We start from the raw sequence: 57,671 nt of genomic DNA, 5'->3' as shown, positions 1-57,671 counted from the left end.
ATCATGCTGATTCTCCCTTTCTTGTGCGGTATTGCGCGCTTTCGTGAATCGTTAAGATTTAAGTCCCGTCATGGCGATGCCTTCCGTAAAGTAACGTTGGAAGAAAATGAAAATGAGGAACGTGGGCACGAATGAAATCGCGGAGCCGGCCATCTCAACCCCGAAATTCCCTTCCTTCGTCAAAATGGAGGCCAGCCCCACCGTAATCGGAAACATATCCTCGGACGTCATAAAGATGAGCGGAGTGAACAAATCGTTCCAGCAGCTAATGAAGGCAAACGTCCCGATCGTCGCAATGGCCGGCTTAGCAAGCGGCAGCATAATGCGGAAGAAAATCGTAAAGTCGCCCGCCCCATCCATATAGGCCGCTTCCTCCAAGTCCTTCGGGATGGTCATCATGAATTGCCGCACGAGAAACACGCCCATAATTGCCCACAGCTCTGGCACAATGATCGAAGCATACGTATTAATCCAGCCAAATTGGCTGAACATGACATATTTCGGAATGATGAGCAGTTGACCCGGCACCATGACGACAGCCATCATCGTCCAGAACACGAATTCACGACCGGGAAATTTCTTTTTCGCAAAAATATAGCCAAGCACTGCTCCGAAAAAGATTTGCGCCAGAACAGGGACGATGGTGATGACCAATGAGTTCTTAATCCACTGCACGAACGAGCTTTGGTTCATAATGTAGCTGAAGTTGTACAACGTGGGATTGGTCGGGATCCAGAACAACGGATCGGCCGTAGCCCTTTCCACCTTTTGCAGCGAACCTAAAATCATCATCGCAAATGGGAAAAAGAAGATGATTCCGAGGATCATGAGCATCAGGTATACAAATACGTTCTTCTTCATTGAGACAGTCAAAGCAAGCTCCTCCTCCTGCTGTGACGTGCAGCTTAATAGTGCACATCTTTCCCCAAATATTTGCGCTGCACGAGCGAGATGGCGAAAATAATAAAGAACAAAATATAAGCAAGGACGCTGGCGTAACCCAAGCGAAGTCCTGTAAAGCCTTCCTCGTATAAGTAATACACAAGAGTGGTCGTAGCGTAATTAGGTCCGCCGCCCGTTATCAAATACGCGGAATCAAATATTTGGAAAGAACCGATCGTCGTAATAATCGCCACATAGAAATGGATCGGCAGCAGCAGCGGGAAGGTCACTCTCCAGAACGTTCTCCACTTCGAGGCGCCGTCGATTTTGGCCGCTTCATACAGATGGCTCGGGATTGATTTCAAGCCTGCATAATAATAAACCATGGTGCTGCCGCTTACTTTGAACACGCTCAGGGCGGCCAATACGGGCAGCGCCTGCTTGGAATCGGAAAAGAACAATTGCGTATCGATGCCAATCCAGCTCAATATATAGTTGATCATCCCGTATTCCGTGCCTTTGAAGAGCCAAGCCCAAATACCGGAAATAATAACGAAGGACGTAACGACAGGGAGGAAATACAAGCTCTTAAAAAAGCCGGAAGCCTTCACGCCGGAGTTGACCAACAGCGCCAATCCAAGCCCCATGCCCATCGTCGGCAAAATATAATAAACGGAAAACAACACGGTATTCCAGATCGCTTTCCAAGCAATCTCGTCTTGAAAAAAATAACTCCAATTCGCAAGCCCTACATATTTCGGCGAACCAATAATCGGCCAGTCCATAAACGTCAGCACAAAGCTAAAGGCGAGCGGAAATATTTGAAATACGAGAAAGTGGGCCAAAATCGGAATCAAAAACACGTACACGATCGCATTTTTCTTGAATTCCAGCCGGAATCGCCTGCCTAATGGCGGTTTGTGCTGAAGGATCAGCGGCTCGGCCTGACCGTTCGCTTTTGACAAAGTAATCACCTACGATCCCATTAATTAATAATAGCGGGGGCCACCGCAACTCTGCTTGCGATGATCCCCCGCATCCTTAACGAATCAACGCTTCGGCATTCGTTACCCTTTGCTTTGTTCGTCTTGAATGGCTTTGGCCGCTGCATCCGCCGCTTGCTGAGGCGTCTTCCCGCCTTCGAGCATAGCAGCGATTTCCGCTTGAATCTTAGGCATAATCGTTCTTGCGACGGGACTCATCACGCCCGGGCGGGCATAGGCCGCCACCTCAAGAAACTTCTTCATATCTTCATCATTATCGTAGATGGAGGAAGCTGACTTGCGAGTCGGAATATAATTCGCCAGCTTGTTGAACGCCATTTGCGTTTCCGTGTTGGTCAGCACCTTCACGAATTCAGCCGCCGCTTCTTTATTTTTGCTTTTTTTTGGCACCACGAACATACCGACGGTTCCAAAGCTTGCTTCTGCCTTTCCCTTTAACGGCGGACCGGTCACATAGTCTCTATTCTCGGTCTTTAGCACGCTCAGAGTAACGCCCGCTCCCCATACCGATAACATTTTTCCAGACAAATATTCCGGGAACTGATCTTGATTGGATATGGAGTCCTTCGGAATCCACCCTTTGTCATACATATCTTTAATGAATTGGAAGGCAGCAACCCCTTCAGCATTGTTGATGACTGCGTTCTGACTGTCGTCGATTACATCTCCGCCGAACTGCCACAGAATCGGATACAACGTCGCGTTGCAGCATGCGGCACCCCCATTGAAATCCCGGGCATAATATCCTTTGGCGACGGCTTTCTCCGCCCAGACGTTATATTCATCCCACGTCTTCGGCACGTTCGCCGGGTCTTCACCGATGTCTTTAATGATGTCAGGGTTATAGAACATCATTTGTGCCTCTTGGAGAATAGGCAATCCATATAACGTCCCTTGATACGTTCCCGCTTCCAAAGAGCCGGGAGAGAAATCGTCCATATTGTTGTCTTCTAAATAAGGTGTTAACGGTTCAAGCACGTCCTTGTTGGCAAATTGGGGAATCTGGTCAGGAAGCTGATAGAACACATCTGGACCATTGCCCGCAGCAAGGGCCGTCAATATTTTCTGCTCGCGGTTCTTCCACGGAATCTCTTCCAGCTTCACTTTGACATCAGGGTGCTTCTCGTTGAACGCTCCAATCGCTCCGTCAAACACCGTCTTCAGCTCATCCTTCTTCTCCTCGGCAACATACGGATGAATCCATACCGTAATATTGCCAGACAGCTTCTTCCCTGCAGCGTCCTGCCCGGAATTCGCCTGTTCTCCCGTAGACTTCGCTTCTCCCGCGTCCGTTCCTTGACCTGAATTCGAGCCGCCTGACCCGCATGCCGCGAGCAGCATCGATAATGAGAAGATAAGCGTCAACAGCAAGATGTTCGTGCGTTTAACCATAAATAAGACCATCCCTTCTATATATAATCAACAAACTAGATAAGAACCACAGTTGTATGTATTCCCCCCCACTGTAAACATCATTATCGTAGCCACCATCCTCACAACAATCAATATTCCATATAAAAACGAAGGTATAGCAACAGTTTATAGGACAAGTTATAGTTCACTTCTGGTATATTTATAATATTACCCAGCCAAGAAAGCGCTGTCAATACTGTTGGTGTTTATGACAATTTAAAGACATCCAGTACTGTATGGGAGAATGAGCATAAGGACCATTGCACGGAAGAGTGCCGAGAAAATAGAGTATTAGACTAACCCCGAAATTGAAACAGCGGCTGCCATGGACGAGAAAATAAAGTCCTAGACTGCCGCTGTTTTATTGAACTAACGTTCTACGTTAGTTGAAGACCGCTGGTTCCACTCTTCCCGCAGTATAGCGTAGTAATATTCATCCCACCATTCATTTTGATAGGGAATACATTTCTTGAAATAACCTTCTCGTCTCATTCCGATCTTCTCCATAATTCGATAAGACGGTAAATTTTCTGGCTGACAAGTTGCAATTATTCGGTGTAGATTCATTTCCTCAAATCCATTTTTCAATATGGATAATGCCGCTTCTGAAGCGTAGCCTTGACTGTGAAAACTGGGATTGAATACCCATCCAATTTCATATGTATGCTTACCAAAATATTCATGAAATACAATGTGACCAATAAGCTTTCCATTATCCTTTAAAACAACAGGAAAATTTCGGGCTTGGTCGCCAATGTTTTTACTAATAAATTCTTTAACTGTCTCTTCGTTAAAAACCCCTTCCGGTATATATTTCATGTTACTTATATTCGAAGTGTATTCAAGTACTGCTGGCCAATCCTCGCATTCAAAACTTCGAATTATCAATCTATCCGTTGTTACATACATTGTCTTCCCTCCAACCTAAATTAGCACTATTCGTTCTCCGTTAATGATTGTCGTATGCCTGATAGTACAGGGTTATTGTTTTACTTGATAATAACCTCTCCAAAATATTGTTTTGTTAGGCTTTATTAGGATTAGAAATGAATTAACTATATCGGAAGAAGAGATTATCAGGTTTACCCAACCAATAAATAACATGAGTGATTTGATACTACCCGATGAATAGCAAGAAATAATACCAGGCAATACCGACAATACGATAATAGGTAGACTCATAAAAATCCATATTTATTTGAGGCAAATTTCGAAACCACAACATCATATTATCATCACCACATCCTTATCCATAAACATTCCAATTATATCACGTAATGGTTGTTACATGCTGTAAATACATCATGATTATTATTACGTATTACTGCCCGTTAGTTTAACACCACTGCCCTGGTCTACAACTTTATTTTTACGGTCTAATACTTTATTTTCTCAAGACAGGAAGTCCGTCAGGAAGTCCGTCAATTAAGCATTGCATAATGGTAAAAAAATAACCCCGATACGTAAAAGTACCGGAGTTATTCGTTATGGTTCATGGAACGGTTCTGGCGGCAAAAGGAGTTTACTGGGCGGTTGCCCGATCCAGCATATGCTCCAGTCGCGAACATAGCTCGTCCTCTTCTTCCATATGAGACCAATACAGCTTCATTTCATTGCGCATCCGATCAATTTCATCAGATCGCAGCCGCAGCTCGCTAAAAAAGCGGAACGACGGAATGATTTCACGGTACATCGAAAATCGGCTCGGACGGATCAATATATCTGTGCCGCTCCATTCTGCCGCCTTCTTATGGGCGGGTATGCTGAACGTATTCTTTCGAATCGTTAATTGCGCTGAATAGGAGAGCAAATAGTCGACTAACGTCTTGGCCGCTTCCTTCGCTTTCGATTTCCGGCCAACCATCAGTCCAATCGCGAGCAGCAATGTTTTTGCTTCGTTCAAATAAGGCAGCGGCGCCACATCGAACGAGAACTGGACGTCTTTCAGATGGTTCAAGCTAAAATAGGTCGACATAATCATCGAGACCTTCCCTTGCCGGAAGAGCTCCTCCGCATCCGCGTCGCTCTCTGACATATAGTTAGGAAAAATATGCTGGTGACCCAATAAGTCACGGGACAATCGTATCCCTTCCATCAGCTTCGAGTCACACAGCTGCACTCGTCCTTGCTCGTCACGCTCCACCACCGAACCGCTCTGAAGCAAAAATACAGGCCAGCGATTATTAGACAGCAAATGAAAGTAAAATCCGTATCTGTCTTGCTCGTTGCCAAGCTGCGCGGCCGCCTCCATTAGATCGGACCAGCGCCAGCTGCTGTCCGGCTCGGCAATATCTTTCTCTGCGAAATGATCCCGGTTATAGCAGAGGATGACCGGAGAGAAGATAAGAGGCAGCGCCAATATATGATTTTGATAGCTAAAAGAATCAGATATAAAAGGATACTGTCCGGAAGGACTCATGATCGGTTCGAGCAAATGATGATGCCCCTCATGAACAAACATTTGAAAATCGCTATAATTTACGGTCGCGATATCAAGCATGTCCCGTTCAATATACTCCGATACAGTATCACTATAATTTTCATAAGGAAGGGGAATCATCTGCACTCGGATATGCGGATACTGTTGTTGGAAGTCGGACAACAATTGTTCCATCGCCGCCTCTTCGACTACCGATTTATAGTATCCGAACCGAAGCTCTACGGTTCCTTCTCGCCCCGGGTTCAATACCCGGTTGCCGATACGCGGCACTTTTTCGATCAATTGCTCGGATACGAGTATATCCAAGCCTTTGCGCACGGAATTTTTACTCAATTGAAACTGTTCGCCCAATGCTAACTCGGAGGGCAAGTATTCCCCAATGATACGCTTGCCGGTCACAATCTCTTCCCTTAATACGGAGACCATTTCGTCCAGACGCTTTCTAAATGTGGTGCGGCTCGGTTTGCTTGTCATTCTATAATCCCCTTCACCCATAACTACTCCGCTCTAATCTAGTATATATCTAGTTTACATAATAATGATATCGACATATATAGGAAAAGTCAACGCTGCCTCAACGAACGAGACGGCTCAGAAATGACATCCGGTAAATTTGCCGCGGGCGGCCTTTATACCTGCCTTTCGTGTCACCGACGACGTCCACCAGCCCTGCATCAGACCAAGCCAACAAGAAGCGATGCGCGCTTCGCACCGTCACACTCAACGTGTCAGCAAGCTCCTGCGCATAGAAGTCGATCTGCCCGCTCCGGGTAATATGCGCCACGAGACGGCTCAAATACACTGTCGTGCAGCCCGCCGCCGTCGCTTCTGCGAGAATGTCCGCATCGATTAGCGATAAATCGACCTCATGGGGCTGCGTCATCTCCAACGGTCCGATGACACTTCGATCCTCACGAATGATGAACCCAATATTGCCGCCGGCGTCCTTCGCATGGCGAAGCGCCATACGAGCATGGATGCCTGCTTCATTCGCCGTCTTGCCGAACCCGATGCCGACACTCAACGTCAAGCCGAATTGCTGCTCCAATTCTTTTGCAAGCGGAAGCGTCTTGTACCCACCCGTCTGCTGTTCAAAAATCCCCCGTGTCGTCACGAACAAATACTCATCACCGCTAAACGGAGTTAAATACCCTTCCAATGATTCGACATAACCAAGCAGCGTGCGATGAATGTCCAGCTTCAAGCGCTGCACCTCATGATCCAGCATTTTGCTCTCCACCAGCCGCGCAAAACCGTCAAGATGAATCATGCCGACAACAATTTGCGCTTCTTTGCTTCGGCGCGTTTCGGTCGATAGCAGCGCTCGCTCCAATGCAACCACGACGTCTTGCTCGGTCGGTGCAATCAAGTGATTGGGGATGCCCGCCTCCGTAAGCGCTTCGGCAACCCCGTGAATCCCAGTCAAGGCCGCTGCAGCCAATCCCTGGTTGTAGTGGTAGCGATGAAATGCAATAACGCCCTCTAGCTCCGTTCCGATTGCTTCCTCAAAATACATCACCTCGACTGGCTGCTCGTTCAGCTCTACCTTGGTTTTCGCCATATCTTTCTCTGTGACAGAATCGACGGAAAGCGACGTTAAGCCGAATTGCTTATTAATATGATAAAAGGCCCGGTACAGCCCGCCTCTGGTAAGCGGGACGAAGTGCACCGGAATTGCAAAGCGCTGTTCTTCTATCGCTATTTTAAAAGGGAGAGGACCGGAAAACAAAATCACTTCCACCCGGTTCAGACATTGTTCCACCAGCTTGGGCACTTCCGCCTCATTGCTGTACGTTGCGATTACCGGAACAAATGACGGAAAGCGCTTCACCGCTGTCTGCATAATTGGAATGACAGCTTCTGAACCGATTAAGCCAATCGGAATGCCTTTATCCAGTGTTCTCTGTGCCGTTTTCACCTCGAATGCCCCCTCCCGGAAATAAATCGTTCAAAACAGCAGCTATGGCTTATGGCTTCAGCCAAGTCGATACATGCCTGCTAACAAACTCGTCATCCGTCAAATGAGGATAGTCACGATAAATGCGGTCCAATTCTTCCGCCTGCCCCGGCGACAACCCTTCTTCCTCATTCAGACACCATATTCCGCCTAATAGGCCTTGTCTGTACAACACTTCATGGATACCAGCAATACAGCCTTTGAATCCATTCGCCGTGTCGAACAATGCTGCGTTAGAGTCGGTCACCTGCCCGTTCAGCGTAAGCCACTCGGCGGAAATCTGTTCGCTATCGCGCGCCTGCTTCACGCGCTCCAGCAATTCGACCGCCCGCTTCGTCCATACAGCCCAATGACCAAGCATCCCGCCGACGATCCGTTTCTCGACCGGTTTGCCGTCGACCATAAACCGGTACACGGTCAGCAAGTCATTGACAATATTGTCGTCATTGCCGGTATACAGCGCAATCTCGTTCTTGCGCTGCGAATGACATACCGCGCGCACGACGTCGATCGTCTGATAACGGTTGAACGGCGCCATTTTAATAGCAACTACACCGGGGATATCTGCGAATTCCCGCCAGAAAGCATAACTGAACACCCGCCCGCCGACAGAAGGCTGCAAATAAAACCCAAATACAGGAATGATGTCCGCAATCGCCTTGATCCGTTCCAAATGCTCGGTTTCTGACCAACCCTTTAATCCGCCCATACTCACTAAGCCGATATCATAGCCGAGGGATACAGCCACACGCGCTTCCGCGGTCGCTTGTTCTGTAGTTCCGCATATCCCCGCTATCTTAAGAAACGGACGTTCGAGAGTAGCCCGCTCCACTTCCTCCGCTGCCATCTGCAGCACCGGCTCATACAGACCGACATCGCGAATTTCGAATTGGGTCGAATGGACGCCGACCGCAATCCCTCCGGAGCCCGCCGCCATGTAATACCGGGTGAGCGCCCGCTGTCTCGTCTCATCAAGCTCGCGTTCCGCCGTGAGCGCCAGCGGATGAGCCGGAATGACGACTCCTTCATGCAGCGCCCGCCGTTTCGCGGCTGATAACGGTAGATAAGCAGTCATGCTAGTAATTCCCCTTTCTTTCTTGGAAGTGAGTCGGCTTGTTCCATACTTCTCCGCCCTGCTGCAGCCACTCGGCAATCCAGTCGATCATTTGCATCAACGACACGCGCGGGTATCCGAACAGCTGGAACGACTTCGCCGCGTTGTTGAGCAGCGCCGTATCCGCTTCCTCGCCTTCGATGAGCGGCGGCTGCCCGAACCGTATTCCGAATTGCTCTGCCACCCAGCGCAACGAAATCGTCTCCGGTCCGGTCACGTTAATAATGTTCGGGGGCGTGCTGCATGCCAGCAGCGAGCGAATGGCAATCTCATTGGCATCCCCCTGCCAAATGCAGTTCGCATGCCCCATGCTGATATCAATCGGGCGGTGCTCCTGCACCGACTTCGCAATCTCAAGCAGAACGCCATAGCGCATATCAATAGCATAGTTCAGACGATAAATACTCATTGGAATGGAATACTCCTTCGAGTAATACTCGAATACCCGCTCCCGACCCAAGCAGGATTGCGCGTACTCCCCGACAGGTCCCGTATCCGACAGCTCGCTGGCGCCGCCCTGGAGCACCGGAGTTAACGGATATACGTTCCCCGTCGAGAACACAACGATGCGGGAATTGCGGAACTTCTGCGCCACCTGTCCCGGCAAATAGGTGTTCATCGCCCACGTAAACCCTTCGTTGCCTTTCGTCCCGAACTTGTTGCCCGCCATGTAGATGACGTTCTTCACATCCGGCAGCTGCTCTAGGTCATTCGGATTGAGCAGGTCGGCTGCAATCGTTTTCACGCCGTCGCGCTCCAATTCATCCTTCAGACTTGCAGAAGAGAATCTCGATGCGCCGTACACTTGCTTGTTGGCTCCGGCTTTCTGAATCGCATTCATCGCCAAGCGCGCCAGACTCGGCCCCATTTTGCCCCCGACGCCCAGCAGCATAATATCCCCTTCGATATTGGCCATATCCTGAACCAATGCATCTGACGGCTCCGCTAATTTCGCTTCCAACTCTTCAATCGTTCTCATCCCATTTCCCTTCCTTCTGCTTTAGTGGTGATGCACCGTTCTTAATTTCATGTTAGAAGAAGGGAAATGATTAAGACAAGGAGATTAAATTGTCTTTAAATGCGAGTCTAAAAAATAATTTCATTAGATATAAACAAGTTATATACCAGATATACAATAACTTCGGCAAGATATCAACTTTTGTCAATTAACAAAACAAAAAAGAAACTTATTTATAGTAAATATATAAGGTATTATTAGGTTTATTCGTATTTAGGGACTTTTATATTCTGGTTCAAATCTAGTTATTTAGACTGACTCCCTCAGATGGATCCCCGAATATATAAAAGTGATTACTCGGCGACTAGTCACTTATGTACCATATATATATATCAGAAAGAGTTTTGGTACTAGATTGGAGTTAACCCTTCCGATTTTTTGAACTCGCGTATACGTTAATCGTAACATTGTAGCCGACCACGCTCATGATGTCCTTCAATGGTACGTCCTTCCTTGTCAGCATCTCCTTCACTTTCTCCATCCGCTTCATGTCGACGTAACACATGAGTAATTGACCGGTTCACTCTTTGAATACGCGGGTGACATCGGATGGAGACAATAGCAAGTGGTTGGCAATGATCTCAAGCGAAATAGAGCTGTCCAGATAATGATCGGCGACATAGGCCATAATCTTGTCTGACAGTCCATTGTTCTAATAACTAATATGCTCATCCACTTAGTTGCACATCTCTTGGCACAGTCCTACAATTCGAAGCTTCCAATTCTTCCATCGTTTCATATTCAGTCGTGGCGAGCGGGAGAAATGTGCAAAGCGTAGCGCTTTGATTATATGGATTACGTCGTCGTGCTGCTCTATATCGATGACTATGCCCGGTTCCAGCAGCTTCATTCTACCTCGAAGCATCACATTCTCAAGTGCAGTGTATCCAATATGTTGAAGTAGTTATCTCAGAAAAAAGTAGTAGTTAGATATAAAGTTGAGCTGCCGAATAACCGCACCATTGCCTTGCTGCTTAATCAGGGAGATGTTACCCTTCATGAGCTTCTCCTTCTGATTTTCCCCGAATACCCATTCGCGAACACGGAAGCTGTTCTGTACTTACCATGACGTGTTTGATGGCTGAGAGCAGGATATCATCGTGAGACTCGTAAAGCGACCACACGTCTCGTCACAGAGTTCCACTAGGTGCTCTCGATTGCGGCGATAGAAGTCGGGAACCATGGATAAAAATAAAAGAACTCGCGATTGGCGAGTTCTTTACGGGCGTAACGTTTTTGCATTATCCATTGTCTATCAGCTTCCTCAACTCATCCGTGCTAAACGTTGACGTCACCGCTGTGCTGCACCTTATCCGGGAACATATCAAATGCCGACCTATCTTCTCCAGTGTCGCTACTTTGTCGTTGAGTTTAAAGGCTTCACCTTCCCAATTACGCTTTCTCAGAAATCACGGCCCCATCGGGCTTTAGCTCTATCACGTTCTGGTAGCCAAATACGGGAACTGACTCACATCAACAAATTCCATAGCCAACTTCACCGTGCTCTGTCCGGAACGAAAGGTAGTGCTTGATATCCGCGAAGCCACTCTTTGCCAGCTACTGTGAACGGTTTGTAGTTTGAATTCTCTGTCGTACTTTTTCATCATGTTGGACACCTCGATTATTAATGCTTTTTATTGTTACACTGTCGGTTCTCCGTGTCCAAGGTAAAGTCTAGCATTGGTGTTAACCTCTTATATTTCGTTTACTAGGCAATTCTAATACAAGTCCTGAAATATTTAACTTATCGTAATTAATGGAGCTTATTTTCTTTTTTATTCTCAATTTTTCTATATATAGCCGCAATTACACCAATACATATCAATAAAGAACCACCTATAAATGTGTAATTAGTGATTGACCAAATATAGCCTGGAACAAGAATAAATAAAGTATCCATTTTGCTTCCAGCTTGATCAGCGAAGTTCAAATAGATGATAATTTTCTCTAAACCACTTAAAGCCATAAGTAAGATACCAAATATAATAAAAATCAATGGCAACTTAGATACCTCCTCATTGAAATATAGGATTGAGCAATTACTCAATCCTATATTATCAAATTAGTTTACATATGCTATTGCAAACTCTCCATCAGCATGATCGCCGGCCACTTTTGCAGGAGAAGCTCCCCATACATCTGTCTTAGTGCCCATAGTCTGACATCCAGTCACAGGGTAACACCCCATATAAGTAATATTTCCTTTAGTAAAATTGTACCTAGGAGCAAAAGTTAAATATCCTGTTCTTCCGATTTTTACATAAAGAGTATAAGTTAGATTAGAAGCCGAAGATGTTGACCATTGAAAACTAGCATTTGCCTTAATATAAGATTTATCTCCTGCTGTTAATCCCGCGCCCCAATTTTCAGTTGATGTGATAGTTTCCCCCTTAGAAATTGGACAAGGTAGTGCTGATCCAGTGCAGTTTAGATCCGCACTAGCTTTACGAGGAGTCATTAATTCAGACCATTTTTGTTTTTCAGAGTAATATGACATGTCAACAACATTTAGTGGATTGACAAGTTCTTCAGCGTCGGTGTTTTTGTAAAGATTACTTTTTGAGGAAATCTGAGCGGCTAAAATACGACCTTTTTTCAGACTTTCCATATATTTTTCCAAAGGAACGGGGGTGCCATCAGCCTTAAATGCTTCATAGTATTTTACATTATCTTTTTCATCAATCAGAACCTTTTCTCCGTTTTCATAAATAATCTTCAAACCATAATCATCGTTTGAGGCTTGAGCAAAAGGAGTAGACCCCGAAAACACCAAAACAATGCAACAAAGGCATGCACTAGCAAAAAACTCGCTTTATTCTTCATCTTTCACCCTCCTAATTCTACCCAGGAATAATATATTTATTTTGTGTATATTTTCTCTTAAAATGAGAAATTAGTCCTACTCACAAGGTGAATATAAAAAAGTCGAATATTGTATGTATTATCAATTTTTCACCAGTTTGATGTCGTATATTTTTTATCTATTTTCATGAGAGTGTTTTCCCTTGCGTTATTACCTCCAATCAAAGAGTTCCAGACTTACTTGTATGGATATATACAGTCCGAAACTACCGATTATCTCACCATTCTCTACAAAATAAAAAGCCACTGAATAAGCAGCGATTCAGTTATATTGATAAAGCGACACGCCTTTCACGTTCTGCCTTTTCTGAAAGTTGACAATGTAGCGCTTTAGGGATACGGACATTAAATTTACCACTGAATGCATCTGCTGCGGCCATCGCCAATGTCCCCCCGTATTTAAGCTTCACTTCAACATGCTCGGATACCCGACACCCGGCCACACCAAATATTGCGTTTCTGAGTGATCCTGCATCAATCCGTTGGATTATGTTTGATTTCCTACAAGCGCAATAAATCATTGACAGCGCCGGACTCCTCCCCTCGCAAACGCCCAAAATTGCATTTTTTTGTTGCGCTCCCGCCTAATGGTTACTATAATAGTAGTAACTCTTTAACTTAAAGGAAGGATTGTTCCCCTTGGATTTTCGTGTATATATTTTAGCGCTGGCGGCCTTTGTTGTTGGCACCGTGGAATTGATTATCGGCGGAATTCTTGATCAGATTGCTTCTGATCTGCACATTTCCGTCAGTGCGGCAGGACAGTTGATTACGATCTTCTCGATCGCCTTCGCCGTGTCTGCACCGATTCTGATGAACGCAACAGCGCGATTTGAACGCAAGAAGCTGTATCTGGTCTTTTTGTTCGTGTTTCTTATTTCCAATCTTATCGTCGCCTTCAGCTCGAACTATGTGACCTTGCTGGCGGCACGAGCATTGTCCGCATCAAGCGGCTCATTGCTTATCGTCTTGTCCATCACGATTGCATCGAAGCTCGTTCAACCTGAATACAAAGGGCGGGCCATCGGCGTCATCTATATGGGCATTAGCGGATCGCTCGTCTTGGGCGTGCCGATTGGCATGGTGCTTGGCAATGCGTTTGGATGGAGAGCGCCGTTTCTCTTCGTGGCGCTGCTTACGGTGATGGCCATGGGCGGAATTTATGCCTTCTTGTCGAATGTGCCGCCATCCGCGGTAACATCGCTTCGCAAGCAATTGTCCTCGTTGAAGAACGCTAAGCTCGTGAGCGGACATCTCATATCATACTTGATGCTAACGGGACATTTAACGCTGTATGCTTATTTCACCCCGTATTTGCAGACGACCTTTCAGCTGAGTCCGGGGGCAACAAGCCTCGTCTACTTCCTGTTCGGTCTAGCTGCCGTCTCTGGAGGAGGGCTTGGAGGATTGTTTGCGGACAAATGGGGCACGAGCCGATCGATGCTGCTGATCGTATCGTGCTTCGCCGTGGCGATGTTCATCCTGCCTTTGGCCGCGCAAGTATCGTTCTATGTCTTTATGGCGGCGGTCATGCTCTGGAGTGCGCTCAGTTGGGCACTGTCTCCGGCGCAGCAGAGCTACCTTATGCAGACCGCACCCGAGACGTCTGATATTCAGCTTAGCTTGAATACGGCGGTACTGCATTTGGGCATTGCCAGCGGCTCAATCGTCGGCGGCATCGTCATTGAACAGAGCTCTGTAGCGCATAATGCGTGGGTAGGCTGCATCTTTGTGCTATTGGCGCTTGGCAGCACGGTGTATTCCCTTACCCGCCCTGCTCTCGTCAAGTCTGCTGCTCCTGCCGCACACTCCGCAATGACAGAATAAATGAGGAAACCCGGGGCAGCTGCCTCGGGTTTTGTTATGTGACGCATCTATTTTTGGGCTTTTTGCGCTTCAAGAGTATGTCTTCGTCCTGCTCTTTGCTCCACTATCCCCCTTCATCAGAAAAAAAATAATATAACTCCGCGATTCCCTGCAACGTACCGGATGATCGATATCCTCGCTTAATCTGTAGCATCGTACACGACTTGATTTTCAATGCGAAACTGTTCTTCATTTGCCACTTGATATCCATATCGAAGCAAGTTGAACTCTTGAACCTCGTTGCACTTTGTTTAAGGCGTACTGATATATTTCATCTAATGTGACAAAGGAGGATACATCAAGGATAAAACGCGCTTCTACACTCTTGGCCTACATTTTCGCCCATGAAGAGCATCCATATTTGTCCTGCACTTTCTCTCATATAATGTTATCGATACCTGAACAGGCAGAACATCACATAAAGTGCGTTCATGCTCAGATTAAGTGCGCTCATGCCCAGATTTCCCGCCGCTGCGCCGCTTCTGAGAGATTGGGAGAGTGGGCAAATAGGCCAATTTATAGAACATCGCAGCCCGAATGCCCCCATTTATCCCAATACCATCAACCAACTCAACACGCAAAAAACTCTCGCACGGTTCGGTCTGTGCGAGAGTGTTCTGGATTCAATAGCGCAGCTGCATGAGCAATGATTTCATTTCCTCGTCCTGCATCAGCTCCGCATAATATTTTTGCGATATTTTTGCCAAGGCGACATCATGATAGAAAAATTCGATGAAAAACTTAACGAACGGTTGCGCTCCCGTCCGCATCGCCTGCCAGTACCCGTTCTCCATCCCCGCGAACATGAGCTGTTCCGAATCGGCCACGACGAGCATGAATCGCTCCAGCGTCTGGTGTTCCTCCGTCGGGGCGAGTGTATGCAGCTTCGATACCTTTGCCTGCGGCACGTCCGTTCCCGTCACAAACGCCTCGACGCGGACGCCCTTCCGCTCCTTCCGTTCCAGCAGCGGAACGCATTCCTTGAACTCATCATTCCACATCGAGACGATAATGGAGTGCGCTGCCTCTTCGATCAAATGCTTGCAGTACGCCTCGATGGAGGTGTCCGACTTCAAGCTCCACACTTGGTTATCGGCATAAATTTTACGTTTGTTCAGCTGCTTCAATTGCTCGATGCTATTTTCGAATTCCTTGGACAGCTTATCGATTACGACCTGCAGCGGCAGCGCCAGGTACGTTTTTTTCTTGTCGGAAATGGAGTCTGATACCAAGCCTTTATCACTCAACCGCGACAAAACTTCATATATCTTCGCCTTCGGCACGCCCGAGTGCTTCACCACGGTCGAGGCATCCATCGGGTCTTCACTCGCAACCAACGTCTCATATACTTTGCTCTCGTACTGTGAGAATCCGAATTTCTGAAGCATTGCTCCTCCTTCTGTTCCCTATCCATTCATCCGTATCGGAACGGTGTTCCGCGTTCGCGTTACGACTATCTTACTCCAGCTGTTGCAAAATGAAAAGCGCCTCCCTTAATCCTGTCCACCTTCTTTCAAAATGAATTATAATGTACTAATGAAGGAGATGGTATGTGATGAATCGCCAACGGACAGTAGGAATCGTTCTGTTTGAAGATGTGGAAGTGCTTGATTTTGCAGGACCATTTGAAGTGTTTTCAGTAACATCCTATCCGCAGGAGCATGCGAATGCCGCAGAAGGAGGATCTCCGTTCAAGGTCATGACGATATCGGAAACGGGCGGCATGATCCATGCGCGAAATGGCTTGAAAGTCGTGCCGGATTATAGCTTTCAGAATGCTCCGCATTTCGATATTGTCGTAGTTCCAGGCGGACTTGGAGCGCGTGTGCGCGAGGTGCATAACGAGGCGATGATTCGCTGGATTAAGGACCGCATGGAGTCGGTCGAGCTTATGACCTCGGTCTGCACAGGGGCTCTGCTGCTGGCGCAGGCCGGCCTGCTGGACGGGAAGCAAGCGACGACGCATTGGGCCAGCTATGAGCGGCTGCAGAATGAATATCCGGCCGTGAAGGTAGTGCGCGGCGGCAAATATGTCGACACGGGAAGCATCGTCACCTCGGGCGGCATCTCGGCAGGCATCCATATGGCCTTTCACGTCGTGCGGCGGCTGCTTGGGGTGGACATTGCCCGCGCGACCGCGAAGCAGATGGAATACGACATCGTGTTGGAAGATTGAATAGATAGGAGATAGATAATGTTGAATTCTCAACCTAGAGTCGGCGTGGGTGCCGTCATCATTAATGATTCGAACGAAATATTGCTCGTCCTGCGGGCCCGTCATCCAGAGAAGAATACATGGAGCATTCCCGGGGGCAAGGTCGACTTGTACGAGACACTGGAGGATACCGTCGTCCGTGAAGTCATGGAGGAAGTGGGGCTTCAAGTGCAGGTGCAGCGGCTGCTCTGTACAGCAGAAACGATAGACGCGGGGCGGGAAGATCATTGGATATCCGTCATCTACGAGACTAGAGTCGTCACGGGCGAAGCCCGCAATATGGAGGAAGGCGGAGCGCTCCAGGAAGTAAAGTGGTTCCCGTTAGATCAATTGCCGCCGAACCTAGCTTCCTTCACCTTGCCGGCTATTGACACCCTGCGCTCTTAATCAGATAAGCTTGAAAAAGGCCAGAAACAATCAACGTTTCTGGCCAACTCCATTCAAGGAATCAGTCTCGTTATAACCATTGCGCTCTCCGCTGGATCTGGGTTTGGATTTGGATTCTCGCCACCCTTGCCGACTTGAACGGTTTTCTCGAAGGTTTGAGCTTGCCCGTTGACTGGCTGATCATTTCAATCGCATCGCCAACAATGTCCCACTCGTATGAAGCATTGCTAACGGGAATAAGATAACCGTTTTCGAAGTAACTTTTCAACGTTATCGTTTTTGCATTAGATGGTGCAGAGAAGAAATGATAACCACCGCGCCAACAAAAAGTTTCGCCCTTCCTCAGTTCCGGCGCAGTATCCACAATCTGCAAAAAGTAAGTTTTGCCATAATCTTGAGTAAAGACAACCGGGCGCTCATCCGCAAGATACTGTAATTTACCCAGACCATAATCGCGATCGAGCCAGACGAGCAAATGATGCTGTCCCGCTTCCTGCTTGCTGGAGCGAAGCACATATTTATCAACTTCCGGATGCTCCGCTTTCGTTCCGGAATCACTATAGCCTGCGGCTGAACTGCGGGCTGCAAGCTTATCCCCGGCATAATAACATATCTCGTCATTCCAAGCGCCATTGACCGACTGCAGCCCGTAATATTTGAAAAAGGTGACGTCTTCCAAGGCTTCGATTTCGTTATTTACGTGAACTTGACCGCCTGCAATGTCGTAGGTGACCGTTTCTTTCAATATTTCACGACCGCCGCCGTCCTGTTGCTTCGTATTGTATCCTTGAATATAGTTAACGACTTGAATCGTCACCTTGCTGTTCGGAATCACTTGACCGTCTTTGACTTCCACTCCGTCAGCCCACACTTTGTATTGAACCGTTCTCGCTGTCGGGGAACTATGTATTCCCCCATCGTAGTTGTGATTTCCCCCTGTAAAATCTTGCCCGTTCGCGTTGCCGGACTCATTTGCTTTCACAATATAGGGCCCAATCCAATCCGAGCCTTCCCCTTGCAGCACGCTCGACGCCCGCTTCAAATCCGGACTGACCTCCTTGCCCTCGTTCGGGCTTAACCGCCATTCATAAAAGCTGTGCAGCTTATTCGCCCCAAAATGGTCGAATACGAACCACATATCATAACGCTCGTTGTACTTATGAGCCACTTTGATGTTACTTCCATCCTTAACTACGTATTGCTTCCCTCCCTGTAAAGGATCGCGAATGACCGGATTCTTTAACCCCAGATCCATTTCGATGATGGAATCCGCTCCTTTCAGTTGGTTGAATCGCCAGGGCGACACTTCGACAACGTTGGATTCCGCTTCGATATTTCCAACTGCAGCCCGAATAACGGCTTTACCAGCCATAAGCGCTTTCAATGTTCCCTCTGGCGTAATCTCGATGACGCTCGGCTCCGAACTCGAAAATACCGCTTCTACTGTGACTGGATTGATTTTCCATCATATTTAGGAAAGTAATCGGCAAAAGCAGTTGGAGATAAGACCGATGTCATCAGAAATGCAGCTATCATCAAGCTTAAACCTTGTTTCCACATCTTCATTCACGATTTCACTCCTTCATTTGATCAAAGTAAAGCGTTTACATATATAGTGAAATAAAAAACCTCCCTTCTGCGCACAACTTTCTTGTGGTCTTAACAAAGCGGTGAATTATGCCCCCTTTTAATTATATTTTAAAGGATATATTATTCAATAATATCTACATCATGTTTCGTAAATGAATCGAAAGAAGCATGCGCCTCCCTCCTCTATACCTATAAGCGTCGAAACCATCATAAATTATCGCACTTGATAGGAAGAAAAATATATTGGCCTCGCTCGTATCCTTTGGTATAACATAACTTAGTAAGAGGCGATACTCTCTCCGTTCGGCGTTTCCGCTCAATCTCCCCTTCGGTCAGCAACAACGATTCCCGCATGTCTCAGACGCTAGGCGGTGTGTTCTACGGTGTTGTTGCTGCATCGTCAGAGAAGCAATATTACTAAGGGGCATGTACATACACTAAAGCAAAGTTAACTCACCCTGCAAAGGGAGGCCTCTTCTGAACGAGAGGGAGAATGGAGAGAAGTGCTTGGCAGCGTATCCTTATTGCTGGGAATGTGATCGTTTCTTATAGATTATTCCATTGCAAAAACTTCGTATGATAGCCTAATCAAAAGTTAACATTCTGAGGGAAACCGGAGATGATAAGAAATGAAAATAGATCGCTTGTTGTCCATCGTCATTCTGCTCATTAACCGGAAAATGGTGCAGGCCAAGGAGCTCGCTGACATGTTCGAAGTGTCGGTACGCACCATTTACCGCGATATTGAGGCCATCAATCAGGCTGGCATTCCGATTGTCACCTTTCAAGGGGCGAATGGCGGCATCAGGCTGGCGGAAGGCTACCGGCTCGATCGCAATCTGCTGACGAACGACGAGCTCGCCGCTATCGTCACAGCGCTGCATAGCATCTCCTCCTCCTACCGCAGTCAGGAGAACGACATGCTGCTGGAGAAGATAAGCAGCATTGTCCCGCCTGCCGATTCGGAGCAATTCAACATTAAGACGAAGCAGTTCATGGTTGATTTTTCGCCGTGGGGCAATCATAGCCGGATTGAGGAGAAGCTGGTGAAGCTAAAGCAAGCCATCGAGCAACAGCAACCGGTAACCTTCACCTATTGCAGCGCGGAAGGCAAAGTGACGACACGCTCTGTCGAACCGTACACACTGGTATTGAAGCGGCAGCGATGGTACTTGTACGGCTACTGTACGCTGCGGGAGCAGTTTCGATTTTTCAAGCTGTTCCGCATCAAGGACATGGTGACGGAAGCGCGGCAATTCGAGCGGCAGGATATACCGATCAATCAGCTTCCATGGGAACGGGACTGGAATGCGCCGCATCAGACGGTCCGAATCGTGCTGCGCTTTGAACCGCACGTCAAGCATCTGGCCGAAGAATGGTTCGGCATCGAAGAACTCCAGGAAGACGAGGAAGGCAAATTTGTCGTATCCGTTCCCTTTCCAGAGGATAACTGGCTGTATGGCTTCATTCTCAGCTTCGGCGAAGGCGTGGAGGTTATCGAGCCGGAGCATATTCGCAGCAAGATTCGCAGCATCGCCTCCAATATCGCAACCAAATATTAAGAAGCTGTTCTGTTTATTTATTTTAAACCTGACAGAAGGTTGTCAAGTTCGCTCTTGTATACTGAAGACAAAACGAAACAGGAGTGATACCAATGACTCAACAACAATTGCAACGCGAATGCCAAAGCTGTGGAATGCCGCTGCAGACCGAGGAGCAGCTCGGAACGGACAAGGATAGCAATAAAGTAAAAGATTATTGCATTCACTGCTACCAGAATGGCGCGTTCACGCAGCCGGACATGACACTGGATGAAATGATCGACCTCTGCGTGCCATTCGTCGTGGAGAACGGCATGGAAGAGCAAGCTGCCCGCACGATGCTGCAGGGATACTTGCCCAATCTGAAGCGCTGGGCCGCCCAACACGGCAATGACACGCCGTCCTTGCAGCCAGTAGCGATTGTGGAGCGGGAGGAACTGATGCTTATCGGCGTTTCCGCGCGCACGACGAATGCGCGGGAATTCACGCCGGAAGGGGTTATACCGCAGCTATGGGGGCAATTCTGGCAGGATCAGGTGCAAGCGAAGATTCCGAATCCGGCTGAACCGGGCGTCATCTATGGCTGCTATCACGATTATGAGAACGGCGCCGTGGGCGAATACTCGATTCTCATCGGTTCTAGCGCAAGCTCGCTTGATTCCGTTCCAGAAGGCATGGCTGCCGCAGTCGTACCCGCGGCTAAGTACGCCGTGTTCACCACAGAGCGCGGCCCGTTCGTCAAGGTCGTCACCGAAGCGTGGCAGGCCATCTGGAAATGGTCCGCAACCTCCGGCATGGAGCGCACATTTACCGGCGACTTCGAGCGCTATGATGAGCGGAGCGTAAATCCCGAGGACGCGCAGGTCGATATTTATATCGCGATTAAATAGAGAACGCATTCAAGGCACCGGGACGAATTCCGGTGCCTTATTCCTTGTTCTCTCTGACGTACAGGTAAACAATACATTAACAATACATCCCCTGTTGCAAATACAGCATTTTTAATGTGGTTGGAATATCGTCTAACGAGTTCTAACATATAACTACCGCCGCAATTGGGTGTTGCAGAAGAAACAGTTGGAATTAACATTCTTTCGAAGTTACTTACACTTTTTTAAACTTATTCTTGAAGCTCTACCTACGTCACCTTTTATGCTGATAATTGAGAAATAAATAAAGAAAGGTGACTAAAATGATTAAACCAACAAAAAAAGAAATCTTTTTCGTACAATTAATGCTTGGAATTTCACTGTTGCTTGGTGTCAACCAACAATTTGTGGATTTAAGAGTTTTTTGCTTTATTCTTCACTCCATCCTTTGGGAAGAAGAAAACCTTGATGAATATAATCAGATCGAAAATTCAATTTATAATTTTAGAAGTGCAGAACGAGTCATTCTCGACAGGGAATACTTTTCATTGTTTACGGATTTAAAACAACTAGCAACTAACAAGGTAAGTCCTGATTCCAATGAAGCACAGGCATTCATTAAGAAGTTTGTAGCTCTCTACAAACAAACGCTATCAAAGATAGAAAACATAAAAATAGAGTCAACAAATCAATCTGAGCAACCAAATATACTCGATCCTTTTACTGAAGAAGAAAGGATATTTCTTAAGAGCGCTTTCGATTTTGTGTCAAAGTTACAGGATTGATAAATTTTAAAAGAGGGTACAGAGGGACATTGAAAGAAAGGTGTAATTTCCGTTTCGTTTGATTTAGCGGATTAAAGTGGTGTCGCCCTAATTATTCCTTTGTAATTGCTCGTGTAGACCAACCAAACCAGTTGAGAAGTACTAATTGCACGCGTTCTGCTGTGTAAAAATGGGTGTAGATCATATTGAGTTTCGTATAAAATGATTCGTTGTGGTGACTACCATTTTATACGAAACTAACATGTTCGCAAATGTTCAAGTTAAATTTCATAATCTATTGGAAGGGAGCTATAATTTTAATGAAAAAAATTTATTTATTTTCCATCTGTATTTTAATGTTTTACTGAGTGCTTGCGGAAATACTTTTGATGATGCGATTAAGACAGCAAGCGAATACAAAAAGATTCAATTTGAAGTTCATGACCATAACAATCTTCCAAGTATTGAAAAAATCAAGGAGAAATTAACACCATTTCTAAAGGAAAATTTTTTGGAAACGGAGAGCGCTAATCGGACAATAGCCTTGTCAATAAATGTTGCAAAAACAAAACAGGTTAATATCAATCCAGAAAAAATTGAATTTAAAGTAAATGATAAAAGTAAAAATGACGTAGAAATTGAATTAACATACAGCATGAATCTGGTCCTTACTGACGTGAAAAATAGTAAGAGCAAAATCAAATTAGAAGGAACAATGGATCTGGAGAAAATAAATGATCAGTGGCGTATCAGATATGATAATTATAATAAAGAGGAACTTCTAAAACTCGTCGACCAGTAAACATGCATTGTTAACTACCCGCCACCTATACTTTGCGATCATACTAACAATCGTAGCCCTTCGTTTATTATAAATTTAGTACTTAAATTAACTCTTCACTCTCCATCATTTTGTTTTCTTCGTTTGTGAAATTCCAAAAGATACACATCCAACTGCTGACTTAGCCTGACAATCTCAACATCTGTAAAACTTTTCTTCTCAGCCACCACTTGTATCAATTGCTGACGGACACTTTCTATTTTATCAAGCAAGTCGCCACGTTTTTCGTAACAAAAGTAAAAAGGCTCAATTGCCGGGACACCCTTTCGTAATTAATGACAGTGTATGATGGGGTTCGCCTCATCCATAAACTGTATCTTTGACTTGATTATAGATGTCGTTGGGAAAAAATACCCTTTTTATGTTTTTTTATGCAACTATTCATTCATCATATATACAATAAAGGACGCCCAAAAAGGCGTCCTTGTATCTCAACAATATGCTGCTCATACTACTATCATTTTGGTAAAATCCACGGAGCTGTGTAAGTAGCAATATCTGTAACTATCCATGGGGCAGTTAAAGCGGCAAGGAAAAGAATCGGTAATTTTGACAACAGTTTTTTCACGCCAACCAACCCTTCCCTCAATTTATTTTGCACTCAAAGATTGGAGTACAGAATCAATCTTTTGGACCTTCGTTATGCTTAAGTATCTATTATCCAAGGGGCTCCACCGCCTAAGAGTACAACTACACCTATTGAGAAGAGTGTTGCGACAATATAAACCGGTGTCCCTGACAACCAATTCTTCATTGTCAACCAGTCCTTTTCTTTGAATTATTGACTTAAAAAATTGAACGCAGTACTTAATTTACGAATCGCTTTTTGATTGAAATGAGGACTTCCATCCATTGCATTAGTCATCAAATATAACATCTCAAAAGCTTTGCCATGAAGGGAGATCCTCACATACTCCAACGCACTTTTCATGTAGCAATCAAAAGCCTCTTCTATGTATTCGTCCAACAACAAGTCTCCTTTTAATTTATAGAAAAGTGCTAGCTTTGAGCGTTTATCCGGAGTTGTACAATTATTTTGAAGGGATATCTCCATTTCAGCTTCATATTTCAGCAATAGTTTGGCCGAACAATAATTCCGCTTCATGAGATATAAGTCCATCAGCATAGTTACACCATATATAAGATTGTATTCAGATGGATTATTTAATTAGTTCCAGTTCCCCGAGTGTTGCAGTCTTCGCAGCAACGGCACTCACAAACTCACCTTCCTTTGCTTGCATGTAATCAACCACCTGCATATTACCATTTTTAATGGAAACAACGCTTATGCACTAACCGATTTATATCATGAATTTCAGTAAAATAATACATTCATGAAAAGCATTCAAGGCGCTCATCATTCGGGCACATAATCCCCTTGCAATTCCTTCTCCATCCTTATATTCGTGAGCATAACGCCCTTCCGTTCCACGCTCTGGGTACGAATTACCGCATACCCATGCTTCTCGAAGAATGGTCTCGCAGTCAAGCTTGCATCGGTATGCGCCATTCGGATGCCCGCGCTTCCCGCATCCCGTTCAAGAGCGGCAACGAGAGCCGAAGCAACGCCCTGCCCTTGATAATCTTTATGTACATACAACCGATCCAAATAACCTTCAGTAGTCATGTCCCCGAACCCGACGATGTCACCCCCGCATTCGGCAACGTATGCGAATCGATCGCGGAACGAGCTTAGCCACTGCCCCGCTCGCGCCTCTTGCTCAGCCCGCGGCGCCCAAGCCTCAAGCTGGGCCTTGGAATAATCGCGCGCATTTACCGTATGAACGGTGTCATAGAACAGCTCCACCATCTGCTGGACATCCGGCGGGCGGAATTCACGGATCGTTATCATTGCAATCCTCCTTACGTGAACGACGATGGGACGCAGGTTGCTGCACCCCCGGCCCGTCTCATTCATTGTTTTGTGATGCGTCTAATTCATGCGCCGCCCCGATTTGTTTTGTAAAAAGCTGAGCTTCGTTTCTGCCGTCACGATCGCTATAAGTATCAAGATGCTGCCGGCGATCATGCGAGGCGTCATCATCTCATGCAGGATGAGCACGGAGAAAAGAGTGCCGAACAACGCTTCCGTCGACAAAATGATGGCCGCTTTCGTTTCGGTCGTATATTTCTGCGCTATCGTCTGCAGGAGGAAAGCAATCGTCGTGCTGAAAATGCCCAAATACGATGCTGCCAGCAGCCCCTTCGTATTCATATTGATATCAAGCGCCTCCCCCCGGAACACGATGACGAGGAAAGACAGCAGGAACGCCACGATCATTTGGATAATAGTAAGTTCTATCGGATGATGCTTCTTAACGAATTCGCATGTAAAAAAAATATGAAGCGCAAAGAAAACGGCGCAAAGCAGCGTCAACCCATCCCCAATATTCAAGCTGAAGTTGAATTCCAAGGATAGGACACCGACACCAATCGCGGCCAGAACCGCACCCATTAATCCGTACTTGTCCAGCTTTCTCCGATATAAGAAATAACCGATAAACGGTACGATCACGACGTTGATGGCCGTCAAGAAGGCGTTCTTAGATGGTGTCGTATATTGCAAGCCGACCGTCTGCAGCGTAAAGGCAAGATACAGAAACACGCCCAACACGATACCTGCGCCGATCGTTGATTTGGTCAAAGTTCGGAAATACTTGCTGAAACAAACGGAAATCAGCACTACGGCAATGAAAAAGCGGATGGCCATCACTTGATAAGGAGTTAACGATTCCAATGAGACCGCTCCGGCAACAAATCCGGTTCCCCAGATGATGGCAACTAGCAGCAGGCCAATTTCACCTGAATATTTTCTCATGATGTTCCTCCGGCGGTTGGATGGACTCTCTGGCCAGCATAAGGAATACACTTGATGTCCATGTAAAGGCCGGATCGACCAAGCCTTGCCCGCTGAACGGATCGAAGTTCTCCGCCATGTCGCCGACCAGCGTCAAATCCATAAATTTGTCAGCTAATCGAGATGCAAATTCATTATATCCATTATGCCGCAAGGCATCAATGAATAAGTAGGTGACAGGCGCCCAGATCGGGCCCAGCCAATAGCCATTTTCCCGGTACAAGGGACTGTGATAGCTTTCCGTACATAAGCCATATCGCGCTTCGAATCTCTCGGCCAAGCCGTTCACGAGCGCTGCGGTCACTTCACTAGGCAGCCGGTACCCGATTATGAGCGGCATATATAGAATCAAGCTGTCTTGATGCGCAATAATCCGGTCCTCAGGCGCATATCTCGCCACGAAGCGGCCGTCCCGATATAATCGCTCCATCAGCAATCCGTACAGTTCATCTGCCTTGTCCGTCCATGCCTTGGCTTCATCCTCCCGCTCCAATTCGGCAGCCATGCCGCTCAAAATATCCAACTGGCGAATCAAATGCGCCGCCAGATCGGGCGCTTCCACCGGGATGCCCTCATGAAAAATGGAGGCGTTATCCCAGCCCGAATCATTCCCATGGTTGTAGACCGGCAGCCGGGAAGCCGCTGAACGGCGATGGTCGAGCCAATAGTTCGTCGCCCTCGCCAAGCTGTCATACACGCGGGCCACGATCTCCCGCTCATTGAACCATGCATTCCGCTGTCTCATGCGCGCGAAGGCCCATGCATGAATAGGCGGCTTGCAGCAATTGAAGGACAGGAACTTGTCGTTGATGAAATCGGCATATATGCCGCTCTCATCCTGATGCGCCATGAAGATGTCGAGTTGAGCCAAGGCAAGCTGCGGGTCATGATCGCTCAGCATCATCGCATTGAAGCAGTTGTCCCAGCTCCAAATGTTGAACATCCAGTTTTTCGACATGTACATCGCGTAGTCCTTAAGCTGTCCCTCAGGGTGAACGACACACGACCAAGTGATATAGGCCGCCAGCCTGCGGGAAGGCTCATATCGCTCTGGAACCGCCGGCATCTGCCGCAGCCACTGCTCATAATGGCGCTCCACCCGTTCGCGCGCCTGTGCGTAATTCTCATACTCCTTCTTCCGCCATACCGTTTTATAGCTTTCAATGACGAAGACGCACCCCTCATCCTTATCATCGTCTGGATTCATGATAAGCTCGATGGCGTCATTGCCGACCACCTTCCATGGAGCTTGGATGCAGGCATTCCCCTGGAGCAAGGTGAACATCAGCTTGATTTCCTTCGAATACAGATGATATTCCCATTGCTTCGCTCCATAGGGCATGAGGCTATCATAGCGCGTTTTCACGGCCGTCAGCTTCAGAGACACCCCAACGAGCCGGCAATGAATGATGTCTTCATCGCTGATGCACAGCTCGGCATACTCCGCTTGATTGTGCCGATGAATGATGCGCAGCCTCGTCTCCGTCACGTCGAGATCATAGGCAGCGGCCTGGCTGTCCTTCATAAGCTCCAGCACAAAGATGCTGCTCGGCGCTTCGTCTCCCCCATGCAAGTCTCTTAGAATCAATCGATTCGTGTCCCTCTCGATGGACACTGCGAAATAAGAACCAAACCGGCTGAAGGGAATTCTGGAAATATCCAATTGCACAACCCCACCCCTTTGCTGCTATTTAATGGCGCCGCTAATTCCTTCCACGATATACTTCTGCGCATACAGGAAGGCAATGACAGGCGGGATAATCATCAAGATCGTAATCGACATGATCGGAAGAATCTGCAGTTCATGCACGCCCTTGAACGAGGCGAGGCCGAGTGCCAACGTATACTTGGTCCGGTCCTGCAAGAAGATAAGCGGTCCTAAATAATCATTCCAGACGGACAGCATGTTCAATACGGCAATGAGCGTCAGCGGAGCCTGCATAATCGGCACGAATATTTTCCAATACGTCTGAAAGTCGTTCGCACCGTCGATCTTGGCCGCATGCTCCAGCTCCTTCGGAACGTTCATGAGGAACTGCCGCAGCAAAAACACATAGTAGGCCGAGCCAAAAAAAGCAGGCACGATAAGCGGCTTCAACGTGTTGATCCAGCCGAACAGATTGAACTGCATATATAACGGAATCATCGTGACGTCCCATGGAATCATCATCGTAGCCAGCAGCAGGATGAACAGGCCATTTTTGAATTTAAAATGGTATCTGGCGAAGCCGTAAGCGATTAACGAACAGGAAATCAATTGTCCGAGCGTCGTCAATACAGTAATCGTGACGGAATTCATGAGATACAGTCCGAACGGTTGGGCTTTCCAAGCGTTCACGAAGTTAACGAATTGCGGCATGCCTGGAAAAATAGCCGGCGGATATTGATGGACTTCAGCTTCCGTCTTCAAGGCGGTCAGTACGATCCAGACAAAAGGAAGCAAGAAGTAAATCGCAAATCCGATTAAAAAAAGATAGACGATTGCTTTATGCCATTTGGACACTTTCATTTCTTCTTGCCCCCTCGTTTCCGTTCATGCTTGACTTCATTCTCATAGAACACCCATGCGGAAGAAGACTTGAAGATAAGCGCCGTCAACAGCAGAATGATGATGAACATGAACCAGGCGTTCGCGCTGGCATATCCCAGCTTGTGATGCTTGAACGCATTATTGTACACGAACAATCCGTAGAAGTACGTCGATTTCAACGGGCCGCCATTCGTCAGCAGCAGGACGAGCGTTAATTGCTGCAACGCGGATATCGTTGACGTTATCAAGTTAAAGAAAAGGGTCGGCGTAATGAGCGGAAGCGTAATGCTCGTAAATTGGCGGATGGAGCCCGCTCCGTCTATTGCAGCCGATTCATACAAATCCGGCGAGATGCCTTTAATGTTCGTATAGAAGATGAGCATCATCGTGCCGACGCCCCATGCGCTGGCAATGACGATCGTGACGATGGCGCTGGCGGGATCGATCAGCCACTTGGGCCCTTCAATGCCGAGCAGCGACAAGGCATAGTTCAAAATGCCGTACTTGCTGTTGAAAATCCAGCCCCAAATAATTGATACGGCCACACCGGACACGACAGCGGGCAAATAAAAGATCGTCCGGAAAATTTTGACCCCTTTGACGGGCTGCGATATCAGCATCGCGAGAATCAATGAAGTGATTAAGCTCAGCGGCACATACAGGACCGCGAACTTCAGCGTGATGCCCAGCGACTTATAAAATTGGGGGTCATTCGTGAACATCTTCGTATAATTTTCGAGTCCGACAAACTTGGGCGCAGACGTTACTGGCCAATCAAAAAAGCTCATGACGAGCGAAAAAACTAATGGTCCGATCGTGAATAGCAATAATCCGACGATCCATGGTGAAATAAACAAATACGGAGTCAATTTTCCTATTATGCGGACTCTTTTATGTCGCGCAGCTGCCTGTTCCATAGTGAACCTCCCGATAAGGATGGTATATTGAAGGAAAAAGGGGTGCGCACACCCCTTTCACCGCAACAACTTATTGTGCCGCCTCATCTAGAGCAGCCTTCGGATCCGTCATCGTGCTCGGGTTGAAGATTTGCTCGAACACGAGTCCAAGCCGCTCCGAGATTTCACTCCAATTCTCGACCTTATACGAGGCTGGCGTATAGTCTTGGCTTTGCTCCAGCATGTTGTAGAACACTTGCTTCAATTCATCCTGCTGCAGCTTCTCACTCTCGACCACGCTCTTCAATACAGGCAACTCGTAATCGATGCGCGCCTTGTTCGCTTCTTCGCTCGTCCAAAATTTGATGAACTCCCAAGCGGCTTCTTTCTTCTTCGAATCCTTCGACATCGAGATGCCGGAGGAAGATACGATGCTGACAGCGCTTCCATCGCGGAAAGCAGGCAGTTCGACAACGCCAAAGTTAATCCCTGCTTCTTTCAAGCTTCCGATTGACCAAGCTCCGTTACTGAACATGGCGACTTTACCGGATTTCATTTCGGTCGAGCCTGAACCTTCGGTCGTAATCGCATAGCCTTCTTTCAGCATGTTTTGGAACATCGTCAATACTTGAATCGATTTCTCGCTGTTGACGTTGCCTTGCAGATTGCCTTCCTTATCGACGTAAGCGGTTCCATTTCCCCATAAAAACATTTCAAAATCGTACGGATCCGGCTTACCCGAGAAGGCGAAGCCACTGATGCTCTCCTCCGGATTGTTCAGCTTCTTGGCCGCTGCCTGCAGATCATCCCATGTCCAGCCGCTCTTCGGATAAGGCACCCCAGCCTTGTCGAACAAGTCCTTGTTGTAGTAAATAACATGTGTCGTGTAGCCTACAGGCAAGCCTAAAATCTTCCCGTTGGCAGAGTTGTAATTCCACAGCGTTTCATAGTAATTGTTTTTGAACTCGGCGCCCTCTTTCCCGATATATTCATCAAGCGGCTCCAGAGCATCCTTGTAGGTCGGGTAATTCCACATGTACATCACATCCGGAGCGTCTTTGGCGCCCATTCCCGCCGCAATCTTCGTATCGTATTCGCTGCCGTATGCCTCCAGGCTGACGTTAATGTCAGGATGGGCTTCATTGAACTTGTCGATCAATTGCTGCTGGAGCGACAAATTCTCTTCCGAATCCCAAGTCGCGAAGCGTACGGTCACTTTCCCGCCTGACTTGCCGTCTTGCGCTGGTTCCGCCGTTCCTCCTCCCCCGCACGCCGACAGAAATAACGAAGCGAGAAGGAAAACAATGAACCATGACTTGCCTTTCGCCTTTTGCATGAAAAGCACCCCTTACTTGTATTTGATTGACTAACTACATTCATGCCAAATCAGGATGTTGAATAAGCTGCGGATTCTAGAGAAACATGCACTGTACAATAAAAATTTCAATTACTACGTGAGTTGATCTAGGAGGTTGTATGCAAGATGCTAGATAAGACCACACCATCTGATGTACAGGGCCAGTCGGAATGGAGAAGATGTTGTTTCTCATTATATTTTTTACCATAGTAAAAAGTCAATATGTTTTACTTAAATAAATCGATTGAAAACACAATACCAGCTCTATTTTGCCCTTTATTTGCTATAATCAGTTTATTTACCATCTTTATCACGGTTTTGTCCCTTTTTTTTACTACAATAACTCTAGTTGAAACAAAATTTTTACTAAAGTATTTTAGTCTTTACATTCCCTTTTCACAAGTAAAAAGTAAAACAAAATGAAAAACATTTCAAAGCATGTCTGTCTGCCTTCAACCATGGAATAATCTATGATAGGATATTTCTAGTTTGCGAAAAAAGGTGAGAGGAGCAGATAGAATGAAAATCAATGTGCTTGATCGCGGTTACGTCCGGCTCGTGGACCATATGGGCAGCGACTTGTCGGTCGTGAACAGCGCCCGAGTGTCCTATGCGAAGCAATCCAAGGAGCTGTCCCCCAATGATTCGAAGCTCATCCAATTTCTCGCCCGGGAGGGGCATACATCCCCATTCCGCCACGCAACCGTGCAATTGGAATTCTACGCGCCGCTTATGGTTGCCAGACAGCATTGGAAATATGTCGTCGGCAGTGATCATACGATGGACGCTTGGAATGAAGCATCGCGCAGATACATAACGATCGACGTCGAGAACTATGTGCCGCAGCCGCTGCAATGGCGCAGCAAGCCGGAGCATTCCAAGCAGGGCAGCGGTGAACCGATGCGGGAAGACATCGGACGCGAAGCGACGGAACGGCTGATGCGCCAAATCGAGCAAGGAATGAAGGACTATGAGTGGGCACTGGAGCAGGGCATCGCGCCGGAGCAAGCGCGTCTGCTCATTCCATCGGCATACGGTATGTACACCGCCTACTATTGGACTGCTTCCTTGCAATCGGTGAGCCACTTCTTGAATCAGCGGCTCGCGCACGATTCCCAGTACGAAATTCAGCAGTACGCTCAGGCTGTCTATGATCTCGTACAGCCCCTGTTCCCTGTCTCGCTTGAACAGCTTCTTCATACGCCCTAAAAACGGGAATAACATGAATACCTTTATGATAAAAATCGGTGCATCCGTTGCAAGCTCAAACGGGGTGTGCCGATTTTTTCGTTCATGCACACCAATCGCTTTTGCGCAGCGCGTGAAATTTCCCCAACCATTTCTGACCCTAACCGTAATATCTTATAACTACCGTCAAATAACGGCGCTTTAGTAAAGGAGCTTGGACATGAGCACGAAAAATCTGTTTCAGGAATTCCCCTTGCTGCAGACTGAACGCTTGCGCCTCAGGCAAGTGACGGAACGGGATTCGCCGTCTATTCTTGAGCTGTTCTCTGACCAAGAGGTCATCCGCTATGTTCCGCTGTCCCGCTTTACGACGACGGAACACGCGCTGCAGGAAATTGCATGGTATACGACCATTTTCCAAGAGCACACAGGACTTAGATGGGGCATCGAAATAAAGGATACGGGAAAGCTTATCGGAACGTGCGGCTTCCTAGACTACAAGCCGGATCATCGCCGGGCGGAGCTTGGCTACGACTTATCCCGCTCCTATTGGGGACACGGGATTATGCCAGAGGCCGCGCAAGCGGTCATCGACTTCGGCTTCGGCGTCATGGAGTTGAACAAAATTGCGGCCAGCATCGTTCCCGAAAATACCGCCTCAGGCAAGGTGCTGTCCAAGCTCGGATTCCGGCAAGAAGGACTGTTGAGACAGCATGAGTTCGAGCATGGCAACTTCGTCGACCTTGCCGTCTACGCCATACTGCGCGAAGAGTACGAGGTTCTTGAACGAGAACGGAGTTCTCGCCATGAATGAGCGCATACCTCCATCCATTCAACCGCTGCTGCGGCAATATGCCGATCTGCTGCAGTCCGAGCTGCCCGATGCATTCCACGGCGTGCACCTGTACGGTTCGATTGCGCTCGGGGCATATGACGATCGGCACAGCGATATCGACTTCGTCACGACCATCAATCGAAGCTTGACCGCTGACGAGCTGTCGGGCCTGAAGAATGTTCACCGCCGTCTTCTGCGCTCATCCCCGTTAGCCAAACGAATGGACGGCATGTACATTCGTTTGGAGGATGTGGGCAAGGTCAATGGCGAATTGCAGCCATACCCTTGCTGCGCCAGCGGAACGTTCAAGCCATCCGCTTTTTGGGATGTGAACCATATTACGTGGTGGACATTGAAGCACCATACCCTTCCGGTCGCCGGACAGGAGCTGCAGCCCTTCATACAGACGGACTGGCGCGACGTCTCGGATACGCTGAAATACAACATTGAAGTCTACTGGGCGCAGAAGGCGGAGAAGCGGCTCTGCTTTTTGCTCGACGAATGGGTGGAAAGCGCGGTGCTCACCCTGTGCCGGATCGAATATACGCTGAAGGAACGGCATATCATCTCGAAAGCAGGCGCCGGAGAGTATGCCCTTGCCGCGCTCCCTGCACAGTGGCACCCTCTGGTGAATGAGGCGCTGCGCATCCGCACCGGCAGCGGCACTGCGGCTTTCTCCTCCCGGTGGGGGAGGGCCACAACGACACAGCAGTTCCTTATGGAACGAATTCGTTTCTGCAAGGAGCGTTACTTTTCATAATGAGAAGTGAATCTGTCCGCTCACAATGTAAAGATTTCCATGAAATATGTAAGGCCAGATAAAGGTGTATAATTAAATTTGAATAGATGTACATATAGAGAGGGGTTAACTAGATGAAGAAAAAAGTCATATCCGCGGCGCTCGCCGCCGTGCTCGTCGCATCCGTTCCGATGTCCGTGATAGCGCAGGAGCAGACCGCCGCCACGCCATGGTACAAGATTGGAGTCAACGCGCTTGTGTCGAAAGGGATTATCGGTGAAAATGCCGATCTCACCGCGACCGTGACAGTCAGCGACTTCGTACGCTATACCGTAACGGCGCTCACTTACCAGCATGGTGTCGATCCTATGAAGGCAGCCGCTGCAGAGGGATGGATTGCCGATGGGGAATTTGCATCGGTTGACGCACCGGTTAAGCGCGGCGAAGTCGCTCGCATCTTGGTGCGTGCTCTCGATCAGGAGCAAGGTGAGACGAGCTTGGCTGAATATGCAGAGCGCGCGAAAGCACTCGGCCTGATGAAGGGCTACCCGGATGGAAAGCTGCATGAGCAAGAAACAGCAACGATTCGTGAAATCGCCTCGGCTCTGGATAACTACAAGAAGCTCGGCCTGTCCAAGATCGACAATAAAGGAGTGCCGCAGATTTCCGTAGAGGATTTCATGCGCAACCCGGGCAGCTTCGCCTACCAGCTTTCGACGGACGGCAACTATATTTCCTATGCCGCTCCATGGGAGAACCGCGCGAATATCTTCGTACAGAAGATGGACGGCTCCAGCGAGCCTGTCCGCGTCACTAGCTCGAAGGATCGCGACATTGCCGGATTCCTCTGGAAAGGCGATCATGTATTGTATTTGAAGGATAAGGGCGGAGATGAGAACTACCACCTGTATTCCGCAGCCTTCAACGGCAACGAAGAGAAGGACTTGACACCGTTTGATAAGGTCCGCGTCGGTCTCGTCAGCATGCTGTCCGGGGTGAAGGACGAAATCCTCATCACGATGAACAAAGACGATGCGAAAGTGTTCGACGTATACAAGCTGAACGTGAAGACGGGCGCAACCAAGCTCGTGGCCAAAAACCCGGGCAACATCCAAGCCTGGATTCCCGATCATGAAGGCAAAATCCGGCTCGCCGTAGCGTCAGACGGCATCGAAGGCACCGTGCTGTACCGGAATACGGAAGCGGAGGAATTCAAACCGTTCATCACGATGGGAGCCGGAGATACCGTGAATCCGCTCGCGTTCTCCAAGGATAACAAGACCATCTATGCGGTATCCAACAAGGGCCGTGACAAAGCGGCGCTCGTTACGTACGATTTGCAGGGCAAGGAGAACGTGCTGTATTCACATCCAGATGTGGATCTGGCAGGCGCAATGTACGACGCGAAGCAAGACAAATTGCTAATGACTGCTTATATGACGGATAAAGTTCATGTGAAATTTTTCGATGATAAATTTGAAGCCTTGTATAAGAAGCTGCAGGACAAATTGAACGTATCGGAAAGCGAAATCGGCCTGAACGATTACAATGAAAACATGACGAAATTCATCGTCAGCATGTCCAACGATAAAACGTACGGCAAGTACTATTACTATGATTCCACAACTGATCAGTTGACGCCGCTTGCCAATTTGAGCGAATGGCTCAAATCCGACAATCTGGCCGATATGCAGCCGATCTCGTATAAGAGCAGAGATGGATTGACGATTCATGGATACTTGACGCTGCCGAAGAACAAGACGCCGGAACAGCTGCCGCTCATCGTCAACCCGCACGGCGGTCCTTGGGCGCGCGACATGTGGGGCTTCAATCCGGAAGTGCAGCTGCTTGCGAACCGCGGTTATGCCGTGCTGCAAGTCAATTTCCGCTCTTCGACTGGTTATGGCAAAGCGTTCCTGGATGCCGGCAACAAGCAATGGGGACGGAAAATTCAAAATGACATCACCGACGGCGTACAGTGGGCCATCAAGCAGGGTATTGCTGATCCCGATCGCGTCGGCATCTATGGAGCATCGTTCGGAGGATATGCGACTCTGGCAGGCATCACCTTCACTCCTGATATGTATGCGGCCGCTGTCGATTATGTAGGCGTGTCCAACATCTTCACGCTGCTTGATACGCTGCCTCCATATTGGGAGACGAACCGCAACATGTTCTACGAACGTGTAGGTCATCCGGAGAAAGACAAAGATCTGCTCAAGGAGGTCTCCCCGGTATTCCACGCGGACAAAATCGTAACGCCACTCTTCGTAGCTCAGGGCGCCAACGATCCGCGGGTGAACAAGGCGGAATCCGATCAAATCGTCGAAGCGCTGAAAAAGAGAGGCATCGATGTGGAGTACATGGTCAAAGACAATGAAGGCCACGGCTTCAACAACGAAGAGAACCGCATCGAGTTCTACAATGCCATGCTCAAGTTTCTGGATACGCATCTGAAAAAATAAGAAAATAAGACCAAAGAAGACACCGGGAATCATGTGCCCGGTGTCTTTTTTGCCTATCTTTGCGTTCGCTCTGCCAGCTCGGTAATCCAATACGCCAAAAATTCCTTCACCCGTTCGTCTTCCTCAATGTGCAGCACACGTTGAAAGAGCCACCTCACACGCTCCTTCAGCGTCCGGTCGCGCTGGCTGCATAATCCAAGCAGATCGACGCAATGCAGCCGTTCGGTCCCGGTTCCATATTCGAGCCAATCCACGTAAACCGCCGTACCACGGGCAATCTCACGCATACATTGCTCGTTCAGCCGCGAATGGCCGCTCTCCATGCTGACTTCCGCCGGTTCCCCGGACGCAATTTGAACCAGCAGTTCCAACATGAATGGCCGTGCCGCGTCCGTCGCGCGCTGCATGATGCCTAGCAAGCAGATGACAGTTGGAATGGCGGCTTCATACAACGCCCCTTGCACGACGACCGTATTTTCAATCTGCCAGCAGGCTTGTTCCGCTTGTTGCACAGTGGCGGCTTGTTGCAGTTGAAGCAGGGCGTTCGGCAGATGCTCTGTCGTGCCCGCCGCCCGGTACTCCGACCACGGGATGCGAATGATGTCCCAAGCCATAGCATTTGGCACCTCTTTTACAGAAGATTTCTTCATGCATAATCTACCTAACCTATCTATAACAATCCGATTCGAAGAAGACATTAGCCTAGGGACAGCATATGCCTTTTGGCCGCAAGAAGTTCCTCGCAACGATGTCGCTGCCACACGGTTGTGTCCGTATTCAGTCGTATGATAGAATAATCAGAACATGCGTTCTTTAATCTGAATGCCCGTTTATGATTGTGAATAGAGGACAATCTATATTAATATTGGACGAAAAAGGGTGATGATGAATGATTAAGCAAATTTCTACGGTAGCCGTATATGTGGAAGATCAGCAAAGAGCGAAGCAATTCTGGACGGAGCAGGTCGGCTTTGCCGTTACGGCCGAATTCCCGATGGGACCGAACACCTTCTGGCTGGAAGTCGGGCCTGAAGACGCGCAATCACGCCTCGTTCTGTATCCAAAATCGATGATGAGCAACTGGGAGGAGCAGAAGGCGTCCATCGTCTTCGAATCCGATGACGTGCTTGGCGCGTACGAGAAGATGAAGGCTAAGGGCGTCGAATTTGCCGGTGAACCGCAGCAGATGCAGTGGGGCACCTACGTTAACTTTAGAGACCTGGACGGCAATGAATTTCTGCTGAAGGGATAACCAAGAGAACACGAAGAGCCGCACCCCGGATTAACCACGGGCTGCGGCCCTTTTCTTCACTCATTCTTAATGTTACAGCGGTGTCGGTTCCGATACCTGTTCGTCAAAGTTAAGGTGCACAAGCTGCCCTGCATGAACCAACCCGGCGCCAAAACCGTACATAAGCGCCCGATCTCCATTTTGAACTTTGCCATTACGGATACCCAGATCTAGCGATAAGGGAATAGATGCAGCCGAGGTGTTCCCGAAGTTGACCAAGCTATATAATGTTTTTTCCATTGGGTAATTCAACTTCTCGCAAATCGGCTCGATCAAACGCAAATTAGCGCTATGAGGGATGAACCAGTCTACTTGATCCAAATCGGAGTGTGCTTTATCCAACAGCTGATGAATACCGGAAGGCACCGTTCGAGCAACCCACCGCAGCACCTCTCTCCCATTTTGAACAAGACATTGAGTATCCACCAATTCAATCTCATTTATTTTGTTGGCTAGACCTGTGCGATATACGTGCTGCGCCCCTTTCCCATTGCTCCCCAAATGGAATCCGATGAAGCTCTGGAATTGATCATCTCTTTCAACCAGCACAGCGCCAGCGCCATCACCAAATAATATGCAAGTGCTTCGGTCCGAATAATCCGTAATCTTTGAAAGCGTATCTGCTCCAAGCACTAATATTTTCCGATGCAATCCAGACGCAATGTAACTGTGTGCCGTATGCAATGCATATACAAATCCTGCACAGGCCGCACTGATGTCAATCGCCCCAGCCGTCTGGGAAATTTGTAAACGTTCCTGTATCAGACACGCTACTGAGGGAAATGAAAAGTTAGGTGTGCTTGTTGCAACTATAATCATATCTACATCTTCAACGTTTTTATTGTATCTTTTGATCAAATCTTTCACAGCAGCCGCACATAGATCGCTTGTAAATTCATCAGGTTGACTAATTCTGCGCTCCTGAATGCCCGTTCTTTGCAAAATCCACTCATTGCTCGTTTCAACCATGCCCTCAAGCTCCACATTGGTTAGCTTTTTTTGTGGCACATAAGTTCCGATAGCCGTAATTCTTGCTTTTATCACCATTCCCACCTCGCCATGTCTGGTAATTGGTATTAATACTTGGTACTAATATTAACAGTAACTTTTGTCATAATCAATTAATTGATTCTAAATATGTCCATAATGGAGATATCTTGGATCTGAAAAGTTGCAAAAGTTGCTTTATTAAACTAAACAAGCACTTCCATACCAGTTATGCAAGTTTCCAGCTTGGCAGGAATATAGTCTTACTAAGCATGATTTAAAACGATTCCAATATAAAACGGAGGCGTATGCGATGAATGTGTTGAGCGCGCTCGGGTATCAAGCGACGGATCGGCTACTCATAGTCAATGCGGATGATTTCGGCATGTGCCACGCTACGAATGAAGCCATCAAGCAGCTTCTCGACGAAGGCGCCGTATCGTCCGCTACGGTGATGATGCCGTGCGGATGGGCTCAGGACGCGGCGGTCTGGAGTGCCGCCCATCCACAGGCCGATGTCGGGATACACCTGACATTTACAAGCGAATGGGAAGGCTTCAAATGGGGGCCGGTTAACCGCCGCGGCGATACCTCATCACTCGTCACGGCAGAGGGGTATTTTCCAAGCGACTGCCTAGCGTTCGAACAGCAAGCCGACCTAGAACAAGTTCGCGACGAAATCATCGCCCAGCTCGAGATGGCGTACGCTATCGGAATGAATCCTACGCATCTCGACAATCATATGGGCAGCTTATACGGCCTCGCGACAGGCCGGGATTTTCTTGACATCGTGTTCGATGTTTGCGCAGAATACGGCTTGCCCTTCCGCCTGCCGAAGTCGATTGAAGGCATGCAGCTTCCTCCAGAGATGGGGCCGTTAGCACTGCAGCGGGCCGAACAGGCCGCAGCCAAGGGCGTCGTCATTCTGGATGAACTGCTTAGTCTCCCCTATGCAAGTCAGGAAGGGCAGAGCGAGGAACAAATGAAAGCAGCGATGATCGCGCTGCTCCGCAGCTTGAAGCCGGGGCTGTCCGAAATCATCATCCATCCTTCGTTCATCACTGGGGAATTGCAGGCGATTACACCGCATTGGGAGCGGCGCGGTATGGAGTTCCAGCTCTTGCTTGATCCAGACATGAAGCAGGTTATCGCCGATGAAGGCATTCATCTGATACGCTGGGCCGATCTGCGGGACGTGCAGCAGGGCATGCCACCGCAGCGTCAGTAGGAGGCGGAAGCATATGGGCATTCACATTACTCCGGCCCGCAAAACGGCGTTTACGGCCGGGAACTTATCCTCCAACCTAATGGCGCAGATGTTCTCGGCTTACATTGTGTATTATTACGTCGATGTGCTCGGCGTCCGTCCTGGCCTTATCGGAATAGCGATGGTCATCCATGGCATATTAGGGGCTATTCTCAATCCTCTCTTCGGTTATGTATCCGATCGATTCCGCACGCGCTGGGGGCGCCGTGTCCCTTATATCGCGTTTGGCATAATTCCGCTGGCGGCGGTATTTACGCTGCTATGGTTCCCGCTTTCCTCCGGCATGGGTCTGTTCTGGTACTTCCTCTTCATCGTTCTGCTCTACGACGTGCTCTACGTGCTTGTCATTCTGAACTACTCCGCCTTGTTTCCCGAAATGTTCGTTACTATGAAGGAACGTGCCTCCGCCTCGTCCTGGAAGCAGATGTTCGGCATCATCGGCATGATTGCCGGCGTGGCTGTGCCGCCGCTCATCTACGACCGTTACGGTTGGGGAGCGATGGGAATTATATTCGGTATCATTGCCGCACTGTTCATGGGCGCGATGGTCTGGGGTTCGAGAGAAAACGAACTGGCGGCCCCGGACACATTCGGCTTATGGCAATCGGTCGTGCATACCTTTTCCAACCGCTTCTTCGTCATTTACGTCCTCGGCGGCTTCTTCGTGCAGTTGACCTTCGCCCTCCTGCCCGCGGCGATTCCGTTCTTCACCAAATATGCGCTCCATGCAGAGGAAAGCGCCAATTCAATTCTGCTCGGTCTCGTCTTCGTCACCGCCATTCCATGCGTCTATGTATGGGCGCGTTGGACGAACCGCTTCGGTCCGCGCAAGACGATGCTGGCCGCCATCGTATGCTACGCTGTGGCGCTAGCCCCGCTCTTGTTCGTCATCTCCCCGGCTGCTGCCTATGTGACGGGCGCGGCCATCGGCTTCGGTCTGGCAGGCATCATCATGCTGCTTGACGTCCTGCTTGCCGAAGTCATCGACGAGGATGAACGCAGAACGGGAGCGCGCCGTGAAGGCATGTATTTCGGCATGAACGGCTTCATCATCCGCTTCGGCGTGTCGCTGCAGGCAGTCGTTATGAGCCTTGTGCTGGAACAGAGCGGTTATGTCGCCAACGCCCAGACCCAGCCTGAAGCGGCGATTATCGGCATCCGCTTAATGTTGGCGGGCATTCCGATTCTATCCCTCGTATTAGCCTTCATCTGCTTCTACTGCTATCGCCTTGGCGCAGCACGACCGTCGAATGGGCATCCTCGCGAATAATACCATATTCATCCATTTTCGAAATGAAGACATTCTCCCCGGGGAACGGCACGCCTTGACCGAAACGATCGAATAGCAGACAATGGAAGCAACAACTACTGATAACCTTTTGAATCGGAGCGTGAAAGGAACTATGGAACACATCGGCGCACTCAAAGAAATCGTAAGACACCCGGTGAAATCCTTCCGGGGAGAGCGAGTTCAACACACGAAGTTGATGGATTATGGCTTATACGGGGATCGAAGCCACGTCTTCTTGGATGACACGCGGCCAGGGAAGTATGTAACGATTACCCAGTGTCCGAAAATGGCGCAATATGAAGCCCGCTTTGCAGGACCTGACAATGTGGAGCAATATCCGCGCGTAGAGGTTCGTTCACCGAATGGCATCGTATATGATTGGGAGGATGAGGCGCTGAAGCTGGAGCTGGAACAGGAGTCAAAGCGAGCCATCACGCCGCATAGCTATACGCCGCAGCACGTCCCGTTCGGCGCCCTTGAGGAAGCTCACATCCTCCTCGTGACCGATGCATCGGTTAGAGAGCTGGAGCAGCTGTGGGGAGGCCACATCGATTACAATCGTTTTCGGCCGAATCTATTCATCCAATTGGATGACCCCCTTCCATTCGTCGAAGAACAATGGCTCGGCAGAAGGCTGCGCATTGGAGCTGCAGAGTTAGAATTGAACAGCTTGTGCGAACGGTGCATGATCATTACGGTCGATCCAGACAGCGGGGAACGGGATGCTTCGCTGCTGAAGACCGTCGTGCAGGAGCGGAGCAGCAACTTCGGCGTGTACGCCTCAGTCTTGAAGACCGGTGACATCGAAGCAGGACAGCCTATATATTTAATATAGAAGAAGCGGGATAAATGACATCGTTCATCTATCCCGCTTCTTCTATCGATGGGCTCTTGATTGTCGCGCCGCCTGCTCCAGCAGGCCTTCATCCGCTTCGAGCAGCTCGTCCGGCAACTTTTTCAAATCGAGACTTAACCTTCGCTGCTGCCGAATCGCTTCTCCAGCTTTTCTATATGCGCCTGCGCTATTTCACTCAGCTCGATGTCGTATTTTTCCGACAAAACAATAAGATTGGCAAGCACGTCGCCCAATTCCTCCACAAGCTCTTGCCGCAGTTCCTCACCGCTCTTCTCGCCTTCATCCGGACGATCACGCCCGATCTCAAGCGCCCGTACGACCCTTGCCACTTCCCCGACCTCTTCCATCAGGAAGCCCACGCGGATAAACGGATTGTACTGCGACCACTCCCGCGCACGGTAAAATTGCTGCACCCATTCTTGGAACGGCTTCATCTCCATCGTTTTTTAACTTCCTTTCCTCTTCCATGATGTCTATACTTAGAACAGTATAGCAGATAAAGGAGGCACTCTATCATGAAAAAAATATGCGTTTATGCCGGCTCGAATCTAGGCAACCACCCAGACTTTGCAGTGAAGTCGCAGCAGTTGGGACGTCTGATGGCCGAACGGCAGCTGGAGCTTGTATACGGTGGTTCCAATGTCGGATTGATGGGCGAGGTCGCCAATGAAATGCTCCGACTCGGCGGCAAAGTGACAGGCGTCATGCCACGCGGACTGTTCCGCGGCGAGATCGTTCATACGCAGCTGACGGAACTGATTGAAGTGAAAGACATGCGCGAACGCAAAGCGACGATGAGCGATCTGGCCGACGCCTTCATCGCCCTGCCGGGCGGCTTCGGCACGTTCGAGGAGCTGTTCGAGATGATTAGCTGGGGGCAGCTCGGCATTCATAAAAAACCGATCGGCGTGCTCAATATCGAAGGCTACTATACACCGATGATGGAAATGGTGCGTCACTCGATTCAAGCAGGCTTCGTAAAGGCGGAACATGAGCAATTAATATTGAACTCGCCAGAACCTGCCGAGCTGCTGGATCAATTGAGCAGCTACGTGCCGCCAGTGTTCGGGAATAAGTGGAATCAATTGGACTAATTCCTGATTTCACCGCTGCAAGCTATGCTAGTTCATCTGTGGAGGCCTTCGGATCATCATCCACCAAGCTTCTCCACAGATAGAACGCCGCATATGCTTCCCATCCGCTCCAACCTCGCTGCCATCCGTTCGATTCCTGACTCCTTCGACAGCCCTCCGCTAACCGTTCGCCTAGCCGCCTCAATTCCCTAATGACATGCTCCATTTTTTTGACCAAAATTTCAGCGCCAGTATGTCGTCTACAGACAGCCCCGCCGATTGTGATCCGTCATGACTAATCCGGTCTCTAGAAAGAACGTATGCTCTCACCGAAATTTTCCCGCACCATCGATGTATCTACGCTCTTAGCACCACTATCCCCGTTACTCATATTCACCTTTCACTTCAAGCATATCGTTTGACCAGTACCTAGCAGCTTTTTTATCATGGGTTTGGAAAATGCCGATATCCGTAATAATGGCGTGACTGAGCTGGGAGGAGAGTGACTATAAGCGCCTGCATTCAAGTTACTCTCCAGCAAAAAAGTTAAAACTCCTTACGTTAATTATGGGTGCAGAATATATGCGACATCAGTATTGACGACATACCTGAGCCGGGGGGAGAGTGACTATAAGAGTCTGCAATCAAGATGATGCCCTCACACCTTTGCCGTTCCTGCGCGAACGGGAGAGTGTGCATAAGCACTTAAAGAATAGGATCAGGCAGTCCCTCGCAATTTCATCCTTTTTCTTATATTAAAAAGCTCCCCCTATAAAAAGAGGAGCTTCTAATAGAGCTTCTATATTCTGTTGAGCACAAGTTGTTCAGCCTCGTGCAGCATGTCATGTCAATGTGGCTCAGCGACTACATCTTACTTGTCGTTCACCACATGGAAAGCAACCGATTCATATGGGCGCAGGACGAGCCGTTCCATCGTATTCGGCGTGTCCGCATAGTTGCTTAGCAGAATGCGTGCATCGCCAGATACTCCAGCCTGCTGTGGCAGAGTGAACGTCGTCTCGCGGCTGTAGAAATTACTTATGACGAGCAGGTGCTCCTTCTTGTAGGAACGCACATACGCGAAGATGTCCGGATGGTCAGCCAGCAGCAGCTTATAATCACCGTACACGATAATGTCGTATTGCTTGCGCAATTCAATCAATGTACGATAGTGATGGAAAATGGAGTCCGGATTCTGCAGCGCCTCCTCGGCATGAACGGTGCGGTAGTTCGGCGCTGTCTGGATCCACGGCGTTCCGCTCGTGAAGCCGCCGTGCTCCGAATCATTCCATTGCATCGGCGTACGTGAATTATCGCGCGATTTCTGCTGCAGAGCAGCCATCATATCAGATTCGGAAACACCGCGTTCCCGCAGCATCTGATACGCATTGATGGATTCAACGTCGCGGTAATCGGCGATGTCAGCGAAATGCGGGTTCGTCATCCCAAGCTCTTCACCTTGGTACACGTATGGCGTCCCTTGCATCAGATGCAGCGTCGTCGCGAGCATCTTGGCGGAAGGCACGCGGTACGCCCCGTCGTCGCCGAACCGGGATACGGCCCGCGGCTGATCGTGGTTGCACCAGAACAGAGCGTTCCAGCCGCCGCCTGCGTTCATCCCTACTTGCCAGTCGCTCATAATCTGCTTCAGCTGCAAGAAATCAAATTCAGCGGCTACCCATTTCTCACCCTGCGGATAATCCACCTTCAGATGGTGGAAGTTGAACACCATGCTCAACTCGCGCTCATCCGGCCGAGTGTACTTCACGCAGTTATCCATCGTCGTCGAAGACATCTCGCCGACCGTCAGCAGCTGTGAATATTGCGAAAATACTCGCGCGTTCATTTCCTTCAAAAATTCATGAATGCGCGGGCCGTCCGTATAATATTTCCGTCCGTCAGCCGTCGGCATATCCAGCGAATCATCAGGAAAGCGTTGATCCTTGGAGATGACGTTGATGACATCCAGCCGGAACCCGTCAACGCCTTTGTCGAGCCAGAACTGCATCATGTCGTACACACGGTCCCTGAGCATAGGGCTCTCCCAGTTCAAATCCGCTTGGGACACGTCGTATAGATGCAAGTAATATTGCCCCGTCGCTTCGTCATATGCCCAGGCGCTGCCGCCGAACTTCGATTGCCAATTGTTCGGGGCTCCGCCGTTCATGCCGTCTTTCCAAATATAATAGTTGCGCAAAGGGCTGTCTGTGCCTTGGGCCGACTCCTTAAACCATGCATGCTCCGTCGACGTATGGTTGACGACGATATCCATGATGATTCTGATGCCTTTGGCATGTGCCTCGCGCAGCAGTTCCTCGAACGTCTCCATCGTGCCGTATTCCGGCTGGATACGATAATAGTCGCTAATGTCGTAACCATTATCCTTCTGCGGAGATTCATAGATCGGAGTGAGCCAAATGACATCGATGCCCAGTTCCTGCAAATAGTCCAGCTTGTCAATAATGCCTTGTAAATCGCCAAGTCCGTCTCCATCCGTATCGTTGAAGCTCTTCGGATAGATTTGATAAATGACTGATTTCTTCCACCACTCCTGCTCCAATTCCTGTTTCATCACTTGCACCACCATGTCTTTCTTTTTTGCATTCTCTACTACGATTGCCGCTTTGTCTTCCCGATAAAGAGCGTAATGACGAACGGAACTACCAACGCAACCGCCATGCCGATGAAGAATGGCACCCATTGCTGCGGGAAGATGGACAAGAATCCCGGCAGCCCGCCCACACCGATGGATACGGCCTTAACCTTGAACGCTGTAATAACGACAGCTCCGAGAGCCGAACCAATCATCGCTGCAATGAACGGGTACCGCAGGCGCAGGTTCACACCGAACATGGCTGGTTCCGTAATTCCCAGATAAGCCGAGATTGCGGAGGTAATCGACATCCCTTTCAACTTCTCGTCTTTGGATACGAACATCATGGCGAGCGCCGAAGAGCCTTGCGCAATGTTGGACAGGGCCAAAATTGGCCACAAGAACGTGCTGCCCGTGCTGGCAATCAGCTGCAAATCAACGGCCAGGAACGTATGGTGCATGCCCGTGACAACTAGAAGCGGATACAGACTGCCGTAGATGAGTCCGCCCAATATAGAAAAGTGTTCAAATATTCCGACGAATGCCGTCGTAATCGCATTGCCAATCGTAAATGTCAGCGGTCCGATAACGATGAAGGACAAAAATCCGGTCAGCAATAGCGTAATCGGTGCGACGAGCAGCAATTTGAAGCCGTCAGGCACCCGTTTGTTCAAAAATGACTCAATTTTGGCCAAACAGAAAGCGGAAACGAGCACCGGCAGCACCTGGCCTTGATACCCGATCTTTTCAAATTCGAAGCCAAATAAGTTCCAATGCGGTACGGTTCCGTTCGCAAGAGCATCTCCGTACGACCATGCGTTCATCAGATCAGGATGAATGAGCATCAGGCCGAGCACGATCCCGAGCAGCTCGCTGCCCCCGAACTTCTTCACGGCAGACCAGCCTATAAGTCCCGGCAGGAAGACGAAGGCCGTATTGGCGATCAGATTGATCATTTCAGCGAAGCCTTTCCATTGACCGTACACATCGATGAAGGCTTGCTCCGCGAAGAATATCCCTTTGCCCGTCAAGATGTTGTTGATCCCCATCAAGAGACCGGCCGTTACGATGGCAGGCAGAATCGGAATGAAAATATCGGCCAGCGTTTTGATTGCACGCTGCAGCGGGTTTAATTTTTTTGCCGCCGCATCCTTAATGTCTTGCTTGGAAGCGCGTTCGCCTCCGGTCAGAGCCAGCAGCTCCCCGTATACTTTCTCAACGAGCCCGGGCCCGATGATGACTTGAAACTGTCCATTCGTTGAAAATGATCCTTTGACCAATTCATTGTGCTCAAGCGACTGTTGATCCACAACGCCCTCATCCTTCAGCGCGAACCGCAGCCGGGTTACGCAGTGGGTTACGGCATCAATATTGTCTTTTCCCCCAATGGCATCCAAAATCTGCTCGACCGACTGTTGCTTGATAGCCATGTGTTAACCTCCCCAATGGAATCGCTTCCATGATTGTCGAATTTATTATAACTTGTATAGACAGGTTTGTAAACACTTGTATAGACAAGTTGTTAAGTACGGCTTCATGTAATATATACCAAGCGTTTTCTTACTTAGTACTACCCATTTCCAGTGGATGAATAACCTTCTGTACGCAAAAAATCCAGCCAAACAAATTCAGCTGGATTACACGATTATATAGATAAAGCATTCTTCTTGAAATGAGTAGGGGTGACGCCCGTCTGGCGCTTGAACACTCTTGAAAAGTATGGCACGTCGTTAAACCCGACCTGAAAGCAAATGTCCGTCACCGACATGTCCGTATCCAACAGCATCGCAGCCGCCCTGTGAACCCGCAGGTCGACAAGATAGTCATTATACGTCTTGCCGGTAAACCGCTTGAACAACACGCAAAAATACGATTTTGAAATATTAAACTTACGGCATAGCATCTCTAGACGCAGCTCTTCATTGTAGTGCTCGTGGATGTAATTGATTGCCCCGGTCATCAATTCCCTGAATTTCTCCAACCGTTCGTCTTCATCGTTCGATTGGCCGGATTGCCGGGCCATCTCCCGGACGAGGATCGACATGAGCTTAAGCAGATCCGCCTTCAGAACAAGCTCGTAGTATCGTTTGCCAAGCTGGAGCTCCTCCAGCATATCATGCAGGATGCGCGACACTTCGAGATCTGTCTCTCCAGACAGCGCGACTTTCGGCGTTACATGCTCCTCGTCGAGCATGAACTGCTCTAGGTAGGAATAATCGAACCCGCCCCTGCTGCCATTATGCGGATGGTACTGCTCGTCGATGAAGTGCGGCAGAAATTCACACCCGATAATATCGATTTCTTGTCCCGGCACCAGCGACACACGGTGAACGGCATAAGGGGGAATAACAAAAATGTTGCCCTTGACCATCCGGTACGTATGCTGGTTAATCGTATGCATAAATTCGCCTTTGACGACATACCAAATTTGAAAATAATCGTGCGTATGATCGCGGATGCTGCCGCCCGCCCGATTCCAACGATATACCTTGAAAGGCAGCGGCGTTCCGATCTCACTTTCCGCCCGGTAAAAAACGACATCTTCCGGCATCTCTTGATGCTGCTCTTGTCTTTGTTCCGGATTAGACAACGTTTATCCCCCTTACTGTCCTCATCATATTGCCGTAATCGGCTATCTTGCCTTGTATCGAGACGATCGCATGGAAATTGATCAACTGCAAAAGGACAGCTCGTCCCTTCTATATTAGCGGCGGCGTGCAAAATCAGTAAAGACGAAGCGCTCGGGATGGTGGCGCGATTCCGTATATTCGAACAAGGTGCCGTCATGCAAATGGACGAAGTTCTTCACGACGACGACGAAACTGTACGATTTCATATCCAGATGTTCGCGGTCCTTCGCCGTCGCCGGCTCGACTTGAATGATTCTTTGCGCAAAGCCTATCTTTAAGCCCAGCTCTTGTTCGATGAAATCGTAGATGGATCGTTCGGCTATCTCTTTCGTCAATCCTTCCAGCTTCTCTTTTAAAAAGTAGTTGATATCCAAAATGATGCGTTCCCCATCCAGCTTACGCACACGGTGCAGGCAGTACACCTGTTCACCTAGAGGCAGGCGTGTCCGTTGATGCAGCTTGTCGGTTATGTTCATTTCCGCAAAATACGGAACCGCCGTGTCGAAATGCTGTCCGCTGCTCTCGCTCGCTTCTTTGAAGCTGACCAGTCCGCCGAACGAGAACGAAATGGCATTGTTGTCGAGCACATACACGCCTTTGCCCGGATGACGGTTCACGAGCCCTTCCTCGACAAGCAAGTCGAGAGCGTTGCGAATCGTTCCTCTGCTCGTGTCATAGATGCCGCAAAATTCATGCTCCGACGGCAGTTTTGCCCCCGGACCGTATTGCCCGGATGCAATTTTCCCTTTGATATCATCATAAATGGTCATGTACCGCTTACTCGTGTTCATATTCATAGCAATCCCCCGATAATGCTTCCACATTCCGCTGCTTCAAGTATTCCTCTTTCATCATCATATCATGATCAGGGCGGCAGAGGAAAACGGGAGGCACATCGTCAGGCAGGCGCAATCTTGTCGGCCATTGTCCAAAGTCCCTACGCTCCCTCATCCAAATCGAGCGGCCATCCTTCTCTCTGCTTGGTGAACAGTTCATATGTTCCGGATTCTGGGTCAAAAAGATATACTTGCCCCGTTCCTCCTTCCCGCACATGAATCGCATACTTGCCAATGACAAGCTGCAGCCAGGGTTGCTCTCCCTGCGTTAATGCGCGGTCGGATCCCGTCTTCGGAACGATCACTTCCACACTCCGTCCAGCCGCCGCTGCCTCCCGCTCTACTAAACGCACAGCATCCTCGTAAGTATAGCCAGGCAGTTGCGCAATATAATAGCTGCCTATCATACCGAAGCTAAGAAACGCTATCGCAAGGAGAATAAGCCTGCGCTTCATGAAAGACATTCGGTTGCGCCATGCAAACAGAAGCAGCAAGGGAATTCCGATAAGAACAAGTGCAAGTATATAATAATGCTCCGCGTTCAACACGAATTCGTACTTTCGGTTTGGGAGGGAGAACATCAATTTTTCCTCCCCCTTTACTGTTCATCGATGCCGCTCCCATATATAATCTATAGAAATTATGCGATATACTGTTCATGAGTGTAAAAACACAGTTCGGTCGGTAGTCCGGACGCATCCGTCCATTCATAATGCCTCGGATGTCAGTAACCTTCCCCCCTCGGGATGTCCATCACTCGAAGTCTGATTGAGGGGGAACTGAATGTGAAACTGACCGTATTTTTTGATGCCCCGTTCTGGGTGGGCGTAGTGGAGAAAGCAGATGGAAATCAAGTGAAAGCGTGCCGGCATGTGTTCGGCTCCGAGCCGAAAGATACAGACGTGCTGGAATTCGTACAGACACTCATGATGCCGTTAATCGAGCTCGTCTCGCAGAGTGCCGAGGCGGCTTGCGCTCCTATCCGCCGCGTAAATCCGAAACGGCTGGCTAGACTCGTGGCAAGAGAGATGCAGCTGCAAGGCATATCCTCGCAGTCGCAAGAAGCGCTGCGGCTGGAGCTGGAGAGCCGGAAGAAGGAACGCACCCATCGTTCACGCGAGCAGCGCGAGGCATTGAAGGAGAAGAAGCGGAGCATTCGCATGCAGAAGAAGAAAGACAAGCATAAAGGCAGGTAGCATTTATGCTGCGGCCCCGGTAGCCTTGATTGCCGGGGCCTGTTTTCAGTTACATAACAGGTGTAATTCGATGTCGAATTCGCCTCTTGCCAGACTCATGAGCAGGTAACCACTTAGCGCTTATTCAAAATATCGCGACTCCTTGATGATATCGCTGGTCGGCGTCAAGGTCGCCTAGCTGCAATCCTTTCCTTCATTCGGTCGCGTCTATGCGGCTTATGGAGGAGTATTCGTCGTTCTTGCGGTTCTCTGGGGCTGGTGGGTGGATAAGATGACGCCGGACTTTTACGACTGGGTCGGTGCCGTCTTCTGTCTGGCGGGCGTAGCCATTATGCTGTGGGCGCCGCGATCGTCCTAAAGCTGGGAACACCAGAAATTAATGATGACGACGACGAAAGTAGCGGCTATATAAGTTGAACTATTGAATTTTTTGGCTTCCACTCACTCTCCCCTTTGATCAGTAACCACGACCCCCGCATATCTCAGACGCCAGACAGTTTAAAAAAGAAAAACCCTTGCGATCTGACTCCGCGCCAGAGGGCATCTGTACCGATACAGATGCCCTCTTTTTTTATTGCTTCATAAGACCGCTAGATTTAATATGATGGCAAGCGGCCTGACTGAAGCATTGCATGCATGCAAGCACGATAGAGAAATGATGAACCGGATGATAAACAGACAACATCGTTTATTTGCTGCTGTACTTTAAGGGGCGTACTGTCCGGACCGCATTATGACAAAATATATTTTTAAAAGTGAGGACATGTTCATGAACAGGATAAATTACTTGCTGTTGCTAGGTATCGGCTTGATCTGGGGTTCGCAATTTTTCTTTGTCGACTTGGTGATCAATTCCATAACGCCGATTACATTAGCCGCCTGCAAAGCATTGTTAGGTACCATCACACTTGCCACATTACATTTGTTTTCCGGTAAAAAGGAGAGAACACAAGGACAATCCGGAATATGGAAATCACTTATCTGGATTGGAGTGCTGGAGGCGGTTGTGCCTTTCATCTTGATCGGTTGGGGACAGCAGTACATTAACAGCAGCACTGCTTCTATTTTATTGGGCACCGTGCCGATTTTTACGATTATTTTTGTTAAAATTTTTGCGCCGAACGAAAAGCTGCCATTCAAGAAATGGATAAGCGTTATCATGGGATTTGGAGGCTTATGCCTGCTGTTTGCCCCTGATATTTCTTCAATCTCTTTTGCTGGGAATTTTATGGGTTATGTCGCTTTATTAGGGGCATCTCTCAGCTTTGCGGTATCGCTGCTTCTGATTAAGCGTCTCCCTCCTATGTCTTCGATTGTGGCTATGCGAAATGTGTTATTTGTTGCATCGGTCATTTTATTGCCGCTTGCTTTTATTTTTGAAGATCCATTACGTGTGCAATTGAGCTGGCAGCAAATCCTTGACGTTATTATACTGGGTGTGTTGCAAGCTGGAATCGTATACATGCTGTACAATATTTTGATTAGGCGAACAAGCGCCGCATTTGCATCGCTCACTAACTATTTGGTGCCTCTGTTCGGTATTTTATTAGGAACCGTAGTGTTGGGTGATCAGTTAACATGGAATGCTATCGCTGCGCTATTCGTTATTTTAGTTTCCTTAGCAGTCGGTGAAAAAAGCTAGACTGCCACCAGCCATCAACAACCTTGAGAATTTGATTTCCCATTCAATTCGCTTTAGAAATGGTCTCTCTGGATTTTGTCCGAAAAAGCCTCCACAGCCACTGTCAAAGTAGAGTTGGAGGCCCGCTCGATATGCCGCAGGGAGGCCATCCGTCTATTTCATATAACTGATTGTTCAGTACTTATGCGATTGCTCCAACTTGATTTCATGATCGATTTTCAGCTCAAAACGGTTTCTTAATTCATAGTATTTCTCCAAAAGACTGTTCTGCAACCCGAAATGATCGATAATCAATCCGATAATCGACTCATCTTTATGTGGAGTAGGCCAGCTGAATAAATCCTGATAGATCTCCCGGATGGATTCATTATTTTGACAGGCGAACCGGATGAAGCCACGTGTTCTCCCCAATCCGCCAATCGGGGGACGATTTCAGGAGCGGCGCATTAAAGCTCAGGACCGGCAAAAATTCGTGGAATAAACTTTGACCGACCCATTTTCTATTTTTATCCGATTCCGACAAAAACATTTGTGTGAAAGTCGCAATGACTGCATTTAAGTGTATAGGCTTCGCCCATAAAAAAGTCTCCTTTGACCGGCCTCTTTCGATCTTCCTGAACCATCCAAGGGAATAAACACCATGTAAATGTAAGTGGTTACATAAATATCCCCGCTATGATGATGCAGCCGATGGTTTGCTCTCCAGCCATACCTTCAGCTCATCCAGTTGCTGCAGTAATTGTTGCGAGCTGTCATCCAGCTGTTTGTAGCTCTGTATCGCTTCTTCCAGCTGTCCTTCATCAAATTGACGCGCTGCTTTGCCTGCCAATAGATGCATTTCCCGGTGCCGATCCACCAAGGCTTGAAATTTCGGGCTTTGCACAAGAGCAGACGACTTCTGCTCATGCTGCGCTTGAATCCATTTGCCCAAGCGGCATTGATTGTAGTTCTCCATTAATTCAGGGTCGCTATCATCGTAGCCCAACAATCGATTGTATGTCCACCATTTCCAGAGCAGATGATCCGTCTTCATGATGCGAATCCACTGTGCGTCGTTCATATGATTGAACCATTCCAACGAGCTTCGCCGCAAGCTTTCGACCGTTTTACTCGTCGTATATATATGTTCTCCTGTCCGCTTGGCCATCTCCATCACCACTTCGGTGTTCTTGACAATGCCTGCCATGCTATTCGTTATTTCTTGCGTTGCCGCCGCTTGCTGTTCGACGATAGACGCGATTGTGTCTTCGGTTAACCCGACCTCGCTCACCGATTGCATCATTTGTTCCAATTGGTCGAACGCGCTTCTATTTTTATCGTGCTGGACTTCCATCTGATCCGACATCTTATTCGTTCGTTCTTGAACAGATGTTGCCAGCGTTTGAATGTTGCCTATCACTTCGTAGACATTGTGAACCGAGCGCTTCGTCTGCTCCGATAGCTTGCGGACTTCTCCGGCCACAACGGCAAAGCCCCGCCCCTCTTCACCCGCCCGGGCCGCTTCAATGGAGGCATTCAGCGCCAGCAGATGCGTCTGATCCGCTACCGAATCAATCAGCTGCACGACGTCGGACAAGTCTTGTATGGACTGCTGCAAATTCTCAAACCGATCTCTCGTATCGCGGAACATCTCCGTCATTTCCTCAAAGCCTTGAATCGTCTGTTCGACAATCGCCTTGTTCTCTTGCAACGCGCTGACCATGCAATCCGTCGTTGTGGCTGCATCTGTCGTCTGGGACGATACTTCTTCAATCGAAGAAGTCAATTGTTCTGCGGCCGATTGAATACGCAACGCATCGTGTACCGAGTTATCTGCCGATTGAAGCAGCGAATGAATACCGTCCATCTGGATGAGCATCTCCATCGTCTTGCTGTTCGAATCCATAATCCGATATTCATATGCAGCTTGATACGCTTCCAATACGATCTGGGCATCCAGCATTAGAATTCGATGAAGCGCCAGCGTCATCTGTGCCGCTTCCCCTGCGCGAAAGTCTTTTACAATGAGCGGGACGAGAAATTCATACACACGAAGGAACGAAGCGAGGAACCATTCTGGCTCCAATTGAATCCGGCTGTGCACTTGTCCGATTCTCTCACGCGTACGCACATACTCGCCATCGAATGCAATATGCGGAATCGAACGTAAATAAATGATAAAAGTCTCCGTCAACCGTTTTCGTGTACTGTGTTGTTCAATGAGTGATTTCATTTCAGGAAGACGGAACAACAGCTCATAATGGCGCTCCGTGATAGCTTCGGCATACTTGTCAAAGTACGGGGCCAGGCGGCGCAAACATTCAACGTCTTGCGATGTAACTTGGAGAAACAGAAGCTTCGGCTTCAAAGAATCCAATGCGTCGACCGTAGTATCATGAATGGTTATGGGTAACGTTGGTTTGCGAAGAATCATGTTGTTCATCCCTTTCTAAACTCATAAATATATTAAGATATGATCATACTCACATATTAATTATAGTAACATATTCCTCCTTAGGACCATTAGACCTATTTTTTCGACTTATTTCGTGACAAAATTGTAAGCCTCGCGTAAGTCAAATCGATAGGCGCCTTGCCGCCCCCTCTTCTACAATAAAAGTAAACCTCTACAAGGTAACGTCACTTATCTCATCGGCGGAAGGGGGAGCAAACATGAGTAAAATACAAATAAATCCATCTCTCTCCGGCTGCAAAATGTGCAAGCACAGCATAACGGTCATCCTGCTGCTTCTTATAATCAGCTTGCTCAGCGGATGCGCGCTAGGGAACAAGAGTGAGGCCCAATCCTCACATCCTATGATTTCATCCTCCCCGATTCAATACGCTATCGAAGCAACTTGGAACGAACAGACGCATACGATACATGCGTCAGCCAACGTCACCTTCCGCAATGCGCATGATAGAAGCTTACAGGAATTGGTTTTTCATTGGTTTGCCGACAGCTATCGCAAGCCGGAGCTTCAGCCCATTCAATATCAACAACGCAACGAGCAGCTGCTGCTTGGGCGACAACATAACGCGATTGGCGACAACGATGTCTTCTTTGGCGGCGTAACGATGAAGAAAGTAACGACAGGAGAGGGAAAGAGGCTTGACTATACCCACGCCAATCAAGCGCTCACTGTGAAGCTTGGCAAAGCTTTAGCGCCTGGAGCAACGACCTCGATCCGAATCGAATATGAAGTACTAGTGCCTTACGGGGCACAGCGTTTATCATATACAGAACAGTATGCAGGCGGAACTTATTGGACGCCGCAGCTTGCCGTTTATGACCCGATACGTCAGGCTTGGAACAGGGTGCCCAATTATCCTGGCTACAAAAGCGACTTCTTCTATGCAGCCGATTATGATGTCCAACTGAATGTGCCGGCCGCTTGGACTTTGATTACGAACGGAACCCAAGTTGGGCGCACATTGGAGCAGAACAGGCAAATTGTGCACACTCAGGCCTACGGCATCCGCCAGTTCGTATTTTATGCCAGCCCGGACTATCAAGAAACGAAGCATGCGTTAACAGGCGGCGGAACATTGTCGCTCTACACGTTCAAGCAACGGCAGAGCTCCGCGGGGGAGCAAGAGAAATGGCTCTCGACCGTCGAAGACGCCATCTCATTCTACAATGTTAAATTGGGAAAGCTGCCGGTGAAGCATTGGAAAATGGTCGAAGCTCCGTATCCGGAAATGAATGAAGGCTTGGACGGTATCATCCTCTTTGGCAAGCTTGGAGACAGCCAGACAGATTCGGATGCCACTGATGCCCTCGTAACCGATGACACGCTCCGTTCCATTGCGAAGCAGTGGTTCTCGTCATCAATCGGGAATAATGCGGTTACCGATGCGTTTTTGGAAGAAGGATTATCTGAATTTGCCGTTCAATATTTTCGGCACGAAAGCCAGGGAGCGCCTTGGAAGCAAGTATCCCCGACTGATCTGCCCGCACAGCCTGTGACGACCTCCAGCATCTATCTGGATGAGGATGCGCTCGAACTGTACCGTGTTAAAGGCGCGGCAGTAATGACGGAATGGGTGCGGCAAACGGGAACGGAAGCGCTGGATACCGTATGGCAGCTATATTTCACACGCTACGAAGGGAAGATGGCTTCTGTCGGGGGATATGTTAATGTAATCGGCCATGCGTTGGGACAGAAGGAGAAGGCTGCCATGCAGCAGCTGTTGTCCGGCACAGCGAGCGATGACGATCCTGGCAGCTCTGCCATAGAAGAAGGACGGCAGTCTTAGAACCGCCGTCCTTTTATTCATGCTTATTTATAACGTTTAATAAATTCTACCGCTTTGCGAATATCCGCTTCTGGCGTGTCGCCGACCTCGCGCTCAATCGTCAGGTAGCCTTGGTAGCCAATATCTACGAGCGCTTGGAAGTAAGCATCGAAGTCAACCTTGCCTTCGCCGAGCGGCACTTCCTTGAATGGGCCTGATGTTGCCATTTCGGCAATCTTCTCATGCGACATCGGCTCATAACCGAGCATGCCGTATACATCGCGCGGATCGACCTCGCGCAGACGAACGCCGTCTTTGACATGAGTGTGAACGATATAATCCTTCAAGGTATACACGCCTTGAACCGGATCGTCGCCAGTTACCATGACCATGTTGGCCGGATCGAAGTTGACGGCTACCCCTGTGCCTGTCAACGTATCGAGGAACGACTTCAGATGCACAGAAGGCTCTGGCCCCGTCTCGATGGCGAAGTGCGCACCCAAGCTGTTGGCATATTGACTTAACTCTTCGCTAGCCTGCTGCATCGCGTAATAAATTTCATTTTCTTCATGCGGAACGATCCCGATATGAGTCGTTACCACATTGGTGCCCAGTTCGAGTGCGAGGTCGAGAATGCGCTTCGACTTCTCCACTTTTTCCGGGTTTGCATGTTTATCTTGGAAGCCGTGGCCGCCCAGATCACCGACAAGCGCGGAAATGTGCAATCCCAGAGAGTCGATATAGCTGCGCAATTCTTTACGTGCCTCTTGCGATAAGTTGGCCGGATCCATCTCTCCGCTGACAGCATAGATTTGCACGCCATCTGCACCGACTTCTTTCGCTTTCACTAGTGCTTCACGCACTGGGAGGCGGAAGCTGTCTGTAATGACACCGATTGGATTCGTAATTTTTGTCACGGTTACCACTCCTTAATGTAATGATGGCTTACTATGATCGTTGAGCAGAAGCAGGACCCGAGTGACGCTCCGGCCATTTATAGGCATGTTCACGGAGGAGTGCAGCCAACTCCTCGCGCAATCCCCCTGCCATCCTTTCCGCTCGCACCTGCTGCTAAGAGTATACGATTTCCGTTCCTTTGGCGCTGGATTCGTAAATACCGCACAGCATCTTCATCATTTCTACTCCGTCTTCAGCCGGACACAACGTCTCTGTACGGCCGAGGCAGCAATCGATAAAGTGATCGACTTCATTTTGGAAGCCGCGGTTGAAGTCGAAGCTCAGATGGTCGATTTGCGGACTCATGTTCAAAATCGTATTATGCTTCTCTCCGAGAATGAGAAGCTCTGGCTCCACTTCCGCTCCTCCTTTGTCGCCGAACAGCTTGACATTAAGTTCATCCTGCTTCAAATGCAAGGAGAAGCTGACATCCACGGCGAGAGAAGCGCCGTTCTCGAAGCGAATGAGCGCATTCGCCATATCTTCGACCGTATTAACGTTCGCGTCATAATCGGATGCTTTATAGAACGATAAATTCTCAATATGATTCCGGTTGCCGAGCAAGTTGTACGTATTGCCGCTGACCGACTTCACCTTCGGCTTGCCCATGAGGTACCAGCACAGGTCGATTACGTGTACGCCCAAGTCGATCAACGGCCCGCCGCCAGAGCGCTCTTTATCGCTGAACCATCCGCCCGGATTGCCAAGCCGGCGCAGGCAGGAAGCTTTCGCGTAATAAATTTGACCCAGATCGCCATCATCGATAAACTTCTTCAACACACGGGTATTCATGCCGTAACGGCGCACATATCCCACCTGCAGCGTCTTGCCGCTCTTCTTCTGCGCTTCCTGCACGGCCAGTGCCTCTTCCACGGTCATGCACAACGGCTTCTCCACCAGCACATGCTTGCCCGCTTCCAATGCAGCAATCGCAATCGGAGCATGGGAATTGTTCCATGTACAGATGCTGATTGCATCAACATTCGAATCGGCGACCAATTCCTTATAGTCCGTGTAGATAGTCGCTTCCGGCGCGCCGAATCTGACGGCCTTCTCTTTCGCGCGCTCTGCGTTCAGATCACAGACCGCTACGAGTTCTGCCTCGCTGTTTTTCTCATAACCGCCAAAATGCATTTCAGATATCGATCCGGCACCTACTACCGCTACTTTTACTTTGCTCATCACTTTCATCCTTTCTATATAT

At 48.7% G+C, this 57,671-nt stretch carries 55 protein-coding genes and 2 pseudogenes (1 of these 57 running past the window's edge); 20 read left to right on the top strand and 37 right to left on the bottom strand.

Going from position 1 to position 57,671, the window contains the following annotated elements; translation table 11 throughout:
* The 13 genes and pseudogenes from M3650_RS07735 to M3650_RS07675 all read right to left on the bottom strand — a co-directional run.
* On the bottom strand, positions 1 to 5 hold the start of the coding sequence (locus M3650_RS07735; protein WP_251573622.1) for a zinc-dependent alcohol dehydrogenase. The gene continues 1,018 nt to the left of window position 1, outside the view; the window shows 5 of its 1,023 coding nt (coding positions 1–5); the start codon lies at positions 3 to 5; the stop codon falls past the left edge of the window.
* Between the two features lie 46 nt (positions 6 to 51).
* Positions 52 to 861, bottom strand: coding sequence for a carbohydrate ABC transporter permease (locus tag M3650_RS07730; RefSeq protein ID WP_026010884.1), 810 nt, complete (start codon positions 859 to 861; stop codon positions 52 to 54).
* Positions 862 to 905: 44 nt separating this feature from the next.
* The gene (locus tag M3650_RS07725) at positions 906 to 1,814 is read right to left on the bottom strand and encodes a carbohydrate ABC transporter permease (RefSeq protein ID WP_026010885.1); all 909 of its coding nucleotides are present in this window, start codon (positions 1,812 to 1,814) and stop codon (positions 906 to 908) included.
* A gap of 135 nt (positions 1,815 to 1,949) precedes the next feature.
* On the bottom strand, positions 1,950 to 3,278 hold the full coding sequence (locus M3650_RS07720; protein WP_251573621.1) for a sugar ABC transporter substrate-binding protein: 1,329 nt from the start codon (positions 3,276 to 3,278) through the stop codon (positions 1,950 to 1,952).
* Positions 3,279 to 3,668: 390 nt separating this feature from the next.
* Complete coding sequence (locus M3650_RS07715; RefSeq protein WP_251573620.1) at positions 3,669 to 4,208, bottom strand: GNAT family N-acetyltransferase; 540 nt, start codon at positions 4,206 to 4,208, stop codon at positions 3,669 to 3,671.
* A gap of 72 nt (positions 4,209 to 4,280) precedes the next feature.
* A pseudogene (locus tag M3650_RS07710) lies at positions 4,281 to 4,490 on the bottom strand (metalloprotease family protein); the annotation flags it as partial.
* A gap of 331 nt (positions 4,491 to 4,821) precedes the next feature.
* Positions 4,822 to 6,213: an extracellular solute-binding protein gene (locus tag M3650_RS07705; protein WP_251573619.1), complete on the bottom strand. Its 1,392-nt coding sequence runs from the start codon at positions 6,211 to 6,213 to the stop codon at positions 4,822 to 4,824.
* Between the two features lie 100 nt (positions 6,214 to 6,313).
* Positions 6,314 to 7,657 carry a GGDEF domain-containing protein gene (locus M3650_RS07700; RefSeq protein ID WP_251573618.1) on the bottom strand — a complete coding sequence of 448 codons (1,344 nt, stop codon included), beginning with the start codon at positions 7,655 to 7,657 and terminating at the stop codon, positions 6,314 to 6,316.
* Between the two features lie 49 nt (positions 7,658 to 7,706).
* A complete protein-coding gene (locus M3650_RS07695; RefSeq protein WP_251573617.1) occupies positions 7,707 to 8,771 on the bottom strand; it encodes a dihydrodipicolinate synthase family protein in 1,065 nt (354 codons plus the stop codon).
* A 1-nt stretch (position 8,772) separates the two neighbouring features.
* Positions 8,773 to 9,789 (bottom strand): NAD-dependent epimerase/dehydratase family protein, encoded by a 1,017-nt coding sequence (locus M3650_RS07690; RefSeq protein ID WP_251573616.1) that lies wholly within the window; start codon positions 9,787 to 9,789, stop codon positions 8,773 to 8,775.
* Positions 9,790 to 11,581: 1,792 nt separating this feature from the next.
* Positions 11,582 to 11,830, bottom strand: a complete 249-nt coding sequence (locus tag M3650_RS07685; protein ID WP_019419626.1) for a hypothetical protein — start codon at positions 11,828 to 11,830, stop codon at positions 11,582 to 11,584.
* A gap of 60 nt (positions 11,831 to 11,890) precedes the next feature.
* Positions 11,891 to 12,547 carry a DUF6060 domain-containing protein gene (locus tag M3650_RS07680; RefSeq protein ID WP_251573615.1) on the bottom strand — a complete coding sequence of 219 codons (657 nt, stop codon included), beginning with the start codon at positions 12,545 to 12,547 and terminating at the stop codon, positions 11,891 to 11,893.
* Between the two features lie 409 nt (positions 12,548 to 12,956).
* Positions 12,957 to 13,070, bottom strand: a complete 114-nt coding sequence (locus tag M3650_RS07675; protein ID WP_157259431.1) for a toxin-antitoxin system HicB family antitoxin — start codon at positions 13,068 to 13,070, stop codon at positions 12,957 to 12,959.
* A gap of 259 nt (positions 13,071 to 13,329) precedes the next feature.
* Here M3650_RS07675 and M3650_RS07670 point away from each other — a divergent pair, with 259 nt between their 5' ends.
* A complete protein-coding gene (locus tag M3650_RS07670) occupies positions 13,330 to 14,517 on the top strand; it encodes an MFS transporter (RefSeq protein WP_251573614.1) in 1,188 nt (395 codons plus the stop codon).
* Positions 14,518 to 15,179: 662 nt separating this feature from the next.
* Here M3650_RS07670 and M3650_RS07665 read toward each other — a convergent pair.
* Complete coding sequence (locus M3650_RS07665; RefSeq protein WP_251573613.1) at positions 15,180 to 15,944, bottom strand: TrmB family transcriptional regulator; 765 nt, start codon at positions 15,942 to 15,944, stop codon at positions 15,180 to 15,182.
* 167 nt (positions 15,945 to 16,111) lie between these two features.
* Between M3650_RS07665 and M3650_RS07660 the strand changes: the two genes are divergently transcribed.
* Positions 16,112 to 16,732, top strand: a complete 621-nt coding sequence (locus tag M3650_RS07660) for a DJ-1/PfpI family protein (RefSeq protein ID WP_251573612.1) — start codon at positions 16,112 to 16,114, stop codon at positions 16,730 to 16,732.
* An 18-nt stretch (positions 16,733 to 16,750) separates the two neighbouring features.
* On the top strand, positions 16,751 to 17,158 hold the full coding sequence (locus tag M3650_RS07655; protein WP_251573611.1) for an NUDIX domain-containing protein: 408 nt from the start codon (positions 16,751 to 16,753) through the stop codon (positions 17,156 to 17,158).
* A 70-nt stretch (positions 17,159 to 17,228) separates the two neighbouring features.
* Here the strand turns inward: M3650_RS07655 and M3650_RS07650 are convergent, their stop codons facing one another.
* Positions 17,229 to 18,530 carry a hypothetical protein gene (locus M3650_RS07650; protein ID WP_251573610.1) on the bottom strand — a complete coding sequence of 434 codons (1,302 nt, stop codon included), beginning with the start codon at positions 18,528 to 18,530 and terminating at the stop codon, positions 17,229 to 17,231.
* Between the two features lie 847 nt (positions 18,531 to 19,377).
* On the opposite strand from M3650_RS07650, the gene M3650_RS07645 reads away from it, so the two are divergent.
* From M3650_RS07645 to M3650_RS07630, 4 genes are all read left to right on the top strand, one after another.
* On the top strand, positions 19,378 to 20,310 hold the full coding sequence (locus M3650_RS07645) for a helix-turn-helix transcriptional regulator (RefSeq protein WP_251573609.1): 933 nt from the start codon (positions 19,378 to 19,380) through the stop codon (positions 20,308 to 20,310).
* 92 nt (positions 20,311 to 20,402) lie between these two features.
* The gene (locus M3650_RS07640) at positions 20,403 to 21,179 is read left to right on the top strand and encodes an effector binding domain-containing protein (protein WP_251573608.1); all 777 of its coding nucleotides are present in this window, start codon (positions 20,403 to 20,405) and stop codon (positions 21,177 to 21,179) included.
* A 302-nt stretch (positions 21,180 to 21,481) separates the two neighbouring features.
* Positions 21,482 to 21,943 (top strand): hypothetical protein, encoded by a 462-nt coding sequence (locus M3650_RS07635; protein WP_251573607.1) that lies wholly within the window; start codon positions 21,482 to 21,484, stop codon positions 21,941 to 21,943.
* A 241-nt stretch (positions 21,944 to 22,184) separates the two neighbouring features.
* Positions 22,185 to 22,724, top strand: a complete 540-nt coding sequence (locus M3650_RS07630; RefSeq protein ID WP_251573606.1) for a hypothetical protein — start codon at positions 22,185 to 22,187, stop codon at positions 22,722 to 22,724.
* Between the two features lie 95 nt (positions 22,725 to 22,819).
* Here the strand turns inward: M3650_RS07630 and M3650_RS07625 are convergent, their stop codons facing one another.
* The 8 genes from M3650_RS07625 to M3650_RS07590 all read right to left on the bottom strand — a co-directional run bounded on the left by M3650_RS07625 (position 22,820) and on the right by M3650_RS07590 (position 30,382).
* Positions 22,820 to 22,975 carry an aspartyl-phosphate phosphatase Spo0E family protein gene (locus M3650_RS07625; protein WP_285848349.1) on the bottom strand — a complete coding sequence of 52 codons (156 nt, stop codon included), beginning with the start codon at positions 22,973 to 22,975 and terminating at the stop codon, positions 22,820 to 22,822.
* A 566-nt stretch (positions 22,976 to 23,541) separates the two neighbouring features.
* Positions 23,542 to 23,838, bottom strand: coding sequence for a hypothetical protein (locus tag M3650_RS07620; protein WP_251573605.1), 297 nt, complete (start codon positions 23,836 to 23,838; stop codon positions 23,542 to 23,544).
* A 282-nt stretch (positions 23,839 to 24,120) separates the two neighbouring features.
* Positions 24,121 to 24,615, bottom strand: a complete 495-nt coding sequence (locus tag M3650_RS07615; RefSeq protein ID WP_251573604.1) for a GNAT family N-acetyltransferase — start codon at positions 24,613 to 24,615, stop codon at positions 24,121 to 24,123.
* Between the two features lie 81 nt (positions 24,616 to 24,696).
* Complete coding sequence (locus M3650_RS07610) at positions 24,697 to 25,581, bottom strand: DMT family transporter (protein ID WP_251573603.1); 885 nt, start codon at positions 25,579 to 25,581, stop codon at positions 24,697 to 24,699.
* Positions 25,562 to 27,289 (bottom strand): amylo-alpha-1,6-glucosidase, encoded by a 1,728-nt coding sequence (locus M3650_RS07605; protein ID WP_251573602.1) that lies wholly within the window; start codon positions 27,287 to 27,289, stop codon positions 25,562 to 25,564. The genes M3650_RS07610 and M3650_RS07605 overlap by 20 nt, the downstream gene beginning before the upstream one ends.
* Positions 27,290 to 27,307: 18 nt before the next feature.
* Entirely contained in the window at positions 27,308 to 28,129 is an 822-nt protein-coding gene (locus M3650_RS07600; protein WP_019419645.1) for a carbohydrate ABC transporter permease, read from the bottom strand.
* Entirely contained in the window at positions 28,126 to 29,067 is a 942-nt protein-coding gene (locus M3650_RS07595) for a carbohydrate ABC transporter permease (RefSeq protein WP_251573601.1), read from the bottom strand. Before M3650_RS07595 ends, M3650_RS07600 begins: the two co-directional genes overlap by 4 nt.
* 70 nt (positions 29,068 to 29,137) lie before the next feature.
* Complete coding sequence (locus tag M3650_RS07590; RefSeq protein WP_251573600.1) at positions 29,138 to 30,382, bottom strand: ABC transporter substrate-binding protein; 1,245 nt, start codon at positions 30,380 to 30,382, stop codon at positions 29,138 to 29,140.
* A 540-nt stretch (positions 30,383 to 30,922) separates the two neighbouring features.
* On the opposite strand from M3650_RS07590, the gene thyX reads away from it, so the two are divergent.
* The 4 genes from thyX (at position 30,923) to M3650_RS07570 (ending at position 35,630) form a co-directional block, all read left to right on the top strand.
* On the top strand, positions 30,923 to 31,612 hold the full coding sequence (thyX, locus tag M3650_RS07585) for an FAD-dependent thymidylate synthase (RefSeq protein WP_251573599.1): 690 nt from the start codon (positions 30,923 to 30,925) through the stop codon (positions 31,610 to 31,612).
* Positions 31,613 to 31,811: 199 nt separating this feature from the next.
* Positions 31,812 to 32,405 carry a GNAT family N-acetyltransferase gene (locus M3650_RS07580; protein ID WP_251573598.1) on the top strand — a complete coding sequence of 198 codons (594 nt, stop codon included), beginning with the start codon at positions 31,812 to 31,814 and terminating at the stop codon, positions 32,403 to 32,405.
* Positions 32,398 to 33,186, top strand: coding sequence for an aminoglycoside adenylyltransferase domain-containing protein (locus M3650_RS07575; protein ID WP_251573597.1), 789 nt, complete (start codon positions 32,398 to 32,400; stop codon positions 33,184 to 33,186). The genes M3650_RS07580 and M3650_RS07575 overlap by 8 nt, the downstream gene beginning before the upstream one ends.
* A gap of 113 nt (positions 33,187 to 33,299) precedes the next feature.
* Positions 33,300 to 35,630 carry a prolyl oligopeptidase family serine peptidase gene (locus M3650_RS07570; protein ID WP_251573596.1) on the top strand — a complete coding sequence of 777 codons (2,331 nt, stop codon included), beginning with the start codon at positions 33,300 to 33,302 and terminating at the stop codon, positions 35,628 to 35,630.
* 53 nt (positions 35,631 to 35,683) lie between these two features.
* On the opposite strand, the gene M3650_RS07565 is transcribed toward M3650_RS07570, so the two are convergent.
* Positions 35,684 to 36,280, bottom strand: coding sequence for a hypothetical protein (locus tag M3650_RS07565; RefSeq protein ID WP_251573595.1), 597 nt, complete (start codon positions 36,278 to 36,280; stop codon positions 35,684 to 35,686).
* 239 nt (positions 36,281 to 36,519) lie between these two features.
* On the opposite strand from M3650_RS07565, the gene M3650_RS07560 reads away from it, so the two are divergent.
* The gene (locus M3650_RS07560; RefSeq protein WP_251573594.1) at positions 36,520 to 36,882 is read left to right on the top strand and encodes a VOC family protein; all 363 of its coding nucleotides are present in this window, start codon (positions 36,520 to 36,522) and stop codon (positions 36,880 to 36,882) included.
* A gap of 72 nt (positions 36,883 to 36,954) precedes the next feature.
* Here the strand turns inward: M3650_RS07560 and M3650_RS07555 are convergent, their stop codons facing one another.
* The gene (locus M3650_RS07555) at positions 36,955 to 37,968 is read right to left on the bottom strand and encodes a ketoacyl-ACP synthase III (protein ID WP_285848369.1); all 1,014 of its coding nucleotides are present in this window, start codon (positions 37,966 to 37,968) and stop codon (positions 36,955 to 36,957) included.
* Positions 37,969 to 38,221: 253 nt separating this feature from the next.
* Here M3650_RS07555 and M3650_RS07550 point away from each other — a divergent pair, with 253 nt between their 5' ends.
* From M3650_RS07550 to M3650_RS07540, 3 genes are all read left to right on the top strand, one after another.
* Entirely contained in the window at positions 38,222 to 39,136 is a 915-nt protein-coding gene (locus M3650_RS07550; protein ID WP_251573592.1) for a polysaccharide deacetylase family protein, read from the top strand.
* 13 nt (positions 39,137 to 39,149) lie between these two features.
* Entirely contained in the window at positions 39,150 to 40,445 is a 1,296-nt protein-coding gene (locus M3650_RS07545; RefSeq protein ID WP_251573591.1) for an MFS transporter, read from the top strand.
* Positions 40,446 to 40,578: 133 nt separating this feature from the next.
* A complete protein-coding gene (locus tag M3650_RS07540; RefSeq protein ID WP_251573688.1) occupies positions 40,579 to 41,301 on the top strand; it encodes an MOSC domain-containing protein in 723 nt (240 codons plus the stop codon).
* 134 nt (positions 41,302 to 41,435) lie between these two features.
* Here the strand turns inward: M3650_RS07540 and M3650_RS07535 are convergent, their stop codons facing one another.
* The gene (locus M3650_RS07535; RefSeq protein WP_233699065.1) at positions 41,436 to 41,762 is read right to left on the bottom strand and encodes a MazG-like family protein; all 327 of its coding nucleotides are present in this window, start codon (positions 41,760 to 41,762) and stop codon (positions 41,436 to 41,438) included.
* A gap of 75 nt (positions 41,763 to 41,837) precedes the next feature.
* On the opposite strand from M3650_RS07535, the gene M3650_RS07530 reads away from it, so the two are divergent.
* Positions 41,838 to 42,416, top strand: coding sequence for an LOG family protein (locus M3650_RS07530; RefSeq protein WP_019423086.1), 579 nt, complete (start codon positions 41,838 to 41,840; stop codon positions 42,414 to 42,416).
* A gap of 22 nt (positions 42,417 to 42,438) precedes the next feature.
* Here the strand turns inward: M3650_RS07530 and M3650_RS07525 are convergent, their stop codons facing one another.
* The 7 genes from M3650_RS07525 to M3650_RS07495 all read right to left on the bottom strand — a co-directional run bounded on the left by M3650_RS07525 (position 42,439) and on the right by M3650_RS07495 (position 49,035).
* Positions 42,439 to 42,633, bottom strand: a complete 195-nt coding sequence (locus M3650_RS07525; RefSeq protein WP_251573590.1) for a hypothetical protein — start codon at positions 42,631 to 42,633, stop codon at positions 42,439 to 42,441.
* 633 nt (positions 42,634 to 43,266) lie between these two features.
* Entirely contained in the window at positions 43,267 to 44,967 is a 1,701-nt protein-coding gene (gene treC / locus M3650_RS07520; RefSeq protein ID WP_285848348.1) for an alpha,alpha-phosphotrehalase, read from the bottom strand.
* A gap of 38 nt (positions 44,968 to 45,005) precedes the next feature.
* Positions 45,006 to 46,418, bottom strand: a complete 1,413-nt coding sequence (gene treP / locus M3650_RS07515) for a PTS system trehalose-specific EIIBC component (RefSeq protein ID WP_251573589.1) — start codon at positions 46,416 to 46,418, stop codon at positions 45,006 to 45,008.
* 215 nt (positions 46,419 to 46,633) lie between these two features.
* Complete coding sequence (locus M3650_RS07510) at positions 46,634 to 47,578, bottom strand: helix-turn-helix domain-containing protein (RefSeq protein ID WP_251573588.1); 945 nt, start codon at positions 47,576 to 47,578, stop codon at positions 46,634 to 46,636.
* 114 nt (positions 47,579 to 47,692) lie between these two features.
* Positions 47,693 to 48,388, bottom strand: a complete 696-nt coding sequence (gene treR, locus M3650_RS07505) for a trehalose operon repressor (protein ID WP_251573587.1) — start codon at positions 48,386 to 48,388, stop codon at positions 47,693 to 47,695.
* A 7-nt stretch (positions 48,389 to 48,395) separates the two neighbouring features.
* A complete protein-coding gene (locus tag M3650_RS07500; RefSeq protein WP_251573586.1) occupies positions 48,396 to 48,569 on the bottom strand; it encodes a hypothetical protein in 174 nt (57 codons plus the stop codon).
* The gene (locus tag M3650_RS07495; RefSeq protein WP_251573585.1) at positions 48,556 to 49,035 is read right to left on the bottom strand and encodes a hypothetical protein; all 480 of its coding nucleotides are present in this window, start codon (positions 49,033 to 49,035) and stop codon (positions 48,556 to 48,558) included. Before M3650_RS07495 ends, M3650_RS07500 begins: the two co-directional genes overlap by 14 nt.
* Positions 49,036 to 49,239: 204 nt before the next feature.
* Here M3650_RS07495 and M3650_RS07490 point away from each other — a divergent pair, with 204 nt between their 5' ends.
* The 3 genes and pseudogenes from M3650_RS07490 (at position 49,240) to M3650_RS07480 (ending at position 51,292) form a co-directional block, all read left to right on the top strand.
* Positions 49,240 to 49,650: a YjdF family protein gene (locus M3650_RS07490; protein WP_251573584.1), complete on the top strand. Its 411-nt coding sequence runs from the start codon at positions 49,240 to 49,242 to the stop codon at positions 49,648 to 49,650.
* Between the two features lie 181 nt (positions 49,651 to 49,831).
* A pseudogene (locus M3650_RS07485) lies at positions 49,832 to 50,008 on the top strand (YnfA family protein); the annotation flags it as partial.
* Between the two features lie 411 nt (positions 50,009 to 50,419).
* Positions 50,420 to 51,292, top strand: coding sequence for a DMT family transporter (locus M3650_RS07480; protein WP_251573583.1), 873 nt, complete (start codon positions 50,420 to 50,422; stop codon positions 51,290 to 51,292).
* A gap of 174 nt (positions 51,293 to 51,466) precedes the next feature.
* On the opposite strand, the gene M3650_RS07475 is transcribed toward M3650_RS07480, so the two are convergent.
* Positions 51,467 to 51,703, bottom strand: coding sequence for a hypothetical protein (locus M3650_RS07475; RefSeq protein ID WP_251573582.1), 237 nt, complete (start codon positions 51,701 to 51,703; stop codon positions 51,467 to 51,469).
* A 262-nt stretch (positions 51,704 to 51,965) separates the two neighbouring features.
* Entirely contained in the window at positions 51,966 to 53,705 is a 1,740-nt protein-coding gene (locus M3650_RS07470; protein ID WP_251573581.1) for a methyl-accepting chemotaxis protein, read from the bottom strand.
* A gap of 239 nt (positions 53,706 to 53,944) precedes the next feature.
* Between M3650_RS07470 and M3650_RS07465 the strand changes: the two genes are divergently transcribed.
* Positions 53,945 to 55,531 (top strand): gluzincin family metallopeptidase, encoded by a 1,587-nt coding sequence (locus M3650_RS07465; RefSeq protein WP_251573580.1) that lies wholly within the window; start codon positions 53,945 to 53,947, stop codon positions 55,529 to 55,531.
* A gap of 23 nt (positions 55,532 to 55,554) precedes the next feature.
* On the opposite strand, the gene M3650_RS07460 is transcribed toward M3650_RS07465, so the two are convergent.
* Entirely contained in the window at positions 55,555 to 56,427 is an 873-nt protein-coding gene (locus M3650_RS07460; RefSeq protein WP_251573579.1) for a sugar phosphate isomerase/epimerase family protein, read from the bottom strand.
* A gap of 154 nt (positions 56,428 to 56,581) precedes the next feature.
* The gene (locus tag M3650_RS07455; RefSeq protein ID WP_251573578.1) at positions 56,582 to 57,649 is read right to left on the bottom strand and encodes a Gfo/Idh/MocA family protein; all 1,068 of its coding nucleotides are present in this window, start codon (positions 57,647 to 57,649) and stop codon (positions 56,582 to 56,584) included.
* Positions 57,650 to 57,671: the final 22 nt, after the last annotated feature.

Source organism: Paenibacillus sp. MER TA 81-3, assembly GCF_023713585.1.
GTDB classification, from domain to species: Bacteria; Bacillota; Bacilli; order Paenibacillales; family Paenibacillaceae; genus Paenibacillus_B; species Paenibacillus_B profundus.
The sequence above is the reverse complement of the archived record's forward strand: the minus strand, read 5'-3'. Positions and strand labels throughout refer to the sequence as shown.

Coding starts and splice junctions, on each gene's coding strand:
- M3650_RS07730 (WP_026010884.1), bottom strand. CDS start 861: ATGAAGAAGAACGTATTTGTATACCTGATGCTCATGATCCTCGGAATC.
- M3650_RS07720 (WP_251573621.1), bottom strand. CDS start 3,278: ATGGTTAAACGCACGAACATCTTGCTGTTGACGCTTATCTTCTCATTA.
- M3650_RS07715 (WP_251573620.1), bottom strand. CDS start 4,208: ATGTATGTAACAACGGATAGATTGATAATTCGAAGTTTTGAATGCGAG.
- M3650_RS07705 (WP_251573619.1), bottom strand. CDS start 6,213: ATGACAAGCAAACCGAGCCGCACCACATTTAGAAAGCGTCTGGACGAA.
- M3650_RS07695 (WP_251573617.1), bottom strand. CDS start 8,771: ATGACTGCTTATCTACCGTTATCAGCCGCGAAACGGCGGGCGCTGCAT.
- M3650_RS07690 (WP_251573616.1), bottom strand. CDS start 9,789: ATGAGAACGATTGAAGAGTTGGAAGCGAAATTAGCGGAGCCGTCAGAT.
- M3650_RS07675 (WP_157259431.1), bottom strand. CDS start 13,070: ATGGCCGCAGCAGATGCATTCAGTGGTAAATTTAATGTCCGTATCCCT.
- M3650_RS07665 (WP_251573613.1), bottom strand. CDS start 15,944: ATGCTTCAGAAATTCGGATTCTCACAGTACGAGAGCAAAGTATATGAG.
- M3650_RS07660 (WP_251573612.1), top strand. CDS start 16,112: ATGAATCGCCAACGGACAGTAGGAATCGTTCTGTTTGAAGATGTGGAA.
- M3650_RS07655 (WP_251573611.1), top strand. CDS start 16,751: ATGTTGAATTCTCAACCTAGAGTCGGCGTGGGTGCCGTCATCATTAAT.
- M3650_RS07650 (WP_251573610.1), bottom strand. CDS start 18,530: ATGGCTGGTAAAGCCGTTATTCGGGCTGCAGTTGGAAATATCGAAGCG.
- M3650_RS07645 (WP_251573609.1), top strand. CDS start 19,378: ATGAAAATAGATCGCTTGTTGTCCATCGTCATTCTGCTCATTAACCGG.
- M3650_RS07640 (WP_251573608.1), top strand. CDS start 20,403: ATGACTCAACAACAATTGCAACGCGAATGCCAAAGCTGTGGAATGCCG.
- M3650_RS07635 (WP_251573607.1), top strand. CDS start 21,482: ATGATTAAACCAACAAAAAAAGAAATCTTTTTCGTACAATTAATGCTT.
- M3650_RS07630 (WP_251573606.1), top strand. CDS start 22,185: ATGTTCGCAAATGTTCAAGTTAAATTTCATAATCTATTGGAAGGGAGC.
- M3650_RS07615 (WP_251573604.1), bottom strand. CDS start 24,615: ATGATAACGATCCGTGAATTCCGCCCGCCGGATGTCCAGCAGATGGTG.
- M3650_RS07610 (WP_251573603.1), bottom strand. CDS start 25,581: ATGAGAAAATATTCAGGTGAAATTGGCCTGCTGCTAGTTGCCATCATC.
- M3650_RS07600 (WP_019419645.1), bottom strand. CDS start 28,129: ATGAAAGTGTCCAAATGGCATAAAGCAATCGTCTATCTTTTTTTAATC.
- M3650_RS07595 (WP_251573601.1), bottom strand. CDS start 29,067: ATGGAACAGGCAGCTGCGCGACATAAAAGAGTCCGCATAATAGGAAAA.
- M3650_RS07590 (WP_251573600.1), bottom strand. CDS start 30,382: ATGCAAAAGGCGAAAGGCAAGTCATGGTTCATTGTTTTCCTTCTCGCT.
- thyX (WP_251573599.1), top strand. CDS start 30,923: ATGAAAATCAATGTGCTTGATCGCGGTTACGTCCGGCTCGTGGACCAT.
- M3650_RS07580 (WP_251573598.1), top strand. CDS start 31,812: ATGAGCACGAAAAATCTGTTTCAGGAATTCCCCTTGCTGCAGACTGAA.
- M3650_RS07575 (WP_251573597.1), top strand. CDS start 32,398: ATGAATGAGCGCATACCTCCATCCATTCAACCGCTGCTGCGGCAATAT.
- M3650_RS07570 (WP_251573596.1), top strand. CDS start 33,300: ATGAAGAAAAAAGTCATATCCGCGGCGCTCGCCGCCGTGCTCGTCGCA.
- M3650_RS07565 (WP_251573595.1), bottom strand. CDS start 36,280: ATGAAGAAATCTTCTGTAAAAGAGGTGCCAAATGCTATGGCTTGGGAC.
- M3650_RS07560 (WP_251573594.1), top strand. CDS start 36,520: ATGATTAAGCAAATTTCTACGGTAGCCGTATATGTGGAAGATCAGCAA.
- M3650_RS07555 (WP_285848369.1), bottom strand. CDS start 37,968: ATGGTGATAAAAGCAAGAATTACGGCTATCGGAACTTATGTGCCACAA.
- M3650_RS07550 (WP_251573592.1), top strand. CDS start 38,222: ATGAATGTGTTGAGCGCGCTCGGGTATCAAGCGACGGATCGGCTACTC.
- M3650_RS07545 (WP_251573591.1), top strand. CDS start 39,150: ATGGGCATTCACATTACTCCGGCCCGCAAAACGGCGTTTACGGCCGGG.
- M3650_RS07540 (WP_251573688.1), top strand. CDS start 40,579: ATGGAACACATCGGCGCACTCAAAGAAATCGTAAGACACCCGGTGAAA.
- M3650_RS07535 (WP_233699065.1), bottom strand. CDS start 41,762: ATGGAGATGAAGCCGTTCCAAGAATGGGTGCAGCAATTTTACCGTGCG.
- M3650_RS07530 (WP_019423086.1), top strand. CDS start 41,838: ATGAAAAAAATATGCGTTTATGCCGGCTCGAATCTAGGCAACCACCCA.
- treC (WP_285848348.1), bottom strand. CDS start 44,967: ATGAAACAGGAATTGGAGCAGGAGTGGTGGAAGAAATCAGTCATTTAT.
- treP (WP_251573589.1), bottom strand. CDS start 46,418: ATGGCTATCAAGCAACAGTCGGTCGAGCAGATTTTGGATGCCATTGGG.
- treR (WP_251573587.1), bottom strand. CDS start 48,388: ATGACCATTTATGATGATATCAAAGGGAAAATTGCATCCGGGCAATAC.
- M3650_RS07500 (WP_251573586.1), bottom strand. CDS start 48,569: ATGAGGGAGCGTAGGGACTTTGGACAATGGCCGACAAGATTGCGCCTG.
- M3650_RS07495 (WP_251573585.1), bottom strand. CDS start 49,035: ATGTTCTCCCTCCCAAACCGAAAGTACGAATTCGTGTTGAACGCGGAG.
- M3650_RS07480 (WP_251573583.1), top strand. CDS start 50,420: ATGAACAGGATAAATTACTTGCTGTTGCTAGGTATCGGCTTGATCTGG.
- M3650_RS07470 (WP_251573581.1), bottom strand. CDS start 53,705: ATGATTCTTCGCAAACCAACGTTACCCATAACCATTCATGATACTACG.
- M3650_RS07465 (WP_251573580.1), top strand. CDS start 53,945: ATGAGTAAAATACAAATAAATCCATCTCTCTCCGGCTGCAAAATGTGC.
- M3650_RS07455 (WP_251573578.1), bottom strand. CDS start 57,649: ATGAGCAAAGTAAAAGTAGCGGTAGTAGGTGCCGGATCGATATCTGAA.